General features: G+C 65.3%; 54 protein-coding genes, 4 pseudogenes and 1 CRISPR repeat array (1 of these 59 running past the window's edge). Of the genes and pseudogenes, 33 read left to right on the forward strand and 25 right to left on the reverse strand.

Annotated features, from left to right (window positions below; genetic code table 11):
* Positions 1–202: 202 nt before the first annotated feature.
* The 9 genes from cas2 to cas10 all read right to left on the reverse strand — a co-directional run bounded on the left by cas2 (position 203) and on the right by cas10 (position 8,719).
* Positions 203–592 (reverse strand): CRISPR-associated endonuclease Cas2, encoded by a 390-nt coding sequence (gene cas2 / locus B047_RS18435; RefSeq protein WP_018466912.1) that lies wholly within the window; start codon positions 590–592, stop codon positions 203–205.
* A complete protein-coding gene (locus B047_RS0110450) occupies positions 589–2,049 on the reverse strand; it encodes a TIGR02710 family CRISPR-associated CARF protein (protein ID WP_026234804.1) in 1,461 nt (486 codons plus the stop codon). Before B047_RS0110450 ends, cas2 begins: the two co-directional genes overlap by 4 nt.
* Complete coding sequence (gene cas6 / locus B047_RS0110455) at positions 2,003–2,791, reverse strand: CRISPR-associated endoribonuclease Cas6 (RefSeq protein WP_018466915.1); 789 nt, start codon at positions 2,789–2,791, stop codon at positions 2,003–2,005. Before cas6 ends, B047_RS0110450 begins: the two co-directional genes overlap by 47 nt.
* Positions 2,792–2,867: 76 nt before the next feature.
* On the reverse strand, positions 2,868–3,116 hold the full coding sequence (locus tag B047_RS0110465) for a type II toxin-antitoxin system VapB family antitoxin (protein WP_018466916.1): 249 nt from the start codon (positions 3,114–3,116) through the stop codon (positions 2,868–2,870).
* 31 nt (positions 3,117–3,147) lie between these two features.
* Entirely contained in the window at positions 3,148–4,278 is a 1,131-nt protein-coding gene (csm5, locus tag B047_RS0110470; RefSeq protein WP_018466917.1) for a type III-A CRISPR-associated RAMP protein Csm5, read from the reverse strand.
* Entirely contained in the window at positions 4,275–5,150 is an 876-nt protein-coding gene (gene csm4 / locus B047_RS0110475; RefSeq protein WP_018466918.1) for a type III-A CRISPR-associated RAMP protein Csm4, read from the reverse strand. Before csm4 ends, csm5 begins: the two co-directional genes overlap by 4 nt.
* A complete protein-coding gene (gene csm3, locus B047_RS0110480) occupies positions 5,147–5,824 on the reverse strand; it encodes a type III-A CRISPR-associated RAMP protein Csm3 (RefSeq protein WP_026234805.1) in 678 nt (225 codons plus the stop codon). Before csm3 ends, csm4 begins: the two co-directional genes overlap by 4 nt.
* Positions 5,825–5,827: 3 nt before the next feature.
* Positions 5,828–6,301 carry a type III-A CRISPR-associated protein Csm2 gene (gene csm2, locus B047_RS0110485; protein ID WP_018466920.1) on the reverse strand — a complete coding sequence of 158 codons (474 nt, stop codon included), beginning with the start codon at positions 6,299–6,301 and terminating at the stop codon, positions 5,828–5,830.
* A gap of 9 nt (positions 6,302–6,310) precedes the next feature.
* Positions 6,311–8,719: a type III-A CRISPR-associated protein Cas10/Csm1 gene (gene cas10 / locus B047_RS0110490; RefSeq protein ID WP_018466921.1), complete on the reverse strand. Its 2,409-nt coding sequence runs from the start codon at positions 8,717–8,719 to the stop codon at positions 6,311–6,313.
* Positions 8,720–9,179: 460 nt separating this feature from the next.
* Between cas10 and B047_RS16685 the strand changes: the two genes are divergently transcribed.
* From B047_RS16685 to cas2e, 13 genes and pseudogenes are all read left to right on the forward strand, one after another.
* Entirely contained in the window at positions 9,180–10,808 is a 1,629-nt protein-coding gene (locus B047_RS16685) for a tetratricopeptide repeat protein (protein ID WP_018466923.1), read from the forward strand.
* Positions 10,809–10,994: 186 nt separating this feature from the next.
* Complete coding sequence (locus tag B047_RS0110505; protein ID WP_018466924.1) at positions 10,995–11,993, forward strand: helix-turn-helix transcriptional regulator; 999 nt, start codon at positions 10,995–10,997, stop codon at positions 11,991–11,993.
* 22 nt (positions 11,994–12,015) lie between these two features.
* Positions 12,016–12,612, forward strand: a pseudogene (locus B047_RS18710) (CRISPR-associated endonuclease Cas3''); the annotation flags it as partial.
* Between the two features lie 78 nt (positions 12,613–12,690).
* Positions 12,691–14,700 carry a CRISPR-associated helicase Cas3' gene (gene cas3, locus B047_RS0110510; RefSeq protein WP_420805385.1) on the forward strand — a complete coding sequence of 670 codons (2,010 nt, stop codon included), beginning with the start codon at positions 12,691–12,693 and terminating at the stop codon, positions 14,698–14,700.
* Positions 14,701–14,769: 69 nt separating this feature from the next.
* Positions 14,770–15,075: pseudogene (gene casA / locus B047_RS18555) on the forward strand (type I-E CRISPR-associated protein Cse1/CasA); the annotation flags it as partial.
* Between the two features lie 92 nt (positions 15,076–15,167).
* Entirely contained in the window at positions 15,168–16,304 is a 1,137-nt protein-coding gene (locus B047_RS16690) for a type I-E CRISPR-associated protein Cse1/CasA (protein ID WP_275053192.1), read from the forward strand.
* Positions 16,288–16,878, forward strand: a complete 591-nt coding sequence (gene casB, locus B047_RS0110520; protein WP_026234807.1) for a type I-E CRISPR-associated protein Cse2/CasB — start codon at positions 16,288–16,290, stop codon at positions 16,876–16,878. The genes B047_RS16690 and casB overlap by 17 nt, the downstream gene beginning before the upstream one ends.
* Complete coding sequence (locus tag B047_RS0110525) at positions 16,878–17,120, forward strand: DUF4177 domain-containing protein (protein WP_018466927.1); 243 nt, start codon at positions 16,878–16,880, stop codon at positions 17,118–17,120. The genes casB and B047_RS0110525 overlap by 1 nt, the downstream gene beginning before the upstream one ends.
* Before the next feature lie 10 nt (positions 17,121–17,130).
* Positions 17,131–18,297 carry a type I-E CRISPR-associated protein Cas7/Cse4/CasC gene (cas7e, locus tag B047_RS0110530; protein ID WP_018466928.1) on the forward strand — a complete coding sequence of 389 codons (1,167 nt, stop codon included), beginning with the start codon at positions 17,131–17,133 and terminating at the stop codon, positions 18,295–18,297.
* A 2-nt stretch (positions 18,298–18,299) separates the two neighbouring features.
* The gene (gene cas5e, locus B047_RS0110535; protein WP_018466929.1) at positions 18,300–18,995 is read left to right on the forward strand and encodes a type I-E CRISPR-associated protein Cas5/CasD; all 696 of its coding nucleotides are present in this window, start codon (positions 18,300–18,302) and stop codon (positions 18,993–18,995) included.
* Entirely contained in the window at positions 18,970–19,596 is a 627-nt protein-coding gene (gene cas6e, locus B047_RS0110540) for a type I-E CRISPR-associated protein Cas6/Cse3/CasE (protein ID WP_018466930.1), read from the forward strand. Before cas5e ends, cas6e begins: the two co-directional genes overlap by 26 nt.
* Positions 19,597–19,599: 3 nt before the next feature.
* Positions 19,600–20,544, forward strand: a complete 945-nt coding sequence (gene cas1e / locus B047_RS0110545; protein WP_018466931.1) for a type I-E CRISPR-associated endonuclease Cas1e — start codon at positions 19,600–19,602, stop codon at positions 20,542–20,544.
* Between the two features lie 2 nt (positions 20,545–20,546).
* Positions 20,547–20,927, forward strand: coding sequence for a type I-E CRISPR-associated endoribonuclease Cas2e (gene cas2e, locus B047_RS0110550; protein WP_018466932.1), 381 nt, complete (start codon positions 20,547–20,549; stop codon positions 20,925–20,927).
* 20 nt (positions 20,928–20,947) lie between these two features.
* Positions 20,948–21,829: a CRISPR direct-repeat array (repeat unit 29 nt; unit sequence GTGTTCCCCGCACGCGCGGGGATGAACCG).
* A 65-nt stretch (positions 21,830–21,894) separates the two neighbouring features.
* On the opposite strand, the pseudogene B047_RS18715 reads toward cas2e, so the two are convergent.
* A pseudogene (locus B047_RS18715) lies at positions 21,895–22,339 on the reverse strand (hypothetical protein); the annotation flags it as partial.
* An 85-nt stretch (positions 22,340–22,424) separates the two neighbouring features.
* On the opposite strand from B047_RS18715, the gene B047_RS0110560 reads away from it, so the two are divergent.
* Both B047_RS0110560 and B047_RS0110565 read left to right on the forward strand, forming a co-directional pair.
* Positions 22,425–22,634 (forward strand): hypothetical protein, encoded by a 210-nt coding sequence (locus B047_RS0110560; RefSeq protein ID WP_018466934.1) that lies wholly within the window; start codon positions 22,425–22,427, stop codon positions 22,632–22,634.
* Between the two features lie 524 nt (positions 22,635–23,158).
* Positions 23,159–23,851 carry a hypothetical protein gene (locus B047_RS0110565; protein ID WP_157205895.1) on the forward strand — a complete coding sequence of 231 codons (693 nt, stop codon included), beginning with the start codon at positions 23,159–23,161 and terminating at the stop codon, positions 23,849–23,851.
* On the opposite strand, the pseudogene B047_RS17650 reads toward B047_RS0110565, so the two are convergent.
* Positions 23,848–24,488, reverse strand: a pseudogene (locus B047_RS17650) (transposase family protein). The gene B047_RS0110565 and the pseudogene B047_RS17650 overlap by 4 nt on opposite strands.
* 405 nt (positions 24,489–24,893) lie before the next feature.
* Here B047_RS17650 and trpE point away from each other — a divergent pair.
* Genes trpE through trpD form a run of 4 tightly spaced genes read left to right on the forward strand, consistent with a single transcriptional unit; the run spans position 24,894 to position 28,818 of the window.
* Positions 24,894–26,315, forward strand: coding sequence for an anthranilate synthase component I (trpE, locus tag B047_RS0110575; RefSeq protein WP_420805378.1), 1,422 nt, complete (start codon positions 24,894–24,896; stop codon positions 26,313–26,315).
* A 16-nt stretch (positions 26,316–26,331) separates the two neighbouring features.
* On the forward strand, positions 26,332–26,910 hold the full coding sequence (locus B047_RS0110580; RefSeq protein ID WP_018466938.1) for an anthranilate synthase component II: 579 nt from the start codon (positions 26,332–26,334) through the stop codon (positions 26,908–26,910).
* A 35-nt stretch (positions 26,911–26,945) separates the two neighbouring features.
* Positions 26,946–27,770: a glycosyltransferase family 2 protein gene (locus tag B047_RS0110585; protein ID WP_018466939.1), complete on the forward strand. Its 825-nt coding sequence runs from the start codon at positions 26,946–26,948 to the stop codon at positions 27,768–27,770.
* Between the two features lie 46 nt (positions 27,771–27,816).
* Positions 27,817–28,818, forward strand: a complete 1,002-nt coding sequence (gene trpD / locus B047_RS0110590; RefSeq protein WP_018466940.1) for an anthranilate phosphoribosyltransferase — start codon at positions 27,817–27,819, stop codon at positions 28,816–28,818.
* Between the two features lie 54 nt (positions 28,819–28,872).
* Here the strand turns inward: trpD and B047_RS0110595 are convergent, their stop codons facing one another.
* Positions 28,873–29,985 carry a type IV pilus twitching motility protein PilT gene (locus B047_RS0110595; RefSeq protein WP_018466941.1) on the reverse strand — a complete coding sequence of 371 codons (1,113 nt, stop codon included), beginning with the start codon at positions 29,983–29,985 and terminating at the stop codon, positions 28,873–28,875.
* A 125-nt stretch (positions 29,986–30,110) separates the two neighbouring features.
* Here B047_RS0110595 and B047_RS0110600 point away from each other — a divergent pair, with 125 nt between their 5' ends.
* The 4 genes from B047_RS0110600 (at position 30,111) to alaS (ending at position 36,074) form a co-directional block, all read left to right on the forward strand.
* Positions 30,111–30,542: a universal stress protein gene (locus B047_RS0110600; RefSeq protein WP_018466942.1), complete on the forward strand. Its 432-nt coding sequence runs from the start codon at positions 30,111–30,113 to the stop codon at positions 30,540–30,542.
* A gap of 87 nt (positions 30,543–30,629) precedes the next feature.
* Positions 30,630–32,225, forward strand: coding sequence for an alkaline phosphatase D family protein (locus tag B047_RS0110605; RefSeq protein WP_018466943.1), 1,596 nt, complete (start codon positions 30,630–30,632; stop codon positions 32,223–32,225).
* 19 nt (positions 32,226–32,244) lie between these two features.
* Positions 32,245–33,075 (forward strand): DMT family transporter, encoded by an 831-nt coding sequence (locus B047_RS0110610; RefSeq protein ID WP_018466944.1) that lies wholly within the window; start codon positions 32,245–32,247, stop codon positions 33,073–33,075.
* 302 nt (positions 33,076–33,377) lie between these two features.
* Positions 33,378–36,074, forward strand: a complete 2,697-nt coding sequence (gene alaS, locus B047_RS0110615) for an alanine--tRNA ligase (protein WP_018466945.1) — start codon at positions 33,378–33,380, stop codon at positions 36,072–36,074.
* Between the two features lie 17 nt (positions 36,075–36,091).
* On the opposite strand, the gene B047_RS0110620 is transcribed toward alaS, so the two are convergent.
* Positions 36,092–36,670, reverse strand: a complete 579-nt coding sequence (locus B047_RS0110620) for a hypothetical protein (protein WP_018466946.1) — start codon at positions 36,668–36,670, stop codon at positions 36,092–36,094.
* A 198-nt stretch (positions 36,671–36,868) separates the two neighbouring features.
* Between B047_RS0110620 and ruvX the strand changes: the two genes are divergently transcribed.
* Together ruvX and mltG are read left to right on the forward strand one after the other, a co-directional pair.
* Positions 36,869–37,279, forward strand: a complete 411-nt coding sequence (ruvX, locus tag B047_RS0110625) for a Holliday junction resolvase RuvX (protein ID WP_026234811.1) — start codon at positions 36,869–36,871, stop codon at positions 37,277–37,279.
* Entirely contained in the window at positions 37,276–38,370 is a 1,095-nt protein-coding gene (gene mltG, locus B047_RS0110630; protein WP_018466948.1) for an endolytic transglycosylase MltG, read from the forward strand. Before ruvX ends, mltG begins: the two co-directional genes overlap by 4 nt.
* Positions 38,371–38,392: 22 nt before the next feature.
* Here the strand turns inward: mltG and B047_RS0110635 are convergent, their stop codons facing one another.
* The 9 genes from B047_RS0110635 to B047_RS0110675 all read right to left on the reverse strand — a co-directional run bounded on the left by B047_RS0110635 (position 38,393) and on the right by B047_RS0110675 (position 47,486).
* A complete protein-coding gene (locus B047_RS0110635; protein ID WP_018466949.1) occupies positions 38,393–39,076 on the reverse strand; it encodes an ABC transporter ATP-binding protein in 684 nt (227 codons plus the stop codon).
* A gap of 10 nt (positions 39,077–39,086) precedes the next feature.
* The gene (locus B047_RS0110640; RefSeq protein WP_018466950.1) at positions 39,087–40,226 is read right to left on the reverse strand and encodes an ABC transporter permease; all 1,140 of its coding nucleotides are present in this window, start codon (positions 40,224–40,226) and stop codon (positions 39,087–39,089) included.
* 133 nt (positions 40,227–40,359) lie between these two features.
* Positions 40,360–42,615, reverse strand: coding sequence for a protein translocase subunit SecD (gene secD / locus B047_RS0110645; RefSeq protein ID WP_018466951.1), 2,256 nt, complete (start codon positions 42,613–42,615; stop codon positions 40,360–40,362).
* An 18-nt stretch (positions 42,616–42,633) separates the two neighbouring features.
* Entirely contained in the window at positions 42,634–43,020 is a 387-nt protein-coding gene (locus B047_RS0110650) for a hypothetical protein (RefSeq protein WP_018466952.1), read from the reverse strand.
* Between the two features lie 49 nt (positions 43,021–43,069).
* Entirely contained in the window at positions 43,070–44,785 is a 1,716-nt protein-coding gene (gene infB / locus B047_RS0110655; protein ID WP_018466953.1) for a translation initiation factor IF-2, read from the reverse strand.
* Between the two features lie 21 nt (positions 44,786–44,806).
* Positions 44,807–45,079: a YlxR family protein gene (locus B047_RS0110660; RefSeq protein WP_018466954.1), complete on the reverse strand. Its 273-nt coding sequence runs from the start codon at positions 45,077–45,079 to the stop codon at positions 44,807–44,809.
* Positions 45,080–45,195: 116 nt separating this feature from the next.
* Positions 45,196–46,365, reverse strand: a complete 1,170-nt coding sequence (gene nusA / locus B047_RS0110665; RefSeq protein WP_018466955.1) for a transcription termination factor NusA — start codon at positions 46,363–46,365, stop codon at positions 45,196–45,198.
* 45 nt (positions 46,366–46,410) lie between these two features.
* The gene (rimP, locus tag B047_RS0110670) at positions 46,411–46,854 is read right to left on the reverse strand and encodes a ribosome maturation factor RimP (RefSeq protein ID WP_018466956.1); all 444 of its coding nucleotides are present in this window, start codon (positions 46,852–46,854) and stop codon (positions 46,411–46,413) included.
* Between the two features lie 320 nt (positions 46,855–47,174).
* Positions 47,175–47,486, reverse strand: a complete 312-nt coding sequence (locus tag B047_RS0110675; protein WP_018466957.1) for a hypothetical protein — start codon at positions 47,484–47,486, stop codon at positions 47,175–47,177.
* A 161-nt stretch (positions 47,487–47,647) separates the two neighbouring features.
* Between B047_RS0110675 and B047_RS0110680 the strand changes: the two genes are divergently transcribed.
* The 8 genes from B047_RS0110680 to B047_RS0110715 all read left to right on the forward strand — a co-directional run bounded on the left by B047_RS0110680 (position 47,648) and on the right by B047_RS0110715 (position 53,031).
* Entirely contained in the window at positions 47,648–48,265 is a 618-nt protein-coding gene (locus B047_RS0110680) for a YceH family protein (RefSeq protein WP_018466958.1), read from the forward strand.
* A 123-nt stretch (positions 48,266–48,388) separates the two neighbouring features.
* Positions 48,389–48,955 carry a Uma2 family endonuclease gene (locus tag B047_RS0110685; RefSeq protein WP_018466959.1) on the forward strand — a complete coding sequence of 189 codons (567 nt, stop codon included), beginning with the start codon at positions 48,389–48,391 and terminating at the stop codon, positions 48,953–48,955.
* A gap of 103 nt (positions 48,956–49,058) precedes the next feature.
* Positions 49,059–50,030 carry a 1,2-phenylacetyl-CoA epoxidase subunit PaaA gene (gene paaA, locus B047_RS0110690; protein WP_018466960.1) on the forward strand — a complete coding sequence of 324 codons (972 nt, stop codon included), beginning with the start codon at positions 49,059–49,061 and terminating at the stop codon, positions 50,028–50,030.
* An 8-nt stretch (positions 50,031–50,038) separates the two neighbouring features.
* A complete protein-coding gene (locus B047_RS0110695; RefSeq protein ID WP_018466961.1) occupies positions 50,039–50,596 on the forward strand; it encodes a phenylacetic acid degradation protein in 558 nt (185 codons plus the stop codon).
* Positions 50,589–51,347 (forward strand): 1,2-phenylacetyl-CoA epoxidase subunit PaaC, encoded by a 759-nt coding sequence (gene paaC / locus B047_RS0110700; RefSeq protein ID WP_018466962.1) that lies wholly within the window; start codon positions 50,589–50,591, stop codon positions 51,345–51,347. Before B047_RS0110695 ends, paaC begins: the two co-directional genes overlap by 8 nt.
* 106 nt (positions 51,348–51,453) lie before the next feature.
* A complete protein-coding gene (gene paaD / locus B047_RS0110705) occupies positions 51,454–51,945 on the forward strand; it encodes a 1,2-phenylacetyl-CoA epoxidase subunit PaaD (RefSeq protein ID WP_018466963.1) in 492 nt (163 codons plus the stop codon).
* Between the two features lie 121 nt (positions 51,946–52,066).
* A complete protein-coding gene (pdo, locus tag B047_RS0110710; RefSeq protein ID WP_018466964.1) occupies positions 52,067–52,750 on the forward strand; it encodes a protein disulfide oxidoreductase in 684 nt (227 codons plus the stop codon).
* A 20-nt stretch (positions 52,751–52,770) separates the two neighbouring features.
* A complete protein-coding gene (locus B047_RS0110715; RefSeq protein ID WP_018466965.1) occupies positions 52,771–53,031 on the forward strand; it encodes a metal-sensitive transcriptional regulator in 261 nt (86 codons plus the stop codon).
* Positions 53,032–53,286: 255 nt separating this feature from the next.
* Here B047_RS0110715 and B047_RS16695 read toward each other — a convergent pair whose 3' ends face one another.
* The 3 genes from B047_RS16695 to B047_RS0110730 all read right to left on the reverse strand — a co-directional run.
* Positions 53,287–54,333 carry a glycoside hydrolase family 43 protein gene (locus B047_RS16695; RefSeq protein WP_018466966.1) on the reverse strand — a complete coding sequence of 349 codons (1,047 nt, stop codon included), beginning with the start codon at positions 54,331–54,333 and terminating at the stop codon, positions 53,287–53,289.
* Between the two features lie 73 nt (positions 54,334–54,406).
* The gene (locus tag B047_RS0110725; RefSeq protein WP_018466967.1) at positions 54,407–55,270 is read right to left on the reverse strand and encodes a carbohydrate ABC transporter permease; all 864 of its coding nucleotides are present in this window, start codon (positions 55,268–55,270) and stop codon (positions 54,407–54,409) included.
* 1 nt (position 55,271) lies between these two features.
* Positions 55,272–55,388, reverse strand: the 3' end of a protein-coding gene (locus B047_RS0110730) for a carbohydrate ABC transporter permease (protein ID WP_018466968.1). Its footprint extends 831 nt past the window's final position; 117 of the gene's 948 nt are visible here — the last part of the coding sequence; the start codon falls outside the window, past its right edge; it ends in the stop codon at positions 55,272–55,274.

Genomic DNA, 55,388 nt, shown 5'->3' on the forward strand with positions numbered 1-55,388 from the left:
ATTTTATGTGACAGGGATTTACCATGAGAAAGGGGGAGATAGGTTTTCAAGGTACGCTCGAGGGGACCTCGCTAGGGGGATTATAGCATTTTGCGCAAAACATAATGCCGCATTTTGGCAAGCGGGCTTTGTATTGTCCCAAACGGGAATAGTGGCCGCTTTTTCTGGTGAGGGGGTGCGATCGCGAAGGGATTTTTGTGGGCTAGAGGATCAGGTAGTCGGGATTTCCGGCGATCCGGCCCACGCCCAGCACTTCCACCACTCCCCCTACTGGGTAGATGCGCACGCCGTCCTCGGTGGGCTCGAGCTTCTTCTGCAAGAGTTTTTTGAGCTGCTCGAGCTGGGCCGGGTTGAGCCAACACTCGAATACCGAAAGCTGCACCCGCTCGCCAAAGCCCTTGGGGTGCTGGGCCTCTTGATTTAGGCATCCTTCCAGCAGGCGCAGCAGCACTTTGCGGCCAGCGCCGGGGTGAATTGCCCCACACCACCACCCGCCGCACCTTGCGAGCAGGGTCTGCTCGTCTAGCTCCACCCGCAGGCGACCCTGGCGCAGGCGCAGGGTGGCGGACTGCTCGGTGAGGTGGAGGGTCATGCAAGGGGAATCGGAGAGTATTCCACTTTGGGTAGTCCTCCTCTTTCCACCAGAGTTTGCAAGACCTGGGCAAGATCGTTCGCCATACCCTCTTTGGGCGGTTCAAAGCCGTGCGCAAACACAGAACTGTTACGGGCTTTTGCCAATCCCACCAGCTTGTTTGGGTTGACCGCTTGAGCGGCATTATCCCCCAATGCCCTGAGCAAGAAGAAAGCAGTGACGAAGTCCACGTCGGTTTTTTGTTCTAGTTTGTCTTCGGTCTTCAGACCTGCCCCATTTCGCTCGACTTGATATTTGATCTTTAGATCTTCGAGGCTCATCTGAACTGTCTCACAAAGTTTTTGGAAGTCGGGCTTAGCCGTATCGAAGCCCCTCTGGGCCAAGCGGTGTTGCAAGAAAAACTCGAGGGCACGGTAGCGTAGCAGTACGGCCTCGGCAATACGGCCCGCACTTTGGCGTCGCCCAGCCATAAAATCGAGGGCAGCCAGCGCCCAGGCCACTTTTTGTGGTTCTGCAAGTGGGACTATGTTCCTGCTGGAAAGCGAGTTCGCAAGGTAAATGATTTCCTCGAGCCCCTCCTTTTGCTCACGAATGGTATTGGTGTATTTAGCAAAGGGACTTTGCTTATACGGAGGCTTTTGTAAAAGGCTGCGCAGCTCTTCCAACTTTGTTTTTGCCGATTCAAACTGTGCAGCATCTATATGCGCATAGGCCTCTGATAGGATTGCTTCAAGGCTGTTTGCTTTCCCTTCCCGCTCCGCCGCTTGGCTAAAGTTCTGTTTTGCGCGCGCAAAGTCCCCTTGGCTGTAGGCTTCCTTGCCACGATTGTAGAGCCAATCCGGTATAACTTCACGTGGGTTCTCGAGGCGTTTCAAAAACTCAGTTCCTGCTACCGGACGGCGAAGCTGGTCGTCATACTCTTCGTTGTCCACATAATAGACATGTGCAATGCGGCCTTCTTCCGCCAGCGAGAAAGCAAACATCGCCAACCCAGCAACCATGGCCTTCGTGCCCCCAGTTGGGTCAAAGGCAATTGGATCCTTTGGATCAAGCCGGTCTATTTGCTGCCGCACTTGCCTATAAATATCTTCCGGGTCGCTCCGGCTAACCTGAAGGGTTTTGATCCGGTCGACCCCCCACCCCAATTCCTTTTCAATCCGCTCACAAAGCTTTTCCGTATCCTTGGTATGCAGCAAGTAAACTTTTTCAGCGTTCAGCGCGCGAGCTGAAAGAATAACTGGTTCCGGTGTTGTTCCCACGGTATGGAAGGAAGCTTTGTACTGCTGTTGCCCCCGATCAACAAAACCCTCTTTGGTAAGCGGCCAGATTTCTTTTTCGTACAGCTCCCTGGCTTCTTTGGCCTGAGGCGACGGCTCTGTCCGACCAATGTTCCCTTGGCCTAATAGATCTTTATACCGTGTCCACAGTTGCCGTAAGCGCTCCTTGTTCCGATTCATGGTTCTTATTCACCTCCTGCCTTGGGTCAAACCCCCGCACCCGCCCAAACCCCAAGCTGGTCTTGGCCCCCACCCCGGCGTAAAAGGCAAAGCGCCCCAAAGCCTGCATCCACTGGGCCTCGGTGGGGCTGGCCTTGGGCAGGTAGTAGACCACCCGGCCCACAAAGCCCACCCCTCGCTCGTCCTCGTTGGGCGCGATGCGGTGGGTGCGGCCCTGGAACTGGCCCACCGTGAGGCGCTCCCAGGCCTGCTGCACCTCCTCGGGCACCTTGACCGGGGCGAAGGCGTTCCAGCGCTGCACCAGCGAGTCGAAGACCAGCTTAGGCTCGGGCAGGGGGTAGCTATGCCCCTTGCGGCGGAAGAAGGTGGGGCTGGCGAACTGAAGCCCCAGGCTGGCCGGGGCCGGCCCCTGGAAGAGCCGGGGGTAGGTGCTCACGCCGCTCCAAGGGTGTTCTTCCTGCAAGACGGCCCTAACCCGAAAAGACGCTTTGAGCTTGACGCTCTGGCCCGCCAGGCCAAACAGGTGGGGCGAGAGCCGGGCATAGAGCCCTTCCTCCAGCAGCCCAATCCGCACCCACCACTGCCCCTCGGCCCCGCCCAGCCCCAGGCTGAAGGGGTTGGGCTGGGCGCTGTGCAGCTCAGGGTCTATCTGCTTCAGCAGGCCATACACCAGCCCCCGCCAGCCGTCGGGGTCGGGGCGCGAGGGGCCTTCCAGGGTAAGGACGATGGCTGCGAGCATCATGCCAGGTCGGTCTGGGCGAAGGGGTAACCGGGCTCGCGGAAGAGAATATGCAGCAGTACCGAGCTATCCAGCACCATCAAAAGCCCTCCGGGCCAAAGCCCAGGATTTCCTCCTGCTCAGCCTTGGTGGGCGCTTTACCCAGGCTTCCGGGAGGCAGCTTGGGCCAAACCTCGCGCTCTAAAAACTCCAGCACGCTCTCCTTGCGGGGGCGATGCGGGTACAAGAGCCGGGCTTTGCGGATGGCCTCGGTCTTGCTCTCGCCCCTCAGGCGGGCCACTTCCTCGGCCAGGCGCTCGACCTCGGGGTTTTTGAGGGTCAGGGCCATGGTTTCAGTATAGGTTGAAAAAAGCAGGGTTTCAGTAGGGCTCGAGCCTCGCCACAGCCCAGCCCAGGGGGAAGCCATCTTTGGGGCTGGCTGAGCCGGCGGTTTTGCGGGTTTTGGGTTCTTGGCCCTCCTCCCCGTCGAGCAAAAGCGCGAGCCGGATGGACATGCGCCCGCTGCCGAAGCCGATGCGCAGGGGGAAGGAGCGCTTATCTTCACTGAGCCGTTTCTCGAGGGCGTCGTAGACCTTGAGCGCTTGCCCGAGGCGATGATTCTGGGCATATTCCCGCTCGAGGTGGAGCACCTCTTGGTAATACTCCCAGCAGGCCTCGGCCAGCGCCTGGGCCGAAATGGGGTGAGAAACCGCGTCTTTGTGTCTTTGCTGGGCTAAGCCGGTGTGCAGGCGCAAGGGGGCTTGCAGCTTGGTTCCCACCCGGAACATCTCGGCCAGGATGACGGTCTGGTCCATCTGACCCCTGGGGTGGAAGACCCCTATGCGGTTCAACAACAGGTTCTCGCTGGGCTCGCTGTCGCCTATGCGCACCTGACGGAAGGGGTCGCGGTGGAGGTTGGGGCTGCGTTCGGCGGCGTAGTCCAGTACCAGGGCCTCAAAGGCCTGGGCAACAGGGGTTGTTATTCTCTCGGGCGGCTGGATGAGCGGCCACTCGTCGCCTTGAACCTTCTGGCCCCACTGCCAGCGACCTTTGTACTCGATATCCCGCCCCTGCCGCACAACCCGCTTGAACAGCCAGGCGGTGCGCAAGGCCCCTTTGATGGAGGAGCCCGGCAGATAGGCCCCCAGGGGGCTTCGGGGCAGGGGGCGGAACTCGAGGCCCGCCGCGTCGGTGGCGTTTTTAACGGTATTGATGAAAGCTGGGGTGGCAGGGAGGCGGCGCAGGATGGCCGGGGTGGGGTCTACCAGGCGGCTGTTCCAGAGGGATTGCAGGCTTTGCTGGGCCCGTTTGGGGCCCTGGGCCACCGCCTGCAAGTAGTTTTCTTGCTGTTCTGGAGAGAGCAGCTCCAAAAGCCGCCCCGCATCCAGGATGAGCACCTCTTTTTGGGCCTCGTCCACCAGGTAGCTGTAGGCCGGAAAAGCCTCGCCGGTGCCCACGTGGATGGGGCCCAGGGTTTCAATGGTCAAGCGGTAGCTCTCCAGAAAGCTCATACCCGCACCCCCAGGGGAAAGCTGTAGAGGTACTCCCAAACCTTTACCCCATCCTCCGGCGCGGGCTCGGGGGTCACGTCCAGCAATTTGGCGCCAGGCACCTGCCGGAACACGCTGCCCTCCTTGGCCCGCAGGTAGGGGCGCTTGAAGGGGGTCTCGGCCTGGGCGTAGTGCCCCCCCAGGCGGCCCCAGTAGGTTTCCAGGGCAAAAAAGCCCTCGCCCTCGGGCAGGGTGGGGGCCAGGGTGACGTAGTGGGTGGGGTTTTCGGCCTCGGGTAGCTCCATCTCCTGCACGTCCACCACCTCAAAGCGTCCCAGCCCCACGCTGGCCTTGCCCCCATAGCCGAAGGTTCCGATCTGCTGCAGGGCTTCTTCCAGGTAGCCGGCCTCGCGGCGGAGCTGCACGTACACGCTCCACTCCCCCTGGCCCAGCCAGTACACCCGGTCGTTGAAGAGGATGCCCTCCTGTGCGGTCCCGGTGGCGCGAGAAATGCCCACCCGGGTCTGGGTGGCTACTTTGATACGGGGGGCCCGGTCACCCTCTAGCTCGGGGGACTCGAGCAGCGCCTGCTCACCTTCCCGAACGACCCGGGCGAAAGTACCGAAGCTCAAAAAGCGCAGGCCCTTGAGCTTCTTGCGCTTTACGGTGTCCTGCACCTGCACGGGCGGCAGCAGGGGGCGGGGCAGGTAGCCTCTGGGGAAGGCCGAGGAGATGAGGAAGGGGGGATCGTTTTGAAACTCTTGCAGCCACACCCTAAGCCCATCTTCCCCCTGGGTATAGCGCACCCACCAGGCCAGGTGGCCCCAGAGGGTGGAGGCGCTGGGCGGGGCGCTGACGCTGCCCAGCGCCAGGTGAAAAGCCTTGACCCTCATTTCTCCTCGACCCGATAATCTAGCTCCACCTGCCCATAACCCCGGCTGATGTAGCCGCCCAGGCCGTCGAGCTGGAGGAGCTCGAGGGCCTTCTCCACGTGACGGAAGTTGTCGCGATCGGTCTGGCCGCCGTCGCCGGTGTCCATCACCCGGTAGACCATCTCGAAGGCGAACTCGGCCCCCGCGGGCACCCGCTCGGCGGTGCGGGGGTTGGCGTTGCCACCGATGCGGGGGATGAAGACCTCCTGCTTGACCTCGGTCAGGTAGCCGCCGCGGGCGGTCATGCGCTCGAGGGCCTGCTTGGACTCGGGCGTGAGGTAGGCATCACGCACCAGCAGGCGGGTGGGGCCGCGCTGCTGGGCTATGCGGCGCTGGGCCTCGTTGCTGGGAGCGCTGCCGAAGATACGTCCAATAGGGTCTTTGGGGTCATCTGGAACGTACACGTGTTTTTCTGTGGATCGTGCGATGTAGTCGCCGCCCAAGTGCCACTCGAGCAAATACCGCATCTTGCCCTTGAGCGAGGAGCCGGGAATATAGGGCTCCTCGGTGAGGGGGTTGCGGATGACCGGGTTGTCCACGTCCCCAATGGCCATCTGGTCCTTGCTCATGCCAATCCGCAGGCCACTTTTGAGCCGGATGGTGCCGTGAATGCGTTTGTAGCCCAGCAGTTTCACCATTTACCTCCTGCCCTGGGGTTGGGGGCCACGGGGAGTGGCCTCGTGGTTCCGCTCTCCTTCCAGCCCATAAAAGTAGGCCAGCACCGCCTCCAAAAAGAGCATCACCGCTGCGAAGTGCTTCTCGCTCTTTTTGGCATCGGAAAGGAGCTCATCCATTTTTTGCCGGAAGAGGGGAAAGCTCTGCAATGGCCCCCCGTTGGAACGACCCCCATAGGCCAGCTTGGCCCGCAGCAGCTCTATCTGGGACAAGAGCCGTCGCCAAGCCTGCTCTGTGTCGCTCCCCGCTTCACGCTTGTAGCGCTCGAAGACGTCCTCGAGCCGGCGGAACTCGTGGAAGTAGTTGCGAAACTGGCTCGACTTGAGCTTGTTCTGCCCCTGCCCTTCGCTGCGAATCTCCTGGGCCCAACTTTTGGCTTCTTCATCAAAAAGCCCTCTTCGGTAAATGCCCTTTTCCGAGTTTTCAAAAAACTCCATACATCCTCCTTACCGCTCCAGATAAAGCCCCCACTGCACCCACACCGGCAGGTGTCGCCAGGCGGGGGTTTGGTGGTCGGTTAGCTGTAGGTAGTGTTGCCGAATTTGGTCGTCTCGCTCGCGCAGGGTGTAGGCCAAAAGCGGCTTGTAGCGCATCTGCTGGGCTGGGTCTTTCTGCGACTGGTGCTGCCGCCACAGCCGCAGCAGGCGGTAGGCCAGGGCGCTGGTCAGGCCCGCCTTGTCCCCAGAGTTCAGGTGTTTCTGCAAGTCCTGCACCCAGGGCACCAGGTCCCGCAGCTCCGCCCAGGGCACGCTCTGACCAAAAAGGTGGAGCCGGCCCCGCCCATCTTTCTTGGCCTGCTGCTCGGCCTCCTGCACGGCCTCGGCCAGCAAGGGGATGGGCAGGCTGGGGTTCACCAGCACAAACCCGCCCGAAAGGCTGAGCTGGGGGTGCTGGGTGAAGCCTCGGTAGAGCGCCTCCAGGTCCAGGGCAAACTCCAGCAGCACGTCCCAGGGCCCCAGCAAGAAGAGGTCGTCGCCCCCGGCGTAGACCGAGTAGATGAGGGGGTAGCGCCGGGCTTTTTCCTGGGCCTTTAGGCTGTCCCAGCCCAGGCGAGAAGCGTAGGTCTGGGGGTTCTTGATGAGCTCCAGCACCTCCCCGGCAAAGAAGAGCTCGAGCATCCGCGAGAGGCTCGCGATGCGGCTGGGGCTGCTGTGGTCTTTCCCCTTTTCGTCCTGGAAGCCCGTGGCGAAGGCCTCGCCCATGCGGTCGGCGTCGAGCATCAGGGCCCCCAGGTACTTGGCCCCGGTGGAAAGCTCGGCCAGCTCGGCCAGGGTGAGCGGGTCGTCTTCTCTGCGGCCCCCTTCTTCCTCTTCCCAAAGGCCCTGCTCCCTGGCCCAGGCTTGGTACTCGTCCAGGTTGCGCCAATTGCCGGTTCGCACGGCGTCCTTGAGGGTAGGGATGTGCCCGGCCAGGAGGCGCACCTCCCAGGGGTGGGCCGCGGGGGTGAAGGCGAGGCGGGTGCGCAGGGTGTGGACATCGGAGGGCTCGAGGGCCACCCGCAAGCTGGGAAAGCGGTAGTGGGGCTGAGGCGCGTCCCCGGGGAAGAACCCTATCTCCCCTCGCTTGGGGATCAGCCGGCCCACGTGGGCATCGCGCTCACAGCCGTAACAAAGTTCCTCGGTGGCCGATTTGGCTGGGCGCGCCCCACAGGCCCGGCAGGGGCGCAGGCTCTGCGGGCCCGCGCTCAGGTAGGGTTGGCCGAGCTGGCTTTGCAAGGGCTTTAGCTTGGCCAAGGCCAGCTTGCGGTGGGCTTCCCCCAGCACCCGGCTGAAGGACTTGAAACCCGAGGGGGCAAAGGCGTACGCCGCCAGGAAGGGCAGCAGGGTCGCCCCTTGCTTCAGGGCCCACGTCTCCCACTCCCGGCGCACCTCATCGAGCGCCTTCAGCACGGCCTCGGTGTTGGGCAACAGCAGGTAGAACTTGCCCCCCGCGCTCATGATGCGCTGCAAAGGGGTGAAACCGGTGCGCCGCAGCAAGTCTAATCCCATGGCCTCGGCGGCCAGCGAAACTTCTAGGCTGCGCGCCCGCAGCCGCTTGGCCAGGCCCCCCACCCCGGTCTGGGCCCCCTGGATGCGGTAGATGTGGTTCTGGATGCCCCCCAGGTCGCCCAGCACCAGCAGAAACTTCTCGGGCTTTTCGTCCCTAAGGGCTTCCACGCTGGGCGAACCGCCGTGATAGGCCCACAAAGCCGCCGCGATGGCTCCGGTCAGGCGCAGGTGATCGAAAAGCGAAACATCCGGCTCGCCCTGGGTGTCCGAGGGCACGTTCCACAAAAGCTCCTGGAAGATGCCCAAGAGGTTCAAAAGCAGGGCTTCGGGGCTTGGTTTGAGCCGGGCCAGTTCCCCGAGCCGCGCGTCCAGCCGCTCGGCCACTCGCCAGTAAGTGTCCCTCGACACGTTGGGTTTGGCTTCTGGATAAGCCCCCCCGGCCTTCTGGCCCACCTCTTGGTTGGCCCGCACCATGCTGTAGCCCCAGTCCCGCTGGCCGCACTGCTCCTGCACCCACAGGCCCGCCAGCACCGACTTGAGCGGTGTGTCGGGTGCGTGACCGCCTTTTTCGTCCACCTCTTTGCGCTCGCTCGAGGCGTAGGTGTCGGCCAGGGCCACGCACCACTCGGCGGGGTTGGTGGGTTTCCAGGGCGTGTCACGCCAGCCCTCGTGGTGGCGGGCGGCGGTGGGGGCGAGCCCCTCCAAACTCGGAAAAAGCTGCCCCCACCGCCGAATGACCCAATCGGTGTAAGCCGGATGACTCCAATCGGCAACCCCTTCGGGCACACGGCCCCAGTGGGCCCGCTGGTAGAGCTTGCCGATGTCGTGGAGGAGGGCGGCTAAGGCAAGGTGTGAAGCATCGGGCATTTGCAGTTAGTCTAACCACAGACCTCGAACATTTCATAGGGAAAATTTTCAGCGTCGGGGGTCGTGGGAGTGTCAATGCTCTGATGCGTGGAGCTCTTCCCGCTCGAGCAGGCTAACTTGGCCCTGGAGCGGCTGAGGAGCGGTCGGGTGCGGGGGGCGGCGGTGCTGGTGATGGGCGGGAGCCCAACGATGGGGGGCTGATGGGCGTCTACCGGCGCGCCCGCATCGCGACGGGATTTGTCGCGACCCCGCTGGACTTTGGGGGCCATGGGGCTACGCACGAAGGACGGCTTGGAGAAGTGGCCTGCGGTCCTGGGGAGAGGGGGGCTTTGCCTCGGCGCCATCCTGGCGCTGTTCAGGCTGCTACAGCCGCAGGGCGCGGCGCAATGGCGACGACGTCAAGACGGGTACGGGAGCTTGAGGGATTGCGCTTTGATTTGGGTACAATTCCTCAGGCGTCATGAAAGCACCCCTGAGCGACCTCGAGGCCACCCTGCGGCAGCTGGTACATACAGGGCGCATGGATCTCGCCATCAGGGTCCTGGCGGAGGCTTTTGCCCAAGCCCGCAGCCTCGAGGCCCAGCGTCGGGTCTTGTCGACGCTCTTCCCCTCGATACCCGGGGATTGCTTCCGCACCGACGCCCAGGCCGCCGAGCTCTACGCCCATGCCCTGTGCCGTGTGCGGGAGCCGGAGGAGCTCCTGGCTTTCTGCCAGGAGGCCGGGGTCGCCACCCCCATGATGAGGCTCTACCGCGCCTGGGCGCTTTCGCGGCTGGATCGGGTGAAGGAGGCGCTGGAGGAGATCGAGGCCCTGGACGAAGCTGTGCTGAGCGACAAGGGGCTTTACTGGCGCAGCCGAGCGGAACTGTGGGCCAAGCTGGGCTTGCCGGGCTGGGAAGAGGCTTATGCACGAGCCAGGGAGCACCTCCAGCACGAGGCCTTGGGGCGTTGCCTGATCGACGAGGGGAGCTACCTCTACGCAGCAGGCCGGGTGCCCGCCGCCCGCGCCCGCTGGTCGGAGGCGCTGGCTTACCTGCAGAGCGATCCCTACTACCTGGCCTGGGCGCACTACAACCTAGGCATCAGCGCGCTGAGCGCACCCGCCGAAGCCGAGCGGCACCTGCTCGAGGCCGAGCGGCTTAGCCGCAAGCCCGCCGCCCGCCCCATCCGGGCCAGGGCGCTGTGTGGGCTGGGAGCGGCCCGGCGCATCCTGGGAGAGTGGCCCAGGGCCCTCGCTTGCTACCGCGAAGCCCTGCGGGTGGCCGAGGAAGCCGACGACCGCCAGCAGGCTTTGTGGGGCCTCGGTCACACCTCGAGGCTTTGCGGTCGGGTGGCAGAAGCGCTGGGCTACTTTCAGCAAGCCCTCGCGCTCGGGGTTTCGTCCTCCGGGTGGCTCTACGCCGACATCGCCGCTGCGCACCTGCTGCTGGGCGACGAGGAGGGGGCCAGGGAGGCCGCCGAGAGGGCGACCCACCTCAAAGAGCGGGGGCGCTTCCTGTTGGCGGTGGTGCGGGCGGAGCTGGAGCGGCGCCGGGGCAACCCTGTGAGGCTGGGGGGCTTCAAGCTGCCCAACCTGTGGAGCCGGGAGGAGGCGTTGTGTTTTCCCGAACTCTTCGCCCTCCTCGCCCCATCCGGACCGGCGCTCGAGCCCAAGACCCAGGCCAGGGTCGAGGTCTGGGCGGCGGGCTTGCTGCGGGTGAAGGTCAACGGGCGGCCCATCCCCCTCAGGCCGACTGGACGCCCGGCGGAACTGCTGGCGCTTTTGCTCGAGGGCGAGGGGGAACAGAGCATGGATGCCCTGCTCAACGCCCTTTATCCCGATGCCCCAGCCACCCCCGAGGGCCGCCGCAAGGCCTACAAATCGCTGTGGGAAAACGTCTCCAAGCTGCGCCGGGCGCTGGGTTGGCCCCAGAGCATTCGCAGCGAAGGTGGTTCGCTGCGCCTTGACCCCGACGCCCACTGGGTCTACGACATGGACGACCCTGCTGCTCGGGCCAGAAAGGTCTTCCTGGAGGGCATTTACAGCAATTGGGTCCAGGAGCGGCGCCAGGAACTCGAGGGTCCCTTTAGCCCGCAGGAAGCTTTTTAAGCCCTTCGCTTGCTTTTCCCCATCGCGCTGCGGCGTAAGTGTGGGAAGCGCTCAGATTGGTGGGTAAATGCTTAAGTCAATTAGAATCAAATAAACTGCCAATCAAATAACGCTGATGACATAAATGGACATCTGCTGGGTGGGTTGTCGCTATACTCCGGCCTAAACCCCGGAGATTGAGCAGCCATGGGCAAAACCACGCGACACGAACCCGCTACCCACCAGAAGGCTCGTCGCCTCGGCGAGGCTCGTCGGTGGTTGCTGGCGAGGCCCTACACCGCGCAGGAATTGGCGGATGCCCTCGAGGTGCACCTCCGCACCGCCCAGCGCTACATCGCCGAGCTGGAAGCGCTGCCGCTGGACGACCGGTGTCGGCCCCCGCGCTACCGGCTCCTGACCTCCGAGGACCTCGGCCCGGTGGAGGCCTTGGTCACGCACAGCGCCCTGCGTATGCTCTACCACCACACCCCAGGGCACAACGCCCTCTACCTCGAGGCCCTCCTCAAGCTCGCCCGCCGCATGCCCGAGCCCGCCCAGAGCGTGGCGATCCGCAGCGCCGAGGACCTCAAGCGCCGCCTCTCCCACCGGCTCGACGAGGGCGACGCGCTGGGCAAGGTGGCCGAGGCCTGGTTCCGCCAGCAGGTCCTGGAGTTCTACTACCACAAGCCCGGCGGCTCGGGGCAGGCCCGGCGCAACGAGCTCGAGGTCTACTTCATCGAGATATCCCGCCTCAACCTAGGGGTTTACGTCATCGGCTACGAGCGGGGCTACCACAAAGCCCTGCGCACCTACAAGCTCAACCGCATGAGTCGCATCCGCCCGATCGGGGAGGAGGGGGCCTATACCATCCCCGCCGATTTCGATCCCCGCCAGTACCTCTCCAACGCCTGGGGAGTCGTGGGCGGCAGCGGGGGGGAGCCGGTTCAGGTGCGCTTGCGCTTCAAGAAGGAGGCGGCCTACCGGTTGCGGGAAGGGGGTTACCCCGACATGGAGCTGCTGGACTTGCCGGAGGGAGGCCTCGAGGCCCGCTTCACCGTCGGCACCGATAGCCACAACTTTCCCCTCGAGCTTCTCTCCTGGGTGCAGAGCTGGGGGCCCAGGGTGGAGGTGCTGGAGCCGGAAAACCTCCGGCGGCGGTGGCTCGAGGAGGCCCGGCAGGTGGCGGCGATGTGCGACAAGATTTGACGCTTTGGGGGAAGACACTGCAATGGTGCTTTCTGAACGCGCAAAAGCATTGTGGGCCAAGAGCGATCAGGACAAGGAAAAGGGCCAGTGGCACCCCCTCATCGCCCATCTACTGGATGTGGCCGCCTGTGCCGAGCTGATTCTGGAGCGGGAGCCAAAACGCACTTTGGAGCTCTACGCTAAGGACCTTGGCCTACCGCCCGAGCAGGCCAAAGCCTGGATCTGCGCCCTGGCCGGCCTGCACGACCTCGGCAAGGCCAGCCCGGCCTTCCAGCAGAAGTGGCCTGAGGGTATGGAGCGGGTCTGGGCCGCAGGGCTAACCTGGACCACTCCCCCAACACCGCCGCCCGATGACCTTTCCCACAGCGTGATTGGTGAGGAAGTGCTGCCCGATCTCCTCGAGGCGCGAGGCTGGGTGCGCAGGGCCGCCGAAAACGTCGCCGCTGCGGTAGGCGAGCACCACGGTTTTCGGGCAACGCAACAGGACCTAGACAGCGTTACGGGCAAGGAAAAAGGCGGGGAGGACTGGTACAAGGTGCGGGCTGAGCTTTTTGAGGCGGTGCTCGAGGTGCTCGGTGTGGGCGAGGCGCCGGGGGTCTGTATCTACGGAGGCGCGGCCTTCGAGCGCCTGGCGGGCCTGACCAGCTTCGCCGACTGGATCGGCTCGAGCCTCGACTTCCACCCCCTCGGCGATGACCTGGCTGGGTACTACCAGCGTGCCAAAGCGCGGGCCGCACAAAAGCTCGATAGCCTGGGCTGGTTCAAGCGGGAGCCCTTGATGCCCGAGCCGCAGAGCCTGGAAGCGGTGTTTGCCTACTTGGGCAAGCCCGATCAGCCCTTCAAAGCCCGCCCGCTGCAGAGCACGATGGAGCGCTTGCTGGAGGGGATACACACCCCTGCGCTATTCCTGGTCGAAGCCCCGATGGGTGAGGGCAAGACCGAGGCCGCCTTCTACGCCCACCTGCGGTTGCAGGCGGCCAACGGGCACCGGGGGATGTACCTCGCCTTGCCCACCCAGGCCACCGGCAACCTGATGTTCGAGCGGGCCAAGGCCTTCTTAGACCCCTACGGAAAATCCCGCCGGCTCGACCTACAACTCCTGCACGGGGCCAGTGAGCTGGTGGAGGCGTACCAAAAGATCCGCGTGCGCCCCAACCTGCCCGACGAGGGGGAAGGGGTAGAAGCCCAGGTCTGGTTTTCCCACCGAAAACGGGGCCTGCTCTCGGAATACGCGGTCGGGACGGTGGATCAGGCGCTTTTGAGCGTCCTGCCCACCAAGCACCACTTCGTGCGGTTGTGGGGCTTGGGCAACCGGGTGGTGGTGCTGGACGAGGTTCACGCCTACGACACCTACACCAGCGGCCTCATCGAGTCGCTGGTGCGCTGGCTGAGGGCTTTGGGCTCGTCGGTGGTGTTGATGAGCGCCACGCTGCCCAAGGCCAAGCGGGAGAGCCTGCTCAGGGCCTTTGGGGCGCAGTGCGCTCCGGAGGCGCCCTACCCCCGCATCACTCGAGCCCTGGCGGGCGACCCCACTCCCGTGGCCGAGCGCTTTGCGGCGCGGGAGCAGCCCACCCTCACCCTGCGGTCCCTGCCCCTGGAGCTAGAAGCCCTGGCGGAGCGGGCGCTCGAGCAGGCCAGGCAAGGCGGCTGTGTGGCCTGCATCGTCAACACCGTGCAGCGGGCGCAGGAGCTGTACCAGAGGCTGGTGGGCAAAGCGGATGGGGTAGAGCTAAGCCTGTTCCACGCCCGCTATCCGCTCGAGGAGCGCTTAGCGCGCGAGCGGGCCGTCGTCGCCAAGTTCGGCAAGGAGGGCCAGCGTCCTCCAAAGGCCATCCTGGTCGCCACCCAGGTGGTCGAGCAGTCCCTCGACCTCGACTTCGACGTGATGTTCACCGACCTGGCCCCCATTGACCTGATGCTCCAGCGCGCCGGGCGCTTGCACCGCCATCAGGGACGCGAGCGGGGCCCCCACACCCAGCCGGTGCTGTGGGTGGCGGGCCTGGAGGAGGGGGGCGTGCCGGACTTCGGAAGTGCCGAGCGCGTCTACGAGCGCTACGTCCTGCTGCGGAGCTGGCTCGCGCTGCGCGGTCGCCAAGAGATCAGGCTTCCAGGCGACATCGACCCTCTGGTGCAGGAGGTGTACAGCGAGCCGCCGCCCCAGGGGCTTTCGGAGGCCTGGCGGGCGGCCCTCGAGCAGGCCCAGGTTTGCATGGACAAAAGGGAGTCCACAGACCGGGACGAGGCGTTTTACGCCCCCTTTGGGCAGCCCGATGAAACCAAATGGCTCGAGCCCCAAACTTTCCCTAAACTCCCCGACGACGAACCCAACCCCGACGACGACCCCGACCTGCTCCACACCCGCAAGGGCAGCCCCAGCGCCACGGTGGTGCTGTTGCATAAGGTAGGAGGCCAGCTGTGCCTCGATGAAAGCGGAAAGGAGGCGGTGAGCGTCGCCAGCAAGCTCGAGCTTTCCGAAGCCAAGCGGCTCTTTGCCCGCTCGGTCAAGCTGAGCCGGCACGAGCTGACGCGAAACGACTTCCAGGCGCTGAAGGAGCACCGGAAAGCCCACGGCCTACCTGAAAAGCCCTGGAGCCAAACCCCGCTGCTGGCCCACGCCCATCCGGTGGTACTGGAGGGGGGGCGGGCTGTGTTGGGAGAACTCGAGCTCGAGCTCCACCCCGAGCTAGGGATTGTTTACAGGAGGTAAGCTTTGTCCACGTTCAACCTGATCACCCAACCCTGGATCCCCGTGCGGGAAGGAAGCGCGCTGAAGCTCGTGGGTTTGGAAGAAGCCCTGCTCGAGGCCCGGCGTTTCAGCCGCATCGAAGACCCCAGCCCGCTCGTAACCGCCGCGCTGCACCGCCTGCTGCTGGCCATCTTGCACCGGGCGCTGGAGGGCCCAGAAGACGCCTACGTGGCGGCGAAGTGGTTCAGCGAGGGCTTTGACGCCCAGAAAATCCGGGATTATCTGGCCCAACACCAAGACCGCTTCGACCTCTTCCATCCCCAAAAGCCCTTCTACCAGGTGCCCGACTTCACCCTCGAGCACTCCCGCCGCTCCTGGACGGTGCTGGCCCCCGAGCTCAACTCCGACAACAACAAGGTGCTCTTCGACCACACCGTCACCTCGAGGCCGCCGGCTACACCTACCCCTCCGAGGCCGCGCGCTTGCTGGTGGCCAACCAGACCTTTGCCCTCTCTGCGGGCAAGAGTGTGCTTTGCCACACCACCAGCGCCCCCGTGGCGACGGCAGCGCTGGTGGTGGTGCTGGGCGAGAACCTGCACCAGACGCTGTGCTTGAACCTGGTGAGCTACTCCAAAGACGAATACGCACGCGATTTCGCCACCTGGGAGCAAGCGCCCCTGCGGGTGGCCGACCTGAAAAACTGCAAGGCCGCCAAGGCCACCCCCAAAGGCATCGTCCACCGCTACACCTGGCTCTCGCGCGCGGTGCGCCTCGAGCCCGAAACCTTGAACAGCCAGACGGACGATCCCCTGTTGGGACAGAGCACTCGCGTGCCTGTTCACCAAACGGTGGTGCGCTGGGTCGCCTACGCCTCGGGGGTTCGCTACGAGGAAGCCGCGGTGCGCCCCGACCCCATGGTGGCCTTCCGCCTCGACCCCAAGGACCCGGCGAAGCTGTACCCGCTCGGTTTCCGCGAGGGACGGGCGCTCTGGCGGGACTTCGCCTCGCTCTTGCCCAGGCCCGGCTCCGAATACGGCCTGGGGGTGGTGGAGCACGCCCGCAACCTTTACAGGGCATTGGGCGCCCGGTTCAGGAGGCGGAGCCTTCCGGTAATGGTCGCAGGCTTGGCCAACGACCAGGCCAAGATCGAGCTATGGCGGGGCGAGGTCTACCGGCTGCCCGAGGCCATCCTAAGCGACAAAGACGTTTGGCGCTTTGTGGAGGAGAACCTGGAGCGGGCCGAAGAGATGGGAAGGGCCCTGAACGGGGCGGCCTTTGCCCTGGCCAAAGAGCTCCTGAGCCAGGGGGATCGGCAACCCAGCAAGGACGATGTAAACAAGCTGGTTCGGAGCTTTCCTCACCAAATCGCCTACTGGTCGGCGCTGGAGACGCAGTTTGCCGCCTGGATTGAGCAGCTAGGTTTGGACTTCGAGCAGCATCAACCCCGCCTCGAGCAAGCCTGGCAAGAAACCCTCCGGCGCGAAGCCCTGCGGGCATGGAGGCTCACCGTTTTAGCCGCAGGAGACGATGCCAGGGCGCTGCGGGCCGTCCACAAAAGCGAGGGCATTCTGCTGTCCAAGCTGCCAAGTTTGAGAAAGGAGGCCATAGGTGCAAGCACGGACTAATAAAGAGCAAGCCTTCGTAAAGCACTTGCGTGAGCGAGGTGAGCCCGCCGACCTAGCGCGGCTGCGGCGGGCTTTGGGCGAGTCAGACCAGGTCGTTGTTCCGGCGGTGGAGGGTTTTCTGGCACGCTTGCCCAAGGAGTCCGAAGACTCCTGGGCCCGCACGGTCTACTACCTGGTGGCAGGGCTCTGGGCCAGCACGGTTTCGTCTTCCGAACTGGAGCGCTTTCGCGAGCAACTCGAGGAAGAACCCGAGGCCACCTCGGAGGAGAGCGCCGCGCGGCCCTCGGCAGAGGAACGCTACCGCCGCACGCTGGGCTACGCTATCGCCCAGCTCTACCTCGCTCGAGACCAGGCCAAAAGCATCGAGCAGCGCTTCGTAGCCCTTTTGGACGCCGACGAGGAACAACTGCCCTACCGCCTGCGCCAGATGGTGCGGCTTCTCAAGAGCGAGGAGATACCCATTCACTGGGCGGAGCTTCTGCGCGACCTGCTGGCCTGGAACGGCGAGCACAAGCCGGTGCAGCAAAAGTGGGCCCGAGCTTTCTACCGCCGGGCATCTCAGGAGGAAAGCTGATGAGATACGAGTACAAGGCCGTCCAACTCCCCAAGCACATTTCAGTGAATGCTCGGAACCGAGATAGCGCAGCCGCCGAGTTGATCCAGGGCGTTATCAACAATTTCGCTGCAGAAGGGTGGGAGTTCTACCGCATCGACACGGTGACTACCGTAGAACCCCCCGGATGCTTGGCGGCGCTATTTGGTCAAAAAGATACCTATACGCCACTCAATGTGGTTATCTTCCGACGTTCTTTGTAAAGGAGGCCCTGTGAAACACCTGCTCGAGATCCACATCCTGCAAAACTTCGCCCCATCCAACCTAAACCGCGACGACACCGGCTCCCCTAAGGACGCCTTCTTTGGCGGGGTGCGCCGCGGGCGCATCAGCAGCCAGTGCCTCAAGCGGGCCGTGCGGGAGTACGTGCGCGATAACCCCAATGGCTTGCCCCAGGAAGCGACCGCCATCCGCACCAAGCGCCTGGCGCAGGAGCTGGTGAGCCAGTTGACCGCCAAAGGCCGCCCGGAGGATGAGGCGCGGCAGAAGGTCAAGGCGGCCTTGGGGGGCATAGGCCTCAAAGTGGGGGATGAGGATAAAACCCAGTACCTAGTGTTTTTGGGCAGACAAGAGGTGGCCCAAATTGCCGACCTCATCCACCAACACTGGGACGGCCTGGTGGCCTCCGAAGAGGAAGAAGAGAAAGGCAAAAAGAAAGCCAAGGACGCCAAGAAAGCCGCCAAGGAAGCGATCCCCAATGAGATCAAAAAAGCCTTAGGCCGTGTGCTAAATGGCGGCAAGGCCCTGGACGTGGCCCTGTTCGGGCGCATGCTGGCCGATTTGCCCGAGAAAAACCAGGATGCCGCCTGCCAGGTGGCCCACGCCCTCTCCACCCACGCCATCGAGCGCGAGTTCGACTTCTACACCGCCGTAGACGACCTCAAGCCCGACGACAACGCCGGGGCCGACATGATCGGCACGGTGGAGTTCAACTCGGCGTGCTACTACCGCTACGCCGCGCTCGACCTAAAGAAACTCCACGAGAACCTCCAGGGCGATAGCGAGCTGATGCTCAAAGGCCTCGAGGCCTTCCTCAGGGCCATCGTCAAGGCCAAGCCCAACGGTAAGCAGAACGCCTTCGCCGCCCACAACGACCCCGAGTATGTGGCGATAACGGTGCGCCAGGAGGCCGACCCGCGTAACCTGGCCAACGCCTTCGAGAAGCCGGTGCGCCCCAGCCGCGACCAGAGCCTCACCGAGGCCTCGGCGGAGCGGCTCGAGGCCAAGTGGCAGAAGCTGGCCGAGGCCTACGGGCAAAACGGGCAGGTCTTCGTGCTGAACCTGAGCGATCTCGAGTCCAAGCTGGGCACACAGGTGAAGAATCTGGACGAGCTGCTCGAAGAAACCCTGAAAGCCGTGCGCGCCAATCTGGGGGTCTAGCCATGCCCACCTTGCTCCTAAGGCTGGCGGGGCCCCTGCAATCCTGGGGCACCCGCAGCCGCTTCGACGAACGCGACAGCGACTTGGTGCCCTCCAAAAGCGGGGTGATCGGGCTGATCTGTGCGGCGATGGGTATAGACCGCGAAGAGCGCGAGCCCGTGCTCGAGCTGGCCCGCTTGCGGATGGGCGTGCGGGTGGATCAGCCGGGGGTGCTGCGCTACGACTACCAGACCGCCCAGAACGTGATCGCCGCCGATGAGTCCAAGGTTCACTCCACCGCCGTCTCGAGGCGCTACTACCTGGCCGACGCGGTTTTCCTGGTGGGGTTGGAGGGGGAGGATCGGGGGCTATTGGAGCGCGCCCACCGATCCCTAAGGAACCCGGTCTGGCCGCTTTTCCTAGGCAGAAAAGGCTATGTGCCAAGCCCGGGGGTGTACCTCAAGGACGGCCTGCGCGACGAGCCTTTGCTAGAGGCGCTCCAATACCCCTACCTCGGACGGTCGTGGCCGAAGGATGAGGAGGGCAAAGACCTCGAGCCCTTGCGCTTGCCTGTGCTGCTCGAAAACCGAGACTCGAGTGAAGGCTCGCTGCGCATGGATCAGCCACTTGGCTCCTTTGCCGAGCGCCGCTTCGGAGCCCGCTTTGTGATCCCGGGCTGGGTGGAGGTGAGGCATGTACCTGAGCCGGCTCCAGCTTAACCCCCGCCACAAGCAGGCCCGCACCGACCTGGCCAGCCCCTACCAGCTCCACGCTACCCTTTGCTGGGCCTTCGCCGAACCCGAGCAAAGCCCACCGCGCTTTTTGTGGCGGCTTGAAGAGGGCAAAATCCCGACGGTGCTGGTACAGAGCGTTGAAATGCCGAGATGGGAAAAACTCCTACAACGCTTCCCCGACTACCTGACCCATCCACCCGAGCACAAGCCTATTCCCCTCGAGCATCTCCAGCCCGGCCAGGTCTTGCGCTTCCGCTTGCGGGCCAACCCCACCGTGACCCGCAAAGACCCAGAAAACCCCGAAAAGCGCAAGCGCCACGGGCTAAAAAAGGTGGAGGAGCAGCTCGAGTGGCTCCATCGGCAGGGACAAAAGGGTGGCTTTACGGTGCTGGGCGCGATGGTGGCCCAGAGCCAGCGGGTGAGGATGTTCAAGCACGGCGGGGGTAGCCCCATCGTGCTCCAGTCCGTGCTTTACGAGGGCCATCTCAAAATTGCCGACCTGGAGAACTTCAAACAGACTTTGGCCACCGGCATTGGCCACGCCAAGGCCCTGGGCTTTGGCCTGCTCTCCATTGCAAAAGGCTAGACCGTGAAGTACGAGACCCGCAACCTGCAAGAACTCCCCAAGTTCCGCGACGGGCTTTCGTACCTCTACTTGGAGCATGGGCGCCTCGAGCAGCAAGACCAGGCAGTGGCTTTCTACACCCAAGAAGGTGTGATTTCGATTCCCGCCGCCGCCCTGGGGGTGCTCCTCCTGGGGCCCGGCACCGCAGTAACCCACGCGGCCATCCGTCAGCTCGCCAACAACGGCTGCTCGGTGTTTTGGGTGGGCGAGGAGATGGTGCGTTTTTACGCCAGTGGCATGGGCGAAACCCGCTCCAGTGCCCACCTCATGCGCCAGGTGCAGGCCTGGGCCGACCCCCAGGCCCACCTCGAGGTGGTCAAACGCATGTACCGCCTGCGCTTTCCTGAGGGACTTCCGCCTGATCTGACCCTCGAGCAAATCCGGGGCCGCGAGGGCGTGCGGGTGCGGGAGACCTACGCCCGCTGGAGCCGCGAAACCGGCGTGGAGTGGATGGGCCGCAACTACAACCGGGGCAACTGGGCCGAGGCCGACCCCATCAACCGCGCCCTCTCCGCCGGGGCGGCCTGCCTGTATGGCCTCTGCCACGCGGCCATCGTGTCGGCAGGCTACAGCCCGGCCCTGGGCTTCATCCACACCGGCAAGCAGCTTTCTTTCTTGTACGACATCGCCGATCTCTACAAAGCTGAAACGCTGATTCCCACCGCATTCCAGGTGGTAGCCGAATCGGAACACGGCGTGGAGCGCCGAGTGCGCTACGCCCTGCGCGACCAACTCAAGCGGGTCAAGCTCCTCGAGCGGGTTGTAGACGACCTACACCGCCTATTCGATGGCCTCGAAATCCCCGACCCCTACGCCACCGATCCCGCGGCCCCGGGCGAGCTTTGGGATCCTGAAGGCAACCTTCAGGGCGGGGTCATGTACGGCCTGGATACCGAAGACGAACGCTAGCTATGGTGGTCATCGTGCTTGAAAACGTGCCCAAGCGGTTGCGCGGGGAGCTGAGCCGGTGGATGCTGGAAGTAAGCACGGGTGTTTTTGTAGGCAGCATGACAGCCCTCGTGCGCGATCTTCTGTGGCAAAAGTGCGTGGAAAAAAAGACCGCGGGCCGGGTCTGCATGATGTACCGCACCAACAACGAGCAGGGTTTCGAGGTTCGAACCCACGGCGACACCACCCGCACCCTTGTAGACTTCGATGGCCTAACCCTGGTGGCTGTGAAGAATGCCGAGTGGGAGCGCATGCACCGAAAGCGAGGCAGGAAACCTAAACCAGGGGCGAATCTTGACAACCAAACTCGGGATTCCGACACTTCCGGGGGGTCGAACAGCTAATTTTGCTGTTATAGTCAAGTGTGTTCCCCGCACGCGCGGGGATGAACCGAAGTGGGCGTCGCTCGTCCCGGCGAAAAAGGCGTGTTCCCCGCACGCGCGGGGATGAACCGGCCCCCACGGTGTACCCGGCCCGCTGGGCGGCGTGTTCCCCGCACGCGCGGGGATGAACCGCTCGAGGCGGGAGCGCTGTTGAGGGGCAGGTAGTGTTCCCCGCACGCGCGGGGATGAACCGGGGCTATCGTTCTTCCCGGCGAGCGAAAGGATGTGTTCCCCGCACGCGCGGGGATGAACCGGCGGTGAGGTTGTCGAGCGGGCCGTAAATCCCGTGTTCCCCGCACGCGCGGGGATGAACCGCCGCGGCCTGGTGGCTCGAGCGCCGTCGCCCCGTGTTCCCCGCACGCGCGGGGATGAACCGGTCTACCCCGGCCACCCGCTCAATCCCCTACTGTGTTCCCCGCACGCGCGGGGATGAACCGTGGCGGCTAGGAGCGAACCCGATGCAGACCCGTGTTCCCCGCACGCGCGGGGATGAACCGTCCGCACTTCCTGAATTTTGTGCCTCAGTCCCGTGTTCCCCGCACGCGCGGGGATGAACCGCACGAACTTCCCCTTGCCCCGCACCTCCAGGCGTGTTCCCCGCACGCGCGGGGATGAACCGATACGGGCAGATGCCGCAAACCAAGCTGCACAGTGTTCCCCGCACGCGCGGGGATGAACCGTTGGAGATCGGACTGGTGCCTGTCAGTCCGAAGTGTTCCCCGCACGCGCGGGGATGAACCCCCGCCCCACAAAAGGCTTGCCTCGAATACCGCGTGTTCCCCGCACGCGCGGGGATGAACCGTGCGACGCCGGTCCCTGCGCTATCTACTGGATGTGTTCCCCGCACGCGCGGGGATGAACCGTGAAACTCAGTTAGACGCCGGTTGCGAGACGGGGGCTTGCCCGGTAAGATTACCCAAGTTGCTACCCACCCCATCTTCTCTGTCAACAGCCGGATGTTGTGCGCCAGGACAAAGGTGAGCACCTTCAAACCCCTCCTGCGTCACCGCATGAATCCGCCGGGAAAAAGCCCGTACCTCACGTCGTGCACGCTCCCAAGGGTCAGCGCTGCCTCATGGACGAAGAAGCCATCATCCACCAACAGGTGCAGCTTGAAGCCGTGGAAGTAGACCCCGGGCGCCCGGATGTTTTCGCAGAGGGGGACGATCCCCTGTCGGGACGTAGGAGAAGAGGGCGAGGTTGTGGGCGAAGGCCAGGGTCTTTTGGTGGTGGCCGCCGAAGTGGAGGGCAGCCAGGATGGCGAGGGTGAGGAGGACACTGGAGGGGGTCTTGGTCTGGGGGTCGTCGTTGTGGCCCAGAAGGGGAAGGAGGTCGTCTATGGTGCAGAAGGCCGCTATGGTCTTGTCCAGCATAGCGGCCTTCCTTTTTGCATCTCACGGCAAAAGATAGGCGGCAACTTGGGTTAAGATGTGAGGGACTGGCATCAAAGGAGGTTTTGTGAGAGTACGACTCTATAAATACGAATGGGGGAAGGATGACGAGCTGGTATATGAGGGGGATATAGAGAATCTACCCCCGGGCCCAGCGGCTGATTATTGGGCCGCGGTAAAAGAACACCACGGCCCAGATGCCGAGGACTACTTGCGCATCAAGGCCCCGCCGCTGGCCCTGGTCTTCAGCGGCTGGGTATTGGAGCCCGCCGACTGACATCCTCTACAACACACCCGGGGATTGACCCTGAGGGTGTTGTAGTAGCTGTTTACTCGGCGGGCCTCTCGGTGTATTCCCCGCATACGCGGGGGTCAACTGCCCTGACCAAACCCTAACGGGTTCTGGTCAGAGCTTGCAGTGAAGGGCGGGGTCTCCGCGCCGCCGTAGTTTGATGGCCAACATACTGGAGAGCGCTGAAAAAGTGCTGGAGTCCTGGGCATCCCAGGGGGACGTCACCCCCAGGGGCGGCCACTGGCTGCTGGTGAGGTGGCCGCTGACCCGACGCTACTCACCAGAGGCTATTACCGAGGCGCTATCGATCGTGACTGGCGGCCTAGGAGGACGCAATGGACGCGACTGATTTCATCAGGCAAATCAGGGGGCCCGCTCTGGAGCTGATCAACATTATGGGGGAGGCTCCCTCACCACAGGCCATCCAGCGAGATCTGGATGAGGGATTGGCTCTATTGGATAAAAATGGGCTCTCTGTATCGCTGGGATTTACCCCGGAGCTGAGCGCTGTGGCGCGCATCGTGAGCCCGGGGGAGATTAGGCTGGGTATATCGGCCCTGTTGACGGGAATTGAGCACCCCGCCCTAGCTACTCTACCGCCCCGCCCGCTGCTGGGGGCGCTAGTCCACTCGGCCACTCATATGCTGCTGCTCAACGATCAGCGGCGGGTGGCGGTGGTGGACGCTTACGCAACTCCTAGGCTGAGTCGGTTGTTACGTGGGTGTTACGCCCAGCACTGGGCGGCGCTCCAGGCGGGTGGCGACTCCATATTGCTGGCCTACCCGATACTGGCGAACCTCCCCTACGCCCTATATCCCGGTGAGATAGGCCCCCTGGCCGCCGAGCTATACGTGAGCGCCCCGTCGGTGCTGGCCGCTCTGGAGGCGGTGCTGGACCTGGACCTGGTCACCCCAGCGCAGGACGTCTGGGGGGGATCCCTCCCACAGGGGGTAGTAGACAATGCCCTAGAGAAGTCGTTGGCCCAGGCGCTCCAGCCGCTGGTTACCGATGCCACCCCGACCCCTAACCCATTCCGGGGTGACACTACCCGGGGGTATAGGCCCTGGGTTGGTCAGGCTCACTGGGGGGGCTTGGAGGCCCGGGGCGGGGATTCCGAGCCCGGTATGCTGGCCTTCTACCGCGGATTGAATCTACCCCGATTGGCCCTGTTCTGGATAGCCTATGGGTCTAGAGCCTGCTAATTAGCCGTTCGTAAAAGCTCCACAGTTTGCGCCGTCATCAGAATAGAGAAAGCCAACCAGTGCCAGCCTCGCAAGGTCTCAGCCAGCCGCTCATAGCCTCGCGCCAGCCTGCAAAACCGGGATGTCCAGGCAAACGAACGTCCCACCACCCAACGCTTCGGCAGCAAGACGAATCCTCGCAGCGATGCCTTGCCGCTTGTGCCGCTTCCTCCCCTTCCACCTGCTCCCCGATCACTTCCTGCACCTGTTGACTCAGTGCTCCCACCCGGGCCCGTTCCTGTTCACTGGCCGCCGTCACTACCAGGGCCAGCAGATGGCCCCGCGTATCCATCGCCAGGTGAACCTTGCTCTCCTTGCGTTGTGCCCGCTCCCCGCTTTGCGGGGTGGACTGTAGGGTGCGAGCATCGTAGATCGCAGCGCTGGGATGGGTTCACAGGGTCATGCGCAGATCATGAACCAGGTCTTCGAAGCCCCCCGGTTCATCCAGCGATAGGCTTGGGCCTGAACGATAGGGGGGGGTGGGAAGTCGTGGGGCAGGTAGTCCCATTGAGCACCGGTTCGGACCAACCAGCGCAGGCAGGTCGTACTTGCGCTGGGGTGCTTCCAGCGGAGCGAGGGTCAAATAGGGCAGCACCAGGGCCCATTCCTCATCACTGACGTCCGATGGATATGCACGGCGGTTCCCTGATTTGGGTAAGGTGGTTTGTAGATTTTAGGACTCCTTGGGATTCTCGCCGGGGCCCGAAGGCCCCAGCGGAGGTAAGGGGGCACCTCATCCCCTAGGCCCACCGGCCTAGGGGTTTTCTCTTCGCCAGCAGAGGTAGTCCCGGAGGGCCTTAGCGGTGGCCTCGAGCTGGGAGGGGATCTTCTCGCCTCGAGCCCTTGCGCAATCGGGGCCGAGCGCCTACACTTGGCTGCAAATGGTACTGCCCCTTAGCGCGAAGGGTTGGTGGTGGCCTGGGTAGCCCTGGGGCGGTAGAGCTTTGTACCCCTAGGGCTTTTCGACCTAGGGGCTTTTTTTGTTGGACGAAGGGAGCAGGCGATGCGCACGATGAAACAGGAAGTAACCGTCCCGGTGAAGAAGACTTTGCTGGCCGACCTCGAGACCCCCGTCACGGCCTATCTCAAACTCTCGGAGAAGACCACCCCGAGCTTCCTCCTGGAGTCGGTGGAAGGGGGCAAGGCTTGGGCCCGCTGGTCCTTCGTGGGCATCGGGGCGCGGCGTACCTTTCGGCTCAAGGACGGGGTGATGACCATTGGCGGCGAAGCGGTCCCGACCTCCGACCCCCTACGCACACTCTACGAGGCCATCCACCGCCCCACCCGCCCCGACCCCGATTTGCCCCTCTTCTGGGGTGGCGCGGTGGGCTACGCGGCCTACGACCTGATCCGCTACTACGAGAAGCTGCCCACGCTCAAACCCGACGTGCTGGGCGTTCCGGATTTGCTCTTCGTCGAGCCCGAGGTGCTGGTGGTCTTCGACCAATTCAAGCAGCAGATGCACCTCGTGGCCCCGGCGGAGGAAGGCAACGCGGCCTCGAGGGCTCAGGCGCTCGAGCGCATCGCCTGGGCCGAGAAGAAACTGGATGGTCCCCTGCCCGGCGTGCCCGGCGAGCGGGCCGGGCGGCGGCTGGAGTTCAGCCACAACGTCACGCAGGCCGAGTACGAGGCCATAGTGCAGCGGGCGCTGGAGTACATCCGCGCGGGCGACATCTTCCAGGTGGTGCCCAGCCTGAGGATGTCGGCCCCCCTGAACGTGCACCCCTTCGCCATCTACCGGGCGCTGCGCTCGGTCAACCCCAGCCCCTACATGGGTTTTCTGGACTTGGGCGAGGTCACGCTGGTCTCGTGTAGCCCCGAGAGCTTGCTGCGCTCCGACGGGCGGAGGGTGGTCACCCGCCCCATCGCCGGAACCCGCCGCCGCGGGCAGGACGCCGCCGAGGACCAGGCCCTGGCCAGCGAACTGCTCTCCGACGAGAAGGAGCGGGCCGAGCACGTCATGCTGGTGGACCTCTCCCGCAACGACCTGGGCCGGGTGTGCCGCTACGGTACGGTGCGCCCAAGCCAGCTCATGAGCGTGGAGAACTACTCGCACGTCATGCACATCGTCTCGACCGTCGAGGGCGAGCTGCGCGAGGACAAGAACCCCCTCGACGCCTTGGCCTCGGTGCTGCCGATGGGCACGGTCTCGGGGGCCCCCAAGATCCGGGCCATGGAGATCATCGAGGAGCTCGAGCCCTCCCGCCGCGGCGCCTACGGCGGCAGCTTCGGCTACGTGGCCTACGACGGGCACATGGACCAGGCCCTCACGCTCAGGACCATCGTGGTGGCCGCCGGGCAAATCCACATCCAGGCCGGGGCGGGGGTGGTCTACGACTCCAACCCCACCAACGAGTACCAGGAGTGTTTGAACAAAGCCCAAGCCATGGTCAAAGCCGTGCGATTGGCCGAGGAAGGGCTGTGAGGCGGGAGGGCGCGTCATGAAGCGGATCCTGATGATCGACAACTACGACTCCTTCACCTACAACCTGGCGCAGTACCTGGGCGAGCTGGGCGCCCTGCTGACGGTGTGGCGCAACGACCGCTTCGCCCTCGAGGACGTCGCCGCCTTCGACCCCGACGGGATCGTGGTCTCTCCCGGCCCCTGCACCCCAAAAGAAGCGGGGCTCTCGGTGCCGCTGATCCGGCGCTACGCCCCCGAGTACCCCATCCTGGGCGTGTGCCTGGGCCACCAGAGCATCGGGGAGGCCTTCGGGGCCAGGGTGGTGCGGCACAGGCTCATCGTGCACGGCAAGACCAGCCCCATCCAGCATGACGGCAGCGGGATCTTCGCCGGGCTGCCCACGCCCTTTACCGCCACCCGCTACCACTCGCTGGTGGTGGAGGACCTGCCCGAAGCGCTGCGGGTGACGGCCTGGGTGGACGAGCCGGTAGGCCGCACGGTGATGGGCCTGCAACACCGCGACTACCCCACCTACGGGGTGCAGTTCCACCCCGAGTCGGTCCTGACCGAAGGCGGCAAGCAGATGCTGGCGAACTTCCTGCAGATATGCCGGTAGCCAACGCGATCGGCAAGGGTTATAAGCTATCAGCAATGATCTGCGTCATCGTCCCCCTTCACCCCACCCAGGACCGGCGTGAGCTGCTCGAGGCCAAGCTGCGCGCCCTCGAGGGGCAGGGTGAGCTCGAGGTAATTCTGGTGAGCGACGCGCCGCATCCCTACGCCTTCCTCGACGAGTACCGACCGCCCTACCCGCTGCGCATCCTCCACGACCCCCAGGCCAAAAGTGCGGGGCGCAAGCGCAACCGGGGGGCTGCCGCCGCGCAGGGGGAGCACCTGATCTTCTCCGACGACGACGTGGTGCCCGAGCCGGGCTGGCTCGAGGCCTTCCGCCAAGCCTTCGCCCGCGAGCAGGCCGTGTATCTGGGCGGCTTTCGCTTCAGGGAAGGGCACGCCTGGAAGCCCGCCCTGCGCTTGGGGCGGGTGGGCTTCAACAACGTCAACGGGGTCGCGCTGGGGATGCCGCGCGCCCTCTTCGAACGGGTCGGGGGCTTCGCCGAGTGGCTCGAGGGCTACGGCGGGGAGGACCTCGAGTTCGGCTACCGGGTGGTAAAGGCCGGGATTCCCCTGCGTTACCTGCCCCAGGCCCAGGCCAAGCACCTGGGGCCCACCCCCACCCGCGACCTGCTCAAAGCCCGTCAGGCCGGGGCCCAGGCCGCCCGCATCGCCCGCTACCACAAAGACCCCAAGCTGGCGCTCGAGCTGGGCGTACACCCGGCCCAACTGGTGCTCAAGATGACCACCCTGCCCTGGATGAAAGGGCTGCTGGGCTACACCGGCGACTACGAGCTGGCCTATGCCTGGGGAGCCTGGGAAACCCGCTACGACCAGAGGCCGGGAGAAGGGAGGCGAGCGTAGTGAGGAAAGAAGCAAGTACACCGCAAGCCTTTGGAGTGCTGACGCTATGGACGTACTGAAAAAAGCCCTCTCCGGCGAACAGCTATCGCAAGAAGAAGCCCGCGCCCTGATGGGCCGCATCATGGCCGGCGAGCTGACCCCGGCGCAGATGGCTGGGGTGCTGGTGGCCCTGCGGGTGCGGGGGGAGACGCTCGAGGAGATCACCGGCTTCGCCGAGGGCATGCGCGAGGCGGCGGTGACGATCCGGGTCTCGCGCAGGCCACTGGTGGACATCGTTGGCACCGGGGGCATCGCCCCGGAGGCCTTCAACATCTCCACCACCTCCTGCTTCGTGGTGGCGGCTGGGGGGGTGGCGGTAGCCAAGCACGGCAACCGCCTGGCCTCCTCGCGCTCGGGATCCTTCGACTTGCTCGAGGCTCTAGGCATCCGGCTCGACACCTCGGTGGAGCGGGTGGCCGAGGGTATCGAAGCGTTGGGCATCGGCTTCCTCTTCGCTCGCAACCACCACCCCGCCATGCGCCACGTGGCCCCGGTACGGGCCGAGCTGGGCGTGCGCACGGTGTTCAACATCCTGGGGCCCCTCACCAACCCCGCCTACGCCAGCCACTACGTGCTGGGGGTGTACACCCCGACCTTGCTCGAGACCTTCGCCAACGCCGTGCGCAAGCTGGGCGCCGAGGCTGCGCTGGTGGTCCACGGCGACGGCCTCGACGACTTCGGGCTGTGGAACAACCAACTCGCCGAGCTCCACAACGGCTCGATCCGCCGCTACACCCTCACCCCCGGCGAAGTCGGCCTTCCCGCCGCCACCTACGAGCAACTCACCGGGGGCACCCCGCAGGAAAACGCCGTGATCGCCCGGGCCATCCTCTCGGGGCAGGAGCGTGGCCCCCGCCGCGACGCCGTGGCCCTCACCGCCGGAGCCGCCTTCTACATCAGCGGCAAGGCCCCCGGTATCGCCCAGGGCGTAGCCCTGGCCCAGGAAGTGCTCGACAGCGGGGCGGGGCTGGAGCTGCTCGAGCGCCTGGTGCGCTTCACGCAGGGCTGAAGGCGTCGGCGGGTCGAAAGCGCATTGCGTAGCGCGTAGGATGTACGACCGACGTCAAAAGATCTGCGTCAGCCCCAGGCTCGGGGTGGGGGTGCCGCGCTCCTGGTCGATCTTCATGGCCTGCACCTTGAAGTGCTGGCGGCTGGTGGCGTTGACCATGCCGGTCTCGTAGTCGATGAGCCCGTCGCGGTAGAGGTCGGCGAGGTGGTCGTCGAAGGTTTGCATGCCGTCGAGGCGCGACTCGCGGATGGCTTCGTAGATCTGGGGCGTGCGCTCGGGGTCTTTGATCATGTCGCGAATGCGCAGGGTGCCCTTGAGGATCTCCATCGCCGCGACCCGGCCCCCACCCAGGCGAGGCAGTAGCTTCTGTGAGATGATGCCCACCAGGCTCTCGGCGAAGAGAATGCGGGCCACATCGCGCTCGTGGGGGGGGAAGAGGTCGAGCAGGCGGTTGATGGTGCGCACGGAGTCCTGGGTGTGCATGGTGGAGAAGACCAGGTGGCCGGTTTGGGCGGCCTCGAGCGCCGCCGCCGCCGTCTCGTGGTCGCGGATCTCCCCGATCATGATGGTGTCGGGGTCCTGGCGCATGGCGGCTACCAGGGCCTCGTGGAAGCCTAAGGTGTCGCTGCCCAGTTCGCGTTGCACGATGATGGAGCGCTTGGGCTTGAAGAGGTACTCGATGGGGTCCTCGATGGTCACGATCATCTCGGCGTGGCGGGTGTTGATCTCCTCGAGGATGCGCGCCAGCGTGGTGGACTTGCCCGAGCCGGTGGGCCCAGTGACGAGCACCAGCCCCTTCTCCTGGTTGGAGAAGAAGTCCAGGTTTTCCTGGGAGAGCGCGCACACCTTGAGCTTCTCCTCGTCGGAGTTGATCACGCGCATCACCACGCTGACCGAGCCCCGCTGCTTGAAGAGGTTGACGCGGAAGCGGGCCACGCCGGGCAGGCTGTAGGCCAGGTCAACCTGGTGGCGCTCCTCAAAGCGCTGCTTGTGATGGGGCGTGCACAGCACATCCACCAGCGAGGCGGTGTACTGGGGGGGGAGCTTGGTCTGGCCCAGGGGGGTCAGCCGACCGTGGATACGAACCATGGGGGGCAATCCCACGTGCAGGTGAAGGTCGGAGGCACCCTGAGCGACGATAGTGGTGAGCATCTCCTGGAAGGTCATACGCTGTTCAGTCTGACAGGCCTTTTCATAATTCCTGGTACATTCGTCACCGATTTCTCGCTCTACACTCAGGGTAGAAAGCGAACCACGCCAAAAGCCTGGATAGGCTTTGGGAGGAGGGAACCATGTACAAACGCCTGCTCATGCCGACCGACGGGAGCGCTTGTAGCCTGGCGGCAATCCGGGAGGGCCTCGAGGTCGCCAAGACCCTGGGTGCGGAGGTCACCTTCTTGTACGTGCTGGAGAACCCCACCGGCCTGTGGATGGCCCCCGAGAGCGGGGCTTACATCCAGGAGCTGACCCAGGACCTCAGGAAAGTCGGGCAGGCCGCGCTCGAGGAGGCTGAAAAACTGGCCAAGGAAGCGGGGGTGGCCTCGAGTGGCAAGCTACGCGAGGGCAACGTCACCGCCACCATCCTGGACGAGGCCAAGAACTACGACCTCCTGGTGATGGGCACCCACGGTCGCACCGGCCTCGACAAGCTGCTGCTGGGCTCCGTCACCGAGGGTGTGCTGCACCGCACCGACAAGCCCGTGTTGGTGGTGCGCAGCCGCTAAACGGCGGCCAGTAGGGGCGGGCACGGGCCCTACGAAAGCCCCCAACGGCCTCACACACTCCGGATATACCCCGGTAGGATGCTGGGGATGAAGCTCAAGCGGCGCGAAGTCTTGGGCCTGGGGGTGGGGCTGTTGGGGCTGGGTATGGCGCAGAGCAGCCCCGAGACCCCCGTCTACTTCCCCCTGGGGGTGGCCTCCGGCGACCCCAGCGACAGTGGGGTGGTGCTGTGGACCCGTCTGGCCCCCGAGGTCTGGCAGGAGGGAGAGGGGCTAGAGTTCGAGATCAGCGAGGACAGCGACCCCGCCTTCTCCAGCCCCCGCTTCTCGGGGCCCGCCGTGCAGCCGCGCCCCGAGAACGACTTCACCAGCCTCACCGACCTTTCGGGACTGCTCGAGCCCGCTCGAGCCTACCTCTACCGCTTCCGCTACCGGGGCGTCTACAGCCCTGTGGGTCGCACCAAGACCCTGCCCGCGCACGGCCAGAACCCCGAGGTGCTGCGCTTGGGTATGGTGTGCTGCCAGGAGTTTACCAGCGGCTACTGGGGGGCCTTTGCCCACCTGGCGCGAGAAAACCTCGACGCGGTGCTGCACCTGGGCGACTTCATCTACGAGACCTCCGCCGACCCCCGCTGGCGCAGGCTGCGCTTCCCTAACCGCAGCTACCGCCTGCCCAGCGGCAGCTACGTGGCAGTGAGCCTGGCCGACTACCGCGCCATCTACCGGGCCTACCGCGCCGATCCCTTTTTGCAGATGGCCCTGGCGGCCCACCCCTGGATCTTCCTGTGGGACGACCACGAGGTGGCCAACGATTACTACTGGGACGCGGCCCTCGACGCCCCCGGCACCCCCGACCACCCCTACCGGGACCAGCCCGAGCGGCTCAGGCGGCTCAAACTCGAGGCCCAGCGGGCCTGGCTCGAGTACGTTCCCGCCCGCATCACCCCCGACCTCACCGCTACCCACCCCCACACCCAGATGACCCAGTACCGCAGCTTTCGCTTCGGGGAGCTGCTCGAGCTCTTCGCCACCGATACCCGCTCCTACCGCTGGCCCCACCCCTGCGGCGAGGGTGGCAGCGGTCAGCGCACCCTGGCCTCCTGCGCGGCCATCGAGGCCCCTGAGCGCAGCATGCTGGGCGAGGCCCAGCGGCGCTGGCTGCTCGAGGGGCTAGGGGCGAGCCCGGCCCGCTGGCGCGGCCTGGCCAGCGCAGTGATGTTCTCGCCCCTACGCTTGGGCTCCATCACCATCAACGCCGACGGCTGGGATGGCTACGCCGCCGAGCGGCAGTATTTGCTCGAGCAGCTCACGGGCGACAACCTGCTGGTGCTCAGCGGCGACCTGCACGCGGCGCTGGCCGGGCTGGTGCGCCCTGGCTTCGACGGGCGCGGCCCGGTGCGCGGGGCCGAGTTCATGGCCCCCGGCCTCAGCAGCCCCCCGCCCCGCGAGGCCCTGGGCCGCATGGGCTACCCCTGGCCCGGTAATGCGCTCATCGAGGCCTTCAACCGCCACCTGCACTTCTTCGAGGGCGAGCTCAACGGATACGTGGTGCTCGAGCTCACCCCCGAGCACGTCACCTACAGCCTCTACAGCGTGGACAAGACCCAAAACCACGCCAGCGCCAACCGGCGCCTAGCGCGGCGGCTGCGCTTCGACGGGAAGGGCCTGCACGATGTACGGGAGTAGGGCACGGTAAACTGCCCGGATGAACGCTGAACTGCTGGCCGTGGGCTTCGGGCTGCTCTCCGCGATTTCCTGGGGCGCGGGGGACTTCAGCGGGGGGCTGGCCTCGAGGCGGGCCCACCCCTACGCCGTCACCGTGCTGGTCTCGGCTACCGGTTGGATGCTATTCACTCTGCTGGCCCTGCTACGCAGCGAGACCTTCTTCCCCGGTGACGCGGGCTGGGCGGTGTTGGCGGGGGCTGCAGGGGCGCTGGGCCTGTTGTCGTTGTACCGGGCCTTCAGCGCCGGGCAGATGGGCCTGGCTGCGCCGGTGGCGGGGGTAACGGGGGTGGTGTTGCCGGTGCTGCTGGGGGCGGTGCTCGAGGGCCTCCCCGGTGGGTTGCAGCTGCTGGGCTTTGGTGTGGGGCTGTTGGGAGTTTGGCTGGCCTCGAGGCCCGAGGGCACGGTGCGCCCGGCGGGGCTGTCCTGGGCGCTCTTGGCCGGGCTGGGCTTCGGCGGCTACTTCGTGCTCATCGACCGGGTGGAAGGGCTGTTTTGGCCCTCGGCCATCGCCAAGCTCACCGCGCTGGCCCTCACCCTGGCCTACGTCCTGCTCCAGCGCCCCGAGCGCTGGCCCCGCCCGCGGGAGCTGCCGCTGGTGGGCCTAGCCGGGGCGCTGGACGCCGGGGGTAACCTCTTCTTCCTGGCCGCCGCCCAGAGCGGGCGGCTCGATGTGGCCGCGGTGATCTCCTCGCTTTACCCTGCCTCGACGGTGCTGCTGGCGAGGGCCCTGCTGCACGAGCACCTGCGCCCTGTCCAACTGTTGGGGGTGCTGCTGAGCCTGGGGGCCATCGCCCTGATCTCGGCAGGTTGAAGACGAAGGACGATTCCCTTCGGGCGTGCACCAATAGTCGAACCCGTTCTCTCCACCTTCTGGCAGCGAAGCTGCTCACGCTCGAGGCCTGGAGACAAAGAACTTGCTCAGCCTAGCGCTACTGCGCGGATGGTCATGTGCGTCCTTTACAAATGCATAAGGCGTTCGTATATTCAAAGCTCAGATGCGGCTCTTCGCTCGAGCTACCCGCTGACGGCTTTCTTTCCTTGGGGAAGGGGCCGTGAGGGTTTGCCAGGGCGCAGGGCCTTTTTTATGCTGGCTTAGGCGAAAGGAATGCGGTTATGTCTACCGATAACAAACGACCCAGTGGGCCCAGCACTGCCGAAATCCGCGAGAAGTTCCTCTCCTTCTTCCAAAGCAAGGGGCACCTGCGGCTGCCCTCGTTCAGCGTGGTTCCGCAGGACGACCCCACCCTCTTGTTCATCAACGCCGGGATGACCCCGCTCAAGCCCTACTTCATGGGCAAAAAGCCGGTATTTCCGGGCTACGAGGGCGAGTGGCACCGCGTGACCACCTGCCAGAAGTCGGTGCGCACCGGCGACATCGAGAACGTCGGGCGTACCAACCGCCACCAGACCGTCTTCGAGATGCTGGGCAACTTCTCCTTCGGCGACTACTTCAAAAAAGAGGCCATCGAGTGGGCCTGGGAATTCCTCACCTCGCCCCAGTGGCTGGGGCTCGACCCCAGCCGCATCTACGTCACCATCTACGAGGAAGACGACGAGGCCTTCGAGTACTGGACCCAAAACGTGGGGTTGCCCCCTGAGCGCATCCACCGCTTCGGGGCCGACGAGAACTTCTGGCCGCAGGACGCCCCCACCAAAGGCCCCAACGGACCCTGCGGCCCCTGCTCGGAGATCTACTACGACCGCGGCCCTGAGTTCGGCAGCGACACCTGGGCCGACTACTACGAGACCCGCGAGAGCAACCGCTTCGTGGAGATCTGGAACCTGGTCTTCCCGCAGTACAACCGCAAGGATGGGGGGGTGCTCGAGCCCCTCCCCAGGCCCAACATCGACACCGGGATGGGGCTGTCGCGGGTAGCGATGGTGATGCAGGGCGTCACCGACTTCTACGAGACCGACGAGTTCCGCTCCCTCATCGCCAAGATCGTCGAGCTCTCGGGGGTGAGCTACGAAGGCCCCTCCTCGGTGGCCCACCGGGTCATCGCCGAGCACGCCCGCGCGGTGAGCTTCATCCTCTCCGACGGCGTCACCTTCTCCAACACCGGGCGCGGCTACGTGGTGCGCCGCCTGCTGCGCCGCGCGGTGCGCTTTGGCTACCTGCTGGGTCTGCGTGAGCCCTTCATGTACCGTCTGGCCGAGATCGTGGCCGAGGTGATGGGGGAGGTCTACCCCGAACTTCGCGAGAACCTCCCGAGCGTGCAGCAGCAAATTCGGCTCGAGGAAGAGCGCTTCTTCGAGACGCTCGAGGCGGGCATCAAGCGCCTGGAGGGCCTGCTGGCGGGGCTCAGGGAAGGCGACACCCTCCCCGGCAAGGACGCCTTCACCCTCTACGACACCTACGGCTTCCCCCTCGACCTCACCCTCGAGATCGCCGACGAACGCGGCATCAGGGTGGACACCGAAGGCTACGAGCGCGCGCTGGAGGAAGCCCAGGAACTCGCCCGGCGTCACATGGCTTTCGAGCGCGACCTCTTCAAGCAGTCCAACGAGGCCCTGGCGGCGCTGGCCAAGGACTACGGCGGGACCATCTTCGTCGGCTACGAGGAGACCGACACCCAGGCCGAGGTCAAGCTGCTGCTGGTGGGGGATCAGACGCTGGACGAAGCCCCCGCCGGGACCGAGGTCCAGGTGGTGCTCGACCGGACCCCCTTCTACGCCGAGGGTGGCGGCCAGATCGGCGACTCGGGGGTGCTCGAGTGGGCCGAGGGCTGGGCCAAGGTGAGCACGACGCAGAAGAACAGCGACGGCATCTTCTTGCACCTAGCCCAGGTACAGCAGGGCACGCTCAAGGCGGGCAGCACGGTGCGGGCGCTGGTGGACGCCCACCGTCGCGACACCGAGCGCAACCACACCGCCACCCACCTGCTGCACGCGGCGCTGCGGGCGGTGCTGGGTCCACACGTGCAGCAGAAGGGCAGCTACGTGGGCCCCGACCGATTGCGCTTCGACTTCAGCCAGTTTGAGCCCATCGACCCTAAAGACCTCGCGCGCGTGGAGATGCTGGTCAACCGCTGGATCCAGGCCGACTTTCCCGTGCGCTACGCCTACAAGAGCCTCGAGGAAGCCCGCAAGGAAGGCGCGATGGCCCTCTTCGGTGAGAAGTACGGCGAGGTGGTGCGCGTCGTGAGCGTCGAGGGCGTCGAGGGCATCAGCAGCAAGGAACTGTGCGGCGGCTGCCACGTGCGGCGCACCGGCGAGATCGGGATGTTCGTCATCCGCTCCGACGAGGCGGTGGCGGCGGGGGTGCGGCGCATCGAGGCCCTCACCGGGGTTGGTGCGGTGCGGTACGTGCGGGAGCAACTCGAGCGCCTGGCCTCCCTCTCGCGCGAACTGGGGGTGAGCCCCGAGGGGCTCTTCGAGCGGGTGGGCAAGCTCCAGGACGAGCTCAAAGCCCGTGAGAAGGAGCTCGAGCGGCTCAAGCTCGAGCTCGCCCGCGCCCGGCTCTCGAGCGGAGGCGGCGGCCCCGAGCTGCGCGAGGCGGGCGGCTACCGCTACTTGGCGGTGCGGCTGGAGGGCGTAGAGGCCGGCGCCCTGCGCGGCGTAGCCGACGAGCTGCTCGAGCGTCACAAGGCCGACGTGGTGGCGGTGGGCTCGGGGCAGAACCTCGTGCTCAAGCTCGGCAAGGGCGCCCAGGAGAAGGGCCTCGACGCGGGCGCCCTGCTGCGCAAGCTCGCGGAGACCGCGGGCGGGCGCGGTGGCGGCAGGGGGGCGCTGGCCCAGGGCGGGGGTTTCGACCTCGAGAAGGCTTTCGCGGCCCTGGGGGATGTCCTCATGAGCCTGCCCCAGCCCTGAGGTTATCTCGGACCGAATCAAAACTCGATTTCGATGGCGTCTGCCGCCGGTTTGACCGCGCCCAGCCACTCGAGGCGGGCGAGGTAGTAGCAGGCCAGCTTGAGCGAGATGCCCAGCGCCTCAGCGATCTGCTCGGCGGTGGCTCCGTGCTGGAGCAGGGGCTTGGCCCGCTTCCAGAAAAAGGAATTGTTTAGATCCAGCAGGCTCTCGTCACCGCTGATCAGGTAGGTCACATCCGGCGGAGGCAGCTCGATGGTGCGCAGGGTGATGTCCTCCTCGATCAAGCTCAGCGAGGTGACGACCCGTTCCAGCGGCCAGTGCAGCGCCGGGTCGCAGGGGGTCTTGAATTCCTTGTACGTCAGCTCGAAGGCCCCTTCGCGTGCGGCGATGATCTCCAGGAGGATATCCCTGGCCTTCAGAGGGTCGGCGACGTACTCCTTGCCGACCTCGATGCAGCGCAGATGACCGCGCTTGACCCACAGCTTGCAGTCCTTGAGTCCCGGCACGTTCCACAGCTCGAGCACGCCCGTCCTGTCCTGGAAATGGCCTATGAGGGTCTGGAATGGGCTTTCCTTGAGATTTCCGCTGATCACCATGACTGTACGTCCCCTTGAGAATGTGTACAGCTACTCCCAAAGCCTATACCAACCCCCCTGCAACCCGGTGGGTATTTTTCACAACAGCCCGCAGCCCGGTGTTCAAGAGGGGCAGATTTGCGCCCTGGACAACACTCGAGTCGTGTCAGGAGCCCTGCTCTCATGCACCATCCGGCTCGAGGTGACTTAATGGGGCGCGTGAGGGTAGGCGCACTGGACGTGGGAGAGGCCCGAATTGGCCTAGCCGTGGGCGAAACCGGATCGAGCTGGGCCTTCGGGCGGGGCTATTTGGTGCGCGCAGGCCTGGAGGCCGACCTCGAGGCCCTGCGGCAGTTCGCTCGGCGCGAGGGCCTCGAGCGCTTCGTGGTGGGGCTGCCGCTGCGCAGCGACGGTGGGATGAGCGCCCAGGCCGAGCGGGTGATGGGGCTGGTAGAAGCCTTGCGCAAAGCGGGTTTCGTGGTCGAGTTGCTCGACGAGCGCTTCACCACCAAGCTGGGGCAGAGCCGCTTGCGGAGTGCTCCCAGGCGGATACGCCAGGAAAAGGGCAAGCTCGACGAGGCCGCCGCCATCGCCCTACTGGAGTCGTACCTATCGAGCAAGCCCGCATGAACGAGAATCAACCCCCTTCCAACCCCTCCGAGACCGGGGCCCCTGAGCGCACCCCCGCCTGGGAATTGCCCGCCCCGCCCCTCGAGCCGCGCCCGCGCAGCACCCCCTGGCTGTTGCGGCTGGTGCTGGCGATGTTCGTGCTGCTGGTGGGGTTGCTGGGTTACATCCTCTACCTCTTCGGCCCCACCGGCAAAAGCGCCCAGGTGCGCATCCCCAGGGGTGTTGGGGCCGCTGCCGTGGGAGAGATCCTCGAGCGGGCCGGACTGATCCGCTCGTCGGGGGTCTTCGCGCTCTACCTGCGCTTCTCGGGCCGCGACAAGGACCTCAAGCCCGGCTTCTACCGCCTCGAGGGCCGAGGCCTGCGCGCCATCGCCCTCTCCCTCACCGACAAGTCGCGCCCCTTGAGCGTGAGCATCACCTTCCCCGAGGGCTGGCGCGCGGTGGACATGGCCGAGCGCCTCTCCGAGAACAACCTCGATGGACCGGGCTTCCTCGAGCTCGTGCAGAACCCCCCGGCCAGCTTGCGTCCCCCCGAGGCCAAGGGGCCTACCCTGGAGGGCTTCCTTTTCCCCGCCACCTACACCTTCGCCCTCGACGCCCGCCCCGAGGAGATCGTACAGGCCATGACCCGGCGCATGGCCCAGGAGTTCACCCCCGAGCGGCTGGAGAAGCTCCGAGCGCTCGGCCTCTCCGTCCAGGACTGGGTGACACTGGCTTCCATCGTGCAGGCCGAGGCGGCTGACGCTGGCGAGCGGCCCATCATCGCCGGAATCTTCCTCAACCGCCTCGACGTCGGCATGCCCCTGCAGGCCGACCCCACCGTGGCCTACGGCCTGGGCAAGCGCTTACCCGAGCTCGACCGCAGCGCGGGCGACTTCGCCGCGGACACCCCCTACAACACCTACGCCCGCCGCGGCCTGCCGCCCACCGCCATCGGCAATCCCGGTCTCGACGCGCTCGAGGCCGTCCTCAACCCCCGGCGCACCGACGAGCGGGGTCGGAAGTACCTCTACTTCCTCCACGCCCAAGGCCGCCTGTTCGTCAACACCACCTTCGAGGGGCACCTGCGGGATACGGCGAGGTATCGCTGACCCAAGTACCGACGGCTAATTTCTACTGAACCACCTCTTCCAGCAGCCGGCCATCGCGCAGGCGCAGGATGCGGTCGGCCCGGCGGGCGAGCTCGAGGTTGTGGGTCACCACGATGATGGTGCGCCCCTTGCGGGCTTGAGAGTAGATCAGCTCCATCACCCGCTCCCCCGAGGCCGAGTCGAGGTTGCCGGTGGGTTCGTCGGCGAAGAGGATGGGGGGGTCTAAGGCCAGCGCGCGGGCGATGGCTACGCGTTGCTGCTCGCCTCCCGACAGCCGGTGGGGCAGGTGCTTGAGGCGCTTTTCCAGCCCCACCTGCGCCAGCAGGAAGGCGGCACGCTCCTGACGCTCTTTACGCCCGTGCCCGGCCAGCAGCATGGGGAAGGCCACGTTCTCGAGCGCGGTGAGGGTGGGGATGAGGTTCCACTGCTGGAACACGAAGCCCATCAGCCGCAGGCGCAGCCCGGCCCTCGAGCCCTCATCCAGCCGCGACAACACCACGGCCTTCTCTCCCTCCTGCACCCGCACCTCGCCCTCGGTGGGGGTGTCGAAGCCAGCCAGCAGGTTGAGCAAGGTGGTCTTGCCCGAGCCCGAAGGCCCCACGATGGCGGTGACGCCTGCGTTAAAGCGGTAGCTGAAGCGGTCTATGGCGGTCACGTCGATGTCGCCCTGGTGAAAGCGCTTGGTCAAGTGGATGGCCTCGAGCACGGCGATCTCCCTATACCCTGCCCAAGGCCTCGACCACCGGAATCCGGCTGGCGGTGCGGGCGGGTAGCGCCCCGGCCAGCAGACCCAGCGCCAGCGCCACCAGCAAAGCGAAGAGGGCCAGGCGTGGCGTGACCGCGGAAAGGGCCAGCCCCACCTCCCTCACGGTGTACCAGTTGACGGCGAAGGAGGCTAACTGCCCCAGCGCTAGCCCCAACAGGCCCCCGCCCAGCCCCAGCAGCAAGGCTTCCAGCAGCACCAGCCCGAAGACGAAGCCCTGCCTGGCCCCGATGGCCCGCATCAGCCCGAACTCGCGGATGCGCTCGTAGACCGACATCATCACCGTGTTGGCCACCAGCAGCCCCCCCACAGTGAGGGCCACCAGGCTGATGCCGAAGCGCACCAGGTCGCTGATGCGCACCGCCCGCTCGGCGAAGCGCAGCACGTCGCCCGAGGTCTGGACGTCGATGCCCGGAATGCGGGCTTCGATGGCCCTGGCGACCGCTTCGGCGCGCCGGTCGTCGCGGATGGAGAGCAGGATGGAGGTGTAGTTCTTCGTGCCCAGCACCGCGCGAACGGCCTCGACGGGCACGTAGATGACGCTGTCGGCGATACCTCCGGTTCGCTCGAGTACCCCCACCACCTCGAGCGAGACCTGCGGTGAGAGGCGCAGCGTCTTGCCCAGGCTGAGGTTGTTGCGCTGGGCGATGGTCCCGCCCACCACCGCTCCCCTGGCCCCCGGCAGCAACACGCCCTTAGCGACTTTCAGGTTGGGGTAGATGTCTTTGGGGCTGACCCCCTGGGGCAGGCCCTGAAAGGCGAAGCTGCTGGTGGGGTCAAAGCCGCCGCGTACGAAGACCGTAATGGGAATGATCTTGGTGATTCCCACCTCCTGCGCGATGGCCTCGAGCTTGTGCGCCACCTCAGGCGGCAGCTCGGGGTAACCCGCGCCGAGTGCTTCCACCCCCTCGGGCAGAACCAAAAGCGCAGGACCCACGCTGGCAAGCTCGCTCCCCAGCGCCCTGCGCAAACCCTCACCGAAGGACATGAACAGCACCATGCTGGCCGTCGCCACCACGATGCCCAGCAGCGTCAGCAGGCTGCGCACAGGTCGCGCGCGCAGGTTGCGATAGACCAGGGCCAAGACCTCCATGAACCTGAGGATACCCGTTGAGGGGTGAAGAGGAAGGGGGCCAGGATGCAAAGGGCAATACGCCGGGCGCCGAAGACCGATGGCCGTGAGCCACCGGCCCTCGGCGCCTCCTGGCTATCCGCCGGCGACGACGCTAGGCTTTAGCCGTTTTGCGCCGGGCCGCCTCGCGGCTCTTGTACCACACCACCAGCGCCGAGACCACGTAGATCGAGGAGTAGGTGCCCACCACGAAGCCCACCGTGATCGCCAGCGAGAAGTCGCGCAGCACCGGACCGCCCAGGAAGAGCAGCGCCAGGATGGGCAGCATGGTGGTGAGCGCGGTCATGATGGTGCGCGAGAGGGTCTGGTTGATGGAGGCGTTGACGATCTGGTAGTAGCTGACCCCGCGCATGAGCTTGAGGTTCTCGCGGATGCGGTCGGAGATGATCACCGAGTCGTTGAGCGAGAAACCGATGATGGTCAGCAAGGCCGCGACCGTGGGGATGGTGAACTCGAGCCCGAGGAGGCTGTACATCCCGGCCACGATGGCGATGTCGTGGCCCACGGCGATGAGGCTGGCCACCCCGAAGACCCAGTCGAAGCGGATGGCCACGTAGATCAGGATCAGGCCAAGCCCCACCAGCACCGCCCAGATGGTGTTGCGGCGCAACTCCGAGCCGATGGCCGGGCCCACCGTCTCCGACTGGAGCACCTGGGCCTGGAGCTTCTGGGTGAAGGCCTGCTCGAGCGCGATGCGGTTCTGCTCGCTGAGCTGCTTGACCCGCACCGAGAACTCCTTGCCGCTGCTGGAGGAGACGCTGGTGACGATGGCCTCGGCCCCGCCTGCCCCCGCGATGCCGGTGGAGTCGAGGAAGGAGCGAATCTGCTCGGAGTTCACGCTCTGGGGAACCCGAATGGTGAAGGCGGTACCCCCCGTGAAGTCGATGCCGAAGTTGAAGCCCTTGGTCAGCACCACCCCTCCAGCCAGCGCCGCCAGGATCAGGCTCGCCAGCGTTACGTAGCGGGCGGGTTTCATGAAGTCGATCTTGGTGCCCCACAGCCAGTACGGAGGGCGCACCTCGCGGATGGCGGCGATGCGCTCGAGCAAGAAGCGACCGAAGACCAGGTTGGAGAACACCGAGGCCACCACCCCCACCGCCAGCGAGACCGCGAAGCCTTTGACGGGGCCGGTGGAGTACTGGTAGAGCGCCGCTGCCGCCAGCAGGTGGCAGATGTTGACGTCGAGGATGGTGACGATGGAGTGCGAGAAGCCCCCCGGAATGGCCTGGCGGAAGCGCTTACCGCTCTTCAGCTCCTCCTTGATGCGCTCGAAGGAGAGCACGTTGCCGTCCACGGCGGCGCCCAGCGTCATGATCAGCGCGGCGATGCCCGGCAGGGTGAGGGTCACGCCCAGGCTGGTGAAGATGGCCAGGATCAGCAAGGAGGTGTAGAGCAGGCCCAGCGCGGCCACCAAACCCATCCACAGGCCGTAGTAGGCAAACAGCAGCACGAAGATGAGCACCGTGCCTACGATGGCCGCGCGGATGCCCGAGGCGATGGCGTCCTGGCCCAGCGTGGGCCCGATGGCGCGGGTCTCGGCGATGTTGAGCTTGACCGGCAGTGCGCCCGAGCGCAGCACCAGCGCGATGTCGGAGGCCTCCTCGAGCCCGGAGAGCCCGGTGATGACGGCGTTGCCGCCGGTGATGGCCTGGTTGATGTTGGGTGCGGTGTAGACCTTGTCGTCGAGCACGATGGCCAGCCGCCGCCCTACGTTCTGGCGGGTGATGTCGGCGAATTTGCTGGCTCCTTCGGGCTTGAAGGAGAGTTCGACCACCGGTCGGCCTGAGCCGGGCTCGAAGCTGGCGCGGGCACTGGCGAGGTCGGAGCCCGAAAGCAGCGCTGGGCCGAGGTCGCTGAGCTTGATGAGGTTCTTCTCCAGCTCCTCGCGCTTGAGGCTGGGGTTGTTGCGGAGCTGCTCGTTGATCTCGGCTACGGTGGTGCCGCTGGCGCCCTGGTTGACGAGGCGGAACTCGAGCTTGGCGGTCTGGCCGATGAGCCGGATGGCCTTCTCCTGGTCGCTCTGCTTGAGACCGGGCAGCTCGAGCACCACGCGGTCGTTGCCCTGCACCGCCACCAGCGGCTCGGCCACGCCCAGCGCGTTGACGCGGTTCTCCAGCACGGTGCGGGCGGTGTCGAGATCTTCCTTGGTGGGATTGGGGGTCTCGGTCTTGAGGGTGATGCGCAGACCGCCCTGGAGGTCGAGGCCCAGATTGATGCGGGGCTCACTGGCGGGAACCCAGGGTTTCCAGATGCCGATGACAGCGGCGATCAGCACCAGCAGCAAAAACATTCCGGTCCACAGGGGGTTGGCCTGCGGGGTGGGGTTGCGCGGCCTGTAGCCGGGCCGCATGGGTTGGGGTCGCATGCTTCAGTACTCCTTTAAGAGCGTCGGTGACGCGAATTGGGTCGGGTGTCTGACGAGGGCTTCCTGAATGCCGGGGACCTGGCTTTGGCAGCCCTCGAGCTGCAAGCGCCTGTAGAGCAGGAACAGCCGTCCTCGAGCGCGGGGGCGGGAGGGGCGTGGCCGGGGGGAACCCGGGTACAGCCGGGCCAGCCGGAAGCCCTCACCACGGCTCAGCACGAAAGGCAGCCAGCCCAGCCAGCCTTGAGGGCTGGTCTTCTCCTGGAATTGCGGGCCAGGGTTGCTCGACCAGCCCACCTGGATGGCCTTGGTGGGAGGCGTGAGCAGGATCAGGGGGTCAGGGCCCAGGAGGAGAACCCCCAGGACCACCCAGCTGATCCAGCTCCTGCCCATGCTCGTCAATCTTACCGAATCCCTGCGTTGACCGCGCCTCGCGCGAGCCTCACTCCTGCACTACCTCGACCTGCTGGCTGGCCTCGAGCACGTCGCCTTCCTGGAAGTCGCTGAAGCCTTCCAGCAAGATGCCGCACTCGAAGCCCTGCGCCACCTCGCGTACGTCGTCCTTGAGGCGCTTGAGGCTGTGGATCTTGCCCTTCCAGATCTCCTGCTTCTTGCGCAACACCCTTATGTCGGCGTTGCGGGTGATCTTGCCGCTGGTGACCATGCAGCCCGCCACCACCCCGCTGGAGAGCTTGAACACCGCGCGAACCTCGGCCTGACCCAGGATTTCCTCCTTGTATACCGGCTCTCTCTGCCCCCGCACCATCTTGCGCACCTCATCGATAAGCTCGTAGATGATACGGAAGCTCTGCAGCGGTACACCCTTCTGCTCGGCCATCTTCTTCACCGAGCCCGCCGGGGTCACGCCGAAGGAGAGGATCGCGCCGTGGGCGGTCGAGGCCAGCAGCACGTCCGATTCGGAGGGAGCTCCCACCGCCGCGAGCAGCAGGTTGATCTTCACCTCTTCGCTCTGCTCACGGGAGAGGATCTGCTGGATGGCCTCGAGCGAGCCCTGGGTGTCGGCGCGCAGGATGAGGTTGATCTCCTTCTGCTCGCTGCCCTGCATCTGGCGCAGCAGGTCGGCGATGTTGCGCGGGCGACCCACCTCGGGGGCGGCGGCGCGGGCTTCGCGCTCCAGCCGCCGCTCCTCGGTGATCTCTTTGGCGGCGACCTGGTCGGGCACCCACTCGAAGGCAGTCCCCGCCGAGGGCGGTTCGGAGAAGCCCAACACCTGCACGGCGGTGGAGGGGCCGGTCTGGTTGCGCCGCACCCCTTCGGAGTCGGTCATGGCCCGGATCTTGCCCCAGTGCTCCCCGGCCACCACGTAGTCGCCCACCTTGAGGGTGCCCTGCTGCACCAGCAGGCTGGCGAGCACCCCGGCCTGCTTATCGATGCGCGACTCGAGCACCACCCCCGCCGCTTCGGCGTTGGGATCGGCCCGTAGGTCCTCGAGCTCGGCGGTGATGAGGATGGTCTCCAGCAGATCCTGCACACCCTGCCCGGTCTTGGCCGAGATGGGCAACACCTCGGCGTCGCCGCCGTAGGCCACGGGCACGATGCCCTCCTTCATCAGGCCCTGGTAGACCTTATCGAGGCTGGCCTGGGGCAGGTCCATCTTGTTGGCCGCGAAGATGAGCTTGGCCCCGGCGGCTTTGGCGTGGGCGATGGCCTCGCGGGTCTGGGGCATCACCCCGTCGTCGGCGGCCACCACGATGACGGCGATGTCGGCTACCCTGGCCCCGCGCTCGCGGATGCTGGTGAAGGCCTCGTGGCCGGGGGTGTCGATGAAGACCACGGTCCCCCCCTTGGTCTTGACCTCGAAGGCCCCCACGTGCTGGGTGATGCCGCCCGCTTCCTTCTCGGCGATGCGGCTTTTGCGCAGGTAGTCGAGCAGGCTGGTTTTGCCGTGGTCCACGTGGCCCATGATCACCACCACCGGTGCGCGGTGGGGGATGGCCTTCCTGGCTTCCTCGGCTTTTCTGGCTTCCTCGGCGAGGCGCTGCTCACCGATGAGTTCCTTGACCGCCGCGGCGGTCTCGTCCTCGAGGGTCGAGGCGTGGGACTTATACTCCACCCCCATGCTGTCGAGAATTTCCAACAGTTCCTCGTTGCTCATGCCCAACTCTTTGGCGAGTTGGTAAATGCGTACTTTGGCCATTGACACCTCCAACAAGGGTGCTTAGCTCGAGGTTTTCTCGGATGCGGCGGGGCCCAGCAGCGCTAAAAGCGCCTGGGAGAGCGCAGCGGCCTTGGCTCCGGCGAAGCGCCGCAGCTTTTTCTCGGCCCAACACTCGGCTTGGTCGGGACACACGTAAGCGCCGCGCCCGGGCTTCTTGCCAGTAGGATCGATCACCGGGCCTTCGGCAGTGAGCACGATGCGAAGCAGCTCCCGCTTGGGCCTGCGCCTACGGCAGGCTACGCACATGCGCTCGGGGATATGCTTGGGTTTCATGCTGCACCCCGTCGATCTAAAAGCTGCCAAACGCCAAGCGCCAGAAACCACCTGGCGTATGTCGTAGGACGTACACCCCTATAACTTCCGGCATTCGGCGTTTGGCGCTGGGCATTTTACTCGTCCGAGTCGGCGAATAGGCTCTCGAAGCGGCTCTTGGCCTCCTGGCTGACGCGCTCTTTCCCTTCCTTCTCGCTCGCGCGCAGCATGGCCGCGTCGAGGTCGGTGACCTCCTCGGCCTCTTCGAAGTCGATCTCGAAGCCGGTGAGCTTGCTGGCCAGGCGCACGTTCTGCCCGGCCTTGCCGATGGCCAGGGAGTGCTGGTCCTTCGAGACCACCACCCGCGCCCGCTTGCCCTCGAGGTCCACCTCGATGTTGCCTACCTGGGCGGGGGAGAGGGCGTTGCGGATGAACTCGCGCACGTTGGGCGACCACTGGATGATGTCCACCCGCTCGCGGCCCAGCTCCGAGCTCACGGCCTGGATGCGCTGGCCCTTGTGCCCGATGCAGGCCCCGATGGGGTCTACGTTGGGATTGTGGCTCATCACGGCCACCTTGGAGCGGCTTCCGGGCTCGCGGGCGATGGCCTTGACCTCCACGATGCCCTCGGCGATCTCGGGCACCTCCTGGCGCAGCAGGTAGCGCAGCAACTCCTCGCTGGCCCGGCTGACGATCAGGCTGGCCCCCTTGGAGCTGCGCTGCACCTGCTTGAGGTAGACCTTGATCCGATTGCCCGGATGGTAGCGCTCGGTGGGGATCTGCTCCTTGATGGGCATCAGGGCCTCGCCACGGCCTAAGTCCACGTACACGCTGCCCCGGTTATCCACCCGAGCCACGGTTCCGGTGATGACCTCACCCTCCTTGTCCTTGTACTCCTCGTGAACCCGGTTGCGCTCGGCTTCCTTAAGGCGCTGGGTCAGCACCTGCTTGGCGGCCAGCACGGCGATGCGGGTGAACTCCTCACGGTCGACGGGAAACTCCATCTCCTCGCCCACCTGCACCTCGGGATCGTAGGTGAGGGCGTCGGCGAGAGAGATCTCACGATCGGGGTTTTCCACCTTCTCCACCACCGTGCGGATCTCGAGCACCTCCAACTCCCCGCTCTGGGGGTCGAGGTTCACCTCCACTACGGGGCCTAGGCCCTCCTCCACGTCTTTTGGCTTGTAGCCCCGCTGACGCAGGTAAGCCTGCCGCAGGGCATACTCGAAGGCCGCGATCAGCTCGTCGACGCTCACGCCGCGCTCGACCGCTACCTGGGTTAGGGCTTCTACGAATTCTCGGTTCACTGTGCCTCCTTGCTTTAGTCCTGTGTCCTACGCCGTACGACTTCATCACCTCGGTGTATCCGGCCACTCGGCCAGATTGGCCTTGAAGCTGCCGAGCTCGAGGCTTCTGACCTCGCCGGAGTCGAGGGCGAAGTCCACCCGGCCCTGCCGAACCCCCTGGATGCGGGCGGTGAAGTTGCCCTGCTGGCTTTTGACCCTGACCTTGAGCCCCATGAAGCGCTCGAAGTGGCGGGCGGTGAAGAGAGGGCGCTCGGGGCCGGGAGACTCGACCTCCAGGCGATAGGCTCCCTCGATCAGCTCCCGGCGGTCAAGTTCGTCGCTCAGGACGTGGCTGGCGCGCTCGAGGTCGGCCACGCTCACCGGGCGCTCGTCCTTGCGCTCGAGGCGCACCAAAAACACCCGACTCCGGCCTGCCGACTTGAGGCTGGCCTCCAGCACATCATATCCCAGGCGCTCCAACACCTCTTGGGCCAGTTGCTGCCAATCCACGGTTCAAACCCCCAATCCGAGCCTCAAGACCTGTGCGCTCAGTTTGGAGACCCCTCCTTTCTCCGATGGCTATGGACCTGAGATTCCACTTCCCCCAAGAAGAAGGGGTGGGCCCGAAACCCACCCCGAATGACCAGGGAGAACCGCTAAAGCCAAGTTTAGCACCCCAAGCCGCTTTAGACAAGCGCCGGTGGCAGCTAGAGAACCCCGATCCCCAAGGCAATTGGGCCCCATAGGGGCAGCCCCGATAGACCGCCAGGCCCCTGGCGCTACCTCGAGCCTCGGCCCGCCCTCGGCAGCTCAGGCTTCGCCGTTGCAGGTTAAGGGTTGTGCACCCAGCGCGACTTAGCGATGGCCTCGAGCAGTTCCTTCACGCTGGGCACGTCGACGTCGCGGCCAGGGGTGCCCTGCACCGGCGAGGTCATGACCTCCTTGATCTCGTAGTTGGGCAGGTACGCCAAGGCGGCCCGGCCCCCTTTGTCGTGCAGGGCGAACTGGACCAGCTCCCCCCGGTAAAGGGTGAGAAAGCCTGAGCGGTAGTCCTTACCCATTGAGCCGACGACGTAGACGTTGATGCTTTGTGAGGTTCGGGCGGCTTCCTGAACCGTATCGATGAGCTTTTGAACCGACATGCGACCTCCTAGGGCTTGCGGCGATGGGCAAATTCTAGACAGCTTGCCCCACTCGAGCTGCCACAAACGACCCGCCGGCCGGGCTATGTACTCGGTTCATCGCCCCGCAGGCTTCGCAGCACGCAAGCCCGTCGCCGTCGCCCCTGCGATACAATCCGGCCGTGGAACTCCTCAACGAAACCGAGGTGCGCATCCTGGGAACGCTCATCGAGAAGCAACTCGCCACCCCTGAGTACTACCCCATGACCCTCAACGCCGTGCGGCTGGGCGCCAACCAGAAGCAAGGCCGCAACCCCGTCACCAGCCTCAGCGAAGCCGAGGTACAAGAAGCCCTCGATACCCTGCAGATCAAGCGCTTGGCTGCCTTGGTCAAGGAGTACGGCGCCCGCGCCCCCAAGTACCGCCAGTTTCTCGACCGCGAGTTCAAGCTCGAGCCCCCCGCCCTGGCGGTGCTGGCGGTGCTGATGTTGCGCGGCCCCCAGACGGTGGGCGAACTCAGGGCGCGCAGCGAGTCCATGCACAAGTTCGCCTCGACCCAGGAGGTCGAGGAGGTCCTCCGCTTGCTGATGAACCTCACCCCCAACCCCTTAGTGACCCGCCTCGAGCGCCAGAGCGGCGAGCGCGAGCCCCGCTACGCCCACCTGCTCTCGGGAACCCCCACCCCGGTGGTGCGGGTGGAGGAGAGGAGCGAGCTCGAGGCCAGGGTGGAGGCGCTCGAGGCCGAGGTGCGGGAGTTGCGGGCCGTGCTGATGGAGCTGAAGCAGGCCCTGGGGGCCTAACTGCCCTCCAGCGGATTTGCTCCCGCGGCATATGGCTCTAGGCGGCGCTCCACTTCGTCTAAGGGGTGCCGGGAAGGTTCTGCTCGAGCCGCTCTGGGAGCGTACGGCGGCTATACTAAGGCCATGCCCCGCCCTGAGCCCGTGGGAAAAACCACCTTCGAGGGGTATCTGGAACTCGAGGCCCGCTCCCCGGTACGGCACGAGTTCGTGGACGGCTACTTGTTTGCAATGGCGGGCGGTACGGATTACCACGCCACGATCAGCTTGAACATCGCTACCCAGGTTAGAGCTGCGGCTAGGGCTTCGGGTTGTTTTGTATATATGGAGAACATGCTGCTGCAAACCCCGCACGGCCCCACCTATTACCCTGACGTGTTCGTGACCTGCGAGGAGAGCAACGACGGCTCACACTACAAACGCCTCCCTTGCTTCATCGTGGAGGTGCTGTCGGAAAGCACCGCAGACATTGACCGGGGGGAGAAGCTACACAATTACCGCAAAATTCCTAGCCTAAAAGCCTATATCCTCGTCTCGTACGACCGGAAGCTGGTGGAGATATATCGGAGGCTCGAGGACGAGACCTGGCGCTATGAAACGCTGGAAGGAAGCGGAGAACTCGAGCTGCCCTGCCTGGGCTTGAAGCTGAGCCTGGAAGAGATTTACGCCGACGCAGGCGTGGCTGGCAACTGATTCTTGAACTCGAGTCCAAATCGCACGGGACCGGATTCTTGATCGCGGGGCCTTTGCCCCCTATACTCTTAACCTAACGAGCGTTAGTTTGGGAGGTAGGCCCATGCCTGGAAAGTTCGGAAAACCCACGGACCCCGATTATGGCGAGCGCTTAGCCGAGTTTGAGGCCCGCATCGCCCGCGGGGAGAAGATCGAGCCGGGCGACTGGATGCCCGAGGAGTACCGCCGCCAGCTCGTGCGCATGATCTCGCAGCACGCCCACAGCGAGGTGGTGGGGATGCTGCCGGAAGGGGCCTGGATCACCCGGGCGCCCAGCCTCAAGCGCAAGATGATCCTCATCGCCAAGGTGCAGGACGAGGCCGGGCACGGGCAGTACCTCTACCACGCCGCCGAGACGCTAGGCGTCACGCGGGAGGAGATGCTCGAGGCGCTGCTCTCGGGCAAGGCCAAGTACTCCTCCATCTTCAACTACCCCACCCTCACCTGGGCCGACATCGGCACCATCGGCTGGCTGGTGGACGGGGCGGCCATCAAGAACCAGACCATGCTGGCCCAGTGCTCTTACGGGCCTTATAGCCGCGCGATGGTGCGCATCTGCGCCGAGGAGACCTTCCACCACAAGCAGGGCAAGGAGATGGTGATCCTCTACGCCAAGGGCACGCCCAAGCAGCGCGCCATGGCCCAGGACGCCATCAACCGCTGGTGGTGGCCGGCCCTGATGATGCTGGGCCCCCACGACTCCGACTCGCCCAACACCCCCACGCTGGTGCGCTGGGGCATCAAGACCAAGACCAACGACCAGGTGCGGCAGGAGTTCATCAACGAGCACGCGCCCGAGATCCTCGAGGCCGGCCTCACCCTCCCCGACCCCGAGTTGCGCTACGACGAGGCCACGGGCAACTGGATTCACGGCCCCATCAACTGGGACGAGTTCTGGGCGGTGGTGAATGGCAACGGCCCCATGAACAAGCAGCGCCTCGAGGCCCGGCGCCGTGCCCACGACGAGGGGGCCTGGGTGCGCGAGGCGCTGGCGGCCTACGCGGCGAGGAAGCAGCAAACCGCGGTCGCGGTTTAAGGGGTTTTATGGACACGCAGTGGCCCCGCTGGGAAGTCTTCAAGCAGGACACCCCTTCCAAGCCCCACCAGGCGGTGGGCTCGGTGCACGCCGCCGACCCCTTTCACGCCCTGCTCACCGCGCGCAACGTCTTCGCCCGCCGGCCCCAGGCGGTGAGCATGTGGGTCGCACCCGCCTCGGCGATCTTCTCGGTGACGAAGGAGGAACTCGCCGAGGGTCAGGAGCTGAAACCTTCGACCTCCGACCCTAAACCCTCGACCTACTACGTCTTCCGTAAGACCTCCCACAAACGCTCGATGACCTTCGTGGATTACGTGGGCGAGCTCGAGGCCACCTCCCCCGAGGAGGCGCTAAAGCTGGCCATGGAGCGCTTTACCGACGCCCCTGCCATGGCGTGGTGGGTGGTGCCCGCCTCGAGCGTGACCAAGAGCGAGGACAGCCCCGAAACCGTCGAGAGCTGGTTCGCCCCGGCCAAGGACAAGACCTACAAGCAGCAGTCGTACTACGGGCTGGTGGGGGCGCACCCTGGCAAGCACAAGCGCACGCAGGGGGATGACGATGAATGAGCAGCTAAAACAGGCCCTCATTGCCAAGCTCACCGCCCTGGCCGATGACGAACTGATCCTGGCTCACCGCAATAGCGAGTGGGTGGGACACGGGCCCATCCTCGAGGAGGACATTGCCCTGGCCAACATCGCCCAGGACGAGTTGGGACACGCTGCGCTGTGGTACGGCCTGCGCTCGGCCCTCGACGGCTCGGACCCCGACCGGCTGGCCTTCTTCCGCGAGGCCACGGAGTTTCACAACTGCGAACTGGTGGAATTGCCCAAGGGGGACTGGGCCTTCACCTTGCTCAGGCAGTACCTCTTTGACGCCTACGAGACGCTGTGGCTCTCGGCGGCGAAGGACAGCACCTACCAACCCCTGGCCGAGGTGGCGGCCAAGGCCCTGCGCGAGGAGCGTTTCCACTTGCAGCACACCCGGGCCTGGGTCGAGCGGCTGGGACTGGGCACCGAGGAGTCGAACCGGCGCATGCAGGCGGCTTTGGATGCGCAGTGGGGCTATGCCCAGCAACTCTTCGTGCCGCTGGAGGGCGAAGGGGTACTGGTGGGGGAGGGCATCGTGCCCGACCTCGCCGGGATCAAGGAGGCTTGGCTCGCTAGCACCACCCAGCACCTCCAGGGTTCGGGCCTGAAGCTCCCCCTGCAGCCCGGCTACCAGCCCACCTCGCGCCAGATGCACACCGAGCACCTTTGGTCGCTGCTGGCCGAGATGCAGTCCACCGCTCGCTGGGACGCGGAAGCGAAGGTGTGGTGAGGGGGGAGAAAAAGGTGAAAAGCGCGAAGCCAAAGCAATCGCCCGGCTCTTTCCCTTTTCCCCTTTTAGCCTTTTCACCCTCTTCCCCCGTCCCCTCGAGGTTCCCATGACCCCTCTTCCCAGCGCCGATCAAGTCTGGCAGGCCCTCGCACAGCTGCCCGACCCCGAGATCCCCGTCGTCAACGTGGTGGAGATGGGGATCGTGCGGGACGTGCGGGTGGAAGGGGGGAAGGCGGTCGTGATCATGACCCCCACCTTCTCGGGTTGCCCGGCACTGCACGTGATCCGGGAGGGCCTCGAGCAGGCCGTGCGGGGGCTGGGCTTCGCCGAAGTAGAGGTCAGGACCGTGCTCTTCCCACCTTGGTCCACCGACTGCATCGCCCCGGAGGCCAGGGCCAAGCTCGAGCGCTACGGCATCGCCCCACCGCGCCCAACGGGCAAGATGGGGCTGATCGAGCTCGAACTCGAGCCCGTACGCTGCCCGCGCTGTGGCTCACTCGACACGACGGTGAAGAACACCTTCGGTCCCACGCTGTGCAAGAGCATTTACGTCTGCAACGCCTGCCGGGAGCCCTTCGAGAGCTTTAAGACGCTCTGAGCCTTGGCGAAACCCGCCGGAAGAACATTGTGCCTCCTGACTGGAACCTCCTACCCATAGGGGATATACTGTAAAATAGCCCCAGGGGGTATACCGACCCTAGAGGGGAATAGGAGACAGGATGAGCCTTTTAGATGAAAAGATCCAGGCGCAGGTCAAGGAGATTCTACAACCCATCACCCAGCCTATCGAGCTGGTAGTCTTCACCAAGAGCGCGCTGGTGCTGCCCGGTCAGGATGAGCCTGGCTTGCAGCAGGAAACCGTGGAGCTGCTGAAGGAGATCGCCAGCTTGAGCGACAAGATCGCGGTGATCGAAAAACCCCTCAGCGATCCCGAGGCCCAGGCTCTGGGCCTGACCCACGCCCCCACCACCCTGCTGCGCGAGGCGGGTTCGCAGCGGAGCAACATCCGCTTCGTGGGCATCCCCAGCGGGTACGAGTTTTCCACGCTGCTCGAGACCCTTTTGATGCTGGGCACGGGTGAGAGCAAGCTCCCCGAGGCCGCCCGGCAGGAGCTGGCGAAGGTCACCGAGCCGGTGCGGATGCAGAGCTTCGTGACCCCCACCTGCCCCTACTGCCCCCGCGCGGTGATGGCGGCCTTCAAGTTCGCCTACCACAACCCCAACATCGTGGCTGAGGGGATCGAAGCCAGCGAGTTCCCGCTGCTCTCCAGCCGCTACAAGATTTCCGGCGTGCCCGACACCATCATTCAAGGCCTCACCCAGCAGCGCGTGCTGGGCGGTCAGCCCGAGCGGGTCTTCCTCGAGGCCACCCTCAAGGCGGCGGGCGTGGGGGCTGCGGTATAGAGCGCTTTGAGGAGTCATCCATGAGCCAGCCCAGTGTTGAGCGCCAGAAGATCCTCCATCGCCTGCGCCGCCTCGAGGGCCAGGTGCGCGGCTTGCAGCGCATGGTCGAGGAAGAGCGGTCCTGCCACGAGGTGCTGACCCTGCTCTCCGGGATCCGCGGGGCGCTGGAGGGCATCGGGGAGGTGGTGCTCGAGGAGTACCTGCGGGAGTGCCAGACCGAGATGGGCCGGGGTGAGATCGAAACCAAGGCCATCCTGGACGCGGTGCGGCTGTTGCGCTAAAGGGGCGTACGTCTTGCATCGTACGCCAAGCGCTCTCGACCTTCGACGCCGGAGAGGGTGGGGTTCACCAAGAGCCACAGGCCTATCGCTGAGGACAGAAAGCTGACCGCTGACGGCTCAAAGTTTATCGCCTACCACTCCTCCCCGCGTGAGGCGTGACCTTTGTCACCGTAGTACAGCGTAGTACAGCTAGAAGCGTTCGCCGCTGTGGGCCGGGCCCAGTAGTCGAGCTTTTGGTCGAGACTGAGGGGCCCCTCACCGGCCGGAGTCGCCCGAGGGCAGGGGGCTGGGGCCGACGCTGGGGGGTGCCACCCGGGGCAGGCCGTCGGGGCCCCAGGTGATCTTCTGCGCGCGGGGGCTGCGCTGGTCTTTGCAGCCTAAGTCGGGGCCGGGGTTGGCGTGGTACATGATCCAGTCCTCCTTGCCGTCGGGGGACTTGAAAAAGCTGTTGTGGCCAGGGCCGAAGACCTGGCCCCGGTCGTTGCGGGTGAGGAAGGGCCTGGGCATCTTCTGCCAGGACTTCGGCTGGAGCAGGTCGGCACTTTGCGAGGCCACCAGCACCCCCACCGCGTAGTTGTCGGTCCAGCAGCCCGAGCCCGAGTAGGCCAGGTAGATCTTGTTGTTGCGCTTGACGACGGCCGGGCCCTCGTTGACCGCCGCGCCGTAGATCTCCCAGGGCTGGTCGGGGATGGAGATCTCGACACGGGGCCCGGAGAGGGTCCAGGGGTTGGAGAGGGGGGCGATGTAGAGGTTCTGCGGCTTCTCGCCGGGCATCAGGTCGAAGGGGGTGCCGCTGTAGATCACGTAGAGCTTTCCGCCGTTCTCGAGCACGGTGGGGTCGATGGCCCAGAAGTCGTTCTGCGCGTCGAAGAGGCGGGCTTTGTAGCTGTAGGGACCCATGGGGTCGTCGGCAGCCGACTCGAGCACGTGCATGCGCTGCTGGGCACAGCACTCCGAGGGCCCGGCGGTGTAGTAGAGGTACCAGCGGTACTGGCCCTGGAGGTTCTTGAGCCGGTGGAACTCGGGGGCCCACACGTGGCAGCAGCGCTCGGGCTCAAAGTCGGCCCACACGACCTGCTCGGGTGCCTGGCCCAACGTAGCTAAGCTCCGGGCCTTGCGGATACGGACGTCGACGCCGGTGGTGTAGGTGAGGTAGTAGTTGCCGCCGAAGAAGGTGATGAAGGGGTCGGGGCCGCTGGGGAGGAGGGGGTTGACGAAGGTCTTGGGGGATTGGCTCGAGGCGCTCATAAGCAGGGTCAGCACGGCCAGGCAGGCCAGGAAGCTGCGGGGTCTGGCAAACATCTCAGGGTACTCCTCGTATGGGCGCAGAGCGCCGGTAGCCGTTCGGTCGTTTTTGCCCGCCACCGATGGCCCCTCACTCCTTCATGCCGGTGAGCGCGATGCCCTGCTCGAGGTAGCGCTGGGCCAGCAGGTAGGCGACGAGCACGGGGATAGCGGCCAGGGCGGTCCCGGCCATCAGCTTGCCATATTCGGTGACGTAGCGCTGGGAGAAGGAGGTCAGGCCGACGGGCAGGGTCTGCATGTCGGGGGAGGTGGCGACATAGAGTGGCCAGACGTAGTTGTTCCACGAGCCCATGAAGCTGAACACCCCCAGCGTCACTAGCACCGGCACCGACAGCGGCAGGATCACGAAGAGCAGGATCTGCAAGCTGTTGGCCCCGTCCATGCGGGCGGCCTCCTCGAGCTCGCGCGGCAGCGTGGAGAAGAACTGCCGTAGCAAGAACACCCCGAAGCCCCCGGCCACCCCCGGCCAGATCAGGGCGTGGTAGGTGTCGATCCAGTTGAACTGCAGCATCATGATGTAGGTGGGGATCAGCGTTACGATGCCAGGCACCATCATGCTCGAGAGGATGAACCAGAACCAGATCTCGCGGCCTTTGAAGCGCATGCGCGACAGGGGGTAGGCCGCCAGCACGCACAGGGTGACGTGGACGAAGGTGAAGGCGAAGGCCGTGAACAGCGAGTTCCAGGTCCAGCGCAGGAGCTTGCCGTCGGGCGAGTTGATGATCTCGTTGTAGTTCTCGAGGGTGGGGTTCTTGGGGATCCACTGCACGGGGATGGAGATGGTCTCGGCCTCGGGCTTGAACGACGTCGAGAGCATCCAGTAAAGCGGGGCCAGGAAGATGACCGCCAGCACTGCCAGCACGATGAAGCGCGGCAGGTCGCGGACGCGGCGCCAGCGGGGGGTGGAGCGGGAGTATCGGCCGGAGCTCACCATGTCAGCGCTCCCTCGAGGTGTTGAGGTCCTTGACCATCAGCCGGAACTGGATCACCGTGAACACCAGCATCAGCGCGCCGAAGACGAAGGCCATGGCCGAGGCGCTGGAGAGCTGGTA

The organism is Calidithermus timidus DSM 17022 (genome assembly GCF_000373205.1).
GTDB lineage: Bacteria > Deinococcota > Deinococci > Deinococcales > Thermaceae > Calidithermus > Calidithermus timidus.

Excerpts from the sequence above, each read along its gene's own strand:
- cas2 (WP_018466912.1), bottom strand. The coding sequence starts at position 592 with ATGACCCTCCACCTCACCGAGCAGTCCGCCACCCTGCGCCTGCGCCAG.
- B047_RS0110450 (WP_026234804.1), bottom strand. The coding sequence starts at position 2,049 with ATGAATCGGAACAAGGAGCGCTTACGGCAACTGTGGACACGGTATAAA.
- cas6 (WP_018466915.1), bottom strand. The coding sequence starts at position 2,791 with ATGATGCTCGCAGCCATCGTCCTTACCCTGGAAGGCCCCTCGCGCCCC.
- B047_RS0110465 (WP_018466916.1), bottom strand. The coding sequence starts at position 3,116 with ATGGCCCTGACCCTCAAAAACCCCGAGGTCGAGCGCCTGGCCGAGGAA.
- csm5 (WP_018466917.1), bottom strand. The coding sequence starts at position 4,278 with ATGAGCTTTCTGGAGAGCTACCGCTTGACCATTGAAACCCTGGGCCCC.
- csm4 (WP_018466918.1), bottom strand. The coding sequence starts at position 5,150 with ATGAGGGTCAAGGCTTTTCACCTGGCGCTGGGCAGCGTCAGCGCCCCG.
- csm2 (WP_018466920.1), bottom strand. The coding sequence starts at position 6,301 with ATGGAGTTTTTTGAAAACTCGGAAAAGGGCATTTACCGAAGAGGGCTT.
- cas10 (WP_018466921.1), bottom strand. The coding sequence starts at position 8,719 with ATGCCCGATGCTTCACACCTTGCCTTAGCCGCCCTCCTCCACGACATC.
- B047_RS16685 (WP_018466923.1), top strand. The coding sequence starts at position 9,180 with ATGAAAGCACCCCTGAGCGACCTCGAGGCCACCCTGCGGCAGCTGGTA.
- B047_RS0110505 (WP_018466924.1), top strand. The coding sequence starts at position 10,995 with ATGGGCAAAACCACGCGACACGAACCCGCTACCCACCAGAAGGCTCGT.
- B047_RS0110525 (WP_018466927.1), top strand. The coding sequence starts at position 16,878 with ATGAGATACGAGTACAAGGCCGTCCAACTCCCCAAGCACATTTCAGTG.
- cas5e (WP_018466929.1), top strand. The coding sequence starts at position 18,300 with ATGCCCACCTTGCTCCTAAGGCTGGCGGGGCCCCTGCAATCCTGGGGC.
- cas6e (WP_018466930.1), top strand. The coding sequence starts at position 18,970 with ATGTACCTGAGCCGGCTCCAGCTTAACCCCCGCCACAAGCAGGCCCGC.
- cas2e (WP_018466932.1), top strand. The coding sequence starts at position 20,547 with ATGGTGGTCATCGTGCTTGAAAACGTGCCCAAGCGGTTGCGCGGGGAG.
- trpE (WP_420805378.1), top strand. The coding sequence starts at position 24,894 with ATGCGCACGATGAAACAGGAAGTAACCGTCCCGGTGAAGAAGACTTTG.
- B047_RS0110580 (WP_018466938.1), top strand. The coding sequence starts at position 26,332 with ATGAAGCGGATCCTGATGATCGACAACTACGACTCCTTCACCTACAAC.
- B047_RS0110585 (WP_018466939.1), top strand. The coding sequence starts at position 26,946 with ATGATCTGCGTCATCGTCCCCCTTCACCCCACCCAGGACCGGCGTGAG.
- trpD (WP_018466940.1), top strand. The coding sequence starts at position 27,817 with ATGGACGTACTGAAAAAAGCCCTCTCCGGCGAACAGCTATCGCAAGAA.
- B047_RS0110595 (WP_018466941.1), bottom strand. The coding sequence starts at position 29,985 with ATGACCTTCCAGGAGATGCTCACCACTATCGTCGCTCAGGGTGCCTCC.
- B047_RS0110600 (WP_018466942.1), top strand. The coding sequence starts at position 30,111 with ATGTACAAACGCCTGCTCATGCCGACCGACGGGAGCGCTTGTAGCCTG.
- B047_RS0110605 (WP_018466943.1), top strand. The coding sequence starts at position 30,630 with ATGAAGCTCAAGCGGCGCGAAGTCTTGGGCCTGGGGGTGGGGCTGTTG.
- B047_RS0110610 (WP_018466944.1), top strand. The coding sequence starts at position 32,245 with ATGAACGCTGAACTGCTGGCCGTGGGCTTCGGGCTGCTCTCCGCGATT.
- alaS (WP_018466945.1), top strand. The coding sequence starts at position 33,378 with ATGTCTACCGATAACAAACGACCCAGTGGGCCCAGCACTGCCGAAATC.
- B047_RS0110620 (WP_018466946.1), bottom strand. The coding sequence starts at position 36,670 with ATGGTGATCAGCGGAAATCTCAAGGAAAGCCCATTCCAGACCCTCATA.
- mltG (WP_018466948.1), top strand. The coding sequence starts at position 37,276 with ATGAACGAGAATCAACCCCCTTCCAACCCCTCCGAGACCGGGGCCCCT.
- B047_RS0110640 (WP_018466950.1), bottom strand. The coding sequence starts at position 40,226 with ATGGAGGTCTTGGCCCTGGTCTATCGCAACCTGCGCGCGCGACCTGTG.
- secD (WP_018466951.1), bottom strand. The coding sequence starts at position 42,615 with ATGCGGCCCGGCTACAGGCCGCGCAACCCCACCCCGCAGGCCAACCCC.
- B047_RS0110650 (WP_018466952.1), bottom strand. The coding sequence starts at position 43,020 with ATGGGCAGGAGCTGGATCAGCTGGGTGGTCCTGGGGGTTCTCCTCCTG.
- infB (WP_018466953.1), bottom strand. The coding sequence starts at position 44,785 with ATGGCCAAAGTACGCATTTACCAACTCGCCAAAGAGTTGGGCATGAGC.
- B047_RS0110660 (WP_018466954.1), bottom strand. The coding sequence starts at position 45,079 with ATGAAACCCAAGCATATCCCCGAGCGCATGTGCGTAGCCTGCCGTAGG.
- B047_RS0110675 (WP_018466957.1), bottom strand. The coding sequence starts at position 47,486 with ATGTCGGTTCAAAAGCTCATCGATACGGTTCAGGAAGCCGCCCGAACC.
- B047_RS0110685 (WP_018466959.1), top strand. The coding sequence starts at position 48,389 with ATGCCCCGCCCTGAGCCCGTGGGAAAAACCACCTTCGAGGGGTATCTG.
- paaA (WP_018466960.1), top strand. The coding sequence starts at position 49,059 with ATGCCTGGAAAGTTCGGAAAACCCACGGACCCCGATTATGGCGAGCGC.
- B047_RS0110695 (WP_018466961.1), top strand. The coding sequence starts at position 50,039 with ATGGACACGCAGTGGCCCCGCTGGGAAGTCTTCAAGCAGGACACCCCT.
- paaC (WP_018466962.1), top strand. The coding sequence starts at position 50,589 with ATGAATGAGCAGCTAAAACAGGCCCTCATTGCCAAGCTCACCGCCCTG.
- paaD (WP_018466963.1), top strand. The coding sequence starts at position 51,454 with ATGACCCCTCTTCCCAGCGCCGATCAAGTCTGGCAGGCCCTCGCACAG.
- pdo (WP_018466964.1), top strand. The coding sequence starts at position 52,067 with ATGAGCCTTTTAGATGAAAAGATCCAGGCGCAGGTCAAGGAGATTCTA.
- B047_RS0110715 (WP_018466965.1), top strand. The coding sequence starts at position 52,771 with ATGAGCCAGCCCAGTGTTGAGCGCCAGAAGATCCTCCATCGCCTGCGC.
- B047_RS16695 (WP_018466966.1), bottom strand. The coding sequence starts at position 54,333 with ATGTTTGCCAGACCCCGCAGCTTCCTGGCCTGCCTGGCCGTGCTGACC.
- B047_RS0110725 (WP_018466967.1), bottom strand. The coding sequence starts at position 55,270 with ATGGTGAGCTCCGGCCGATACTCCCGCTCCACCCCCCGCTGGCGCCGC.